The sequence below is a fragment of the Natronogracilivirga saccharolytica genome, assembly GCF_017921895.1.
Taxonomy (GTDB): Bacteria; Bacteroidota; Rhodothermia; order Balneolales; family Natronogracilivirgulaceae; genus Natronogracilivirga; species Natronogracilivirga saccharolytica.
Genome location: NZ_JAFIDN010000004.1, coordinates 115343 through 173013, shown reverse-complemented (window position 1 = coordinate 173013; position 57671 = coordinate 115343). Strand labels below are relative to the sequence as shown.

At 47.3% G+C, this 57671-nt stretch carries 49 protein-coding genes and 1 tRNA gene (2 of these 50 running past the window's edge); 22 read left to right on the top strand and 28 right to left on the bottom strand.

Translation table 11 applies throughout. From position 1 onward, the window contains the following. The 3 genes in view from NATSA_RS07110 to NATSA_RS07100 are tightly spaced (at most 15 nt apart) and all read right to left on the bottom strand, a layout consistent with a single transcriptional unit that may run on beyond the window. Positions 1–32 carry the start of an OmpP1/FadL family transporter gene (locus NATSA_RS07110; RefSeq protein WP_210511321.1) on the bottom strand. It extends 1102 nt beyond the left edge of the window, so only the first 32 of its 1134 coding nucleotides appear in the window; the start codon lies at positions 30–32; the stop codon falls past the left edge of the window. 15 nt (positions 33–47) lie between these two features. Then, positions 48–1619, bottom strand: coding sequence for a FlgD immunoglobulin-like domain containing protein (locus tag NATSA_RS07105; protein ID WP_210511320.1), 1572 nt, complete (start codon positions 1617–1619; stop codon positions 48–50). Beyond that, the gene (locus tag NATSA_RS07100) at positions 1616–2428 is read right to left on the bottom strand and encodes a hypothetical protein (protein ID WP_210511319.1); all 813 of its coding nucleotides are present in this window, start codon (positions 2426–2428) and stop codon (positions 1616–1618) included. The genes NATSA_RS07105 and NATSA_RS07100 overlap by 4 nt, the downstream gene beginning before the upstream one ends. Before the next feature lie 519 nt (positions 2429–2947). Here NATSA_RS07100 and trpE point away from each other — a divergent pair. From trpE to cydC, 13 genes are all read left to right on the top strand, one after another. Then, complete coding sequence (gene trpE, locus NATSA_RS07095; protein WP_210511318.1) at positions 2948–4477, top strand: anthranilate synthase component I; 1530 nt, start codon at positions 2948–2950, stop codon at positions 4475–4477. A 48-nt stretch (positions 4478–4525) separates the two neighbouring features. Beyond that, on the top strand, positions 4526–5542 hold the full coding sequence (gene trpS, locus NATSA_RS07090; protein WP_210511317.1) for a tryptophan--tRNA ligase: 1017 nt from the start codon (positions 4526–4528) through the stop codon (positions 5540–5542). A 17-nt stretch (positions 5543–5559) separates the two neighbouring features. After that, the gene (locus NATSA_RS07085; protein ID WP_210511316.1) at positions 5560–6135 is read left to right on the top strand and encodes an anthranilate synthase component II; all 576 of its coding nucleotides are present in this window, start codon (positions 5560–5562) and stop codon (positions 6133–6135) included. A 52-nt stretch (positions 6136–6187) separates the two neighbouring features. Further along, positions 6188–7222, top strand: coding sequence for an anthranilate phosphoribosyltransferase (gene trpD / locus NATSA_RS07080; protein WP_210511315.1), 1035 nt, complete (start codon positions 6188–6190; stop codon positions 7220–7222). Positions 7223–7314: 92 nt separating this feature from the next. Beyond that, positions 7315–8130 (top strand): indole-3-glycerol phosphate synthase TrpC, encoded by an 816-nt coding sequence (gene trpC, locus NATSA_RS07075; protein ID WP_210511314.1) that lies wholly within the window; start codon positions 7315–7317, stop codon positions 8128–8130. A 65-nt stretch (positions 8131–8195) separates the two neighbouring features. Further along, positions 8196–8843 carry a phosphoribosylanthranilate isomerase gene (locus NATSA_RS07070; RefSeq protein WP_210511313.1) on the top strand — a complete coding sequence of 216 codons (648 nt, stop codon included), beginning with the start codon at positions 8196–8198 and terminating at the stop codon, positions 8841–8843. A gap of 49 nt (positions 8844–8892) precedes the next feature. Next, positions 8893–10104, top strand: coding sequence for a tryptophan synthase subunit beta (gene trpB, locus NATSA_RS07065; RefSeq protein WP_210511312.1), 1212 nt, complete (start codon positions 8893–8895; stop codon positions 10102–10104). Between the two features lie 2 nt (positions 10105–10106). Next, complete coding sequence (gene trpA, locus NATSA_RS07060; protein ID WP_210511311.1) at positions 10107–10931, top strand: tryptophan synthase subunit alpha; 825 nt, start codon at positions 10107–10109, stop codon at positions 10929–10931. Between the two features lie 243 nt (positions 10932–11174). Further along, complete coding sequence (locus tag NATSA_RS07055; RefSeq protein WP_210511310.1) at positions 11175–12278, top strand: DUF4837 family protein; 1104 nt, start codon at positions 11175–11177, stop codon at positions 12276–12278. Between the two features lie 197 nt (positions 12279–12475). Next, complete coding sequence (locus NATSA_RS07050; protein ID WP_210511309.1) at positions 12476–13846, top strand: cytochrome ubiquinol oxidase subunit I; 1371 nt, start codon at positions 12476–12478, stop codon at positions 13844–13846. A 15-nt stretch (positions 13847–13861) separates the two neighbouring features. Then, positions 13862–14875 carry a cytochrome d ubiquinol oxidase subunit II gene (gene cydB, locus NATSA_RS07045; RefSeq protein WP_210511308.1) on the top strand — a complete coding sequence of 338 codons (1014 nt, stop codon included), beginning with the start codon at positions 13862–13864 and terminating at the stop codon, positions 14873–14875. Positions 14876–14890: 15 nt separating this feature from the next. Then, positions 14891–16648 carry a thiol reductant ABC exporter subunit CydD gene (gene cydD, locus NATSA_RS07040; protein WP_210511307.1) on the top strand — a complete coding sequence of 586 codons (1758 nt, stop codon included), beginning with the start codon at positions 14891–14893 and terminating at the stop codon, positions 16646–16648. A gap of 1 nt (position 16649) precedes the next feature. Continuing rightward, complete coding sequence (cydC, locus tag NATSA_RS07035) at positions 16650–18431, top strand: thiol reductant ABC exporter subunit CydC (RefSeq protein ID WP_210511306.1); 1782 nt, start codon at positions 16650–16652, stop codon at positions 18429–18431. A gap of 84 nt (positions 18432–18515) precedes the next feature. On the opposite strand, the gene NATSA_RS07030 is transcribed toward cydC, so the two are convergent. From NATSA_RS07030 to NATSA_RS07015, 4 genes are all read right to left on the bottom strand, one after another. Beyond that, positions 18516–19484, bottom strand: a complete 969-nt coding sequence (locus tag NATSA_RS07030; protein WP_246481730.1) for a M23 family metallopeptidase — start codon at positions 19482–19484, stop codon at positions 18516–18518. 160 nt (positions 19485–19644) lie between these two features. Continuing rightward, on the bottom strand, positions 19645–20673 hold the full coding sequence (gene hprK, locus NATSA_RS07025) for an HPr(Ser) kinase/phosphatase (protein ID WP_210511305.1): 1029 nt from the start codon (positions 20671–20673) through the stop codon (positions 19645–19647). A 72-nt stretch (positions 20674–20745) separates the two neighbouring features. Next, positions 20746–21048, bottom strand: a complete 303-nt coding sequence (gene hpf, locus NATSA_RS07020) for a ribosome hibernation-promoting factor, HPF/YfiA family (protein WP_210511304.1) — start codon at positions 21046–21048, stop codon at positions 20746–20748. Between the two features lie 129 nt (positions 21049–21177). After that, entirely contained in the window at positions 21178–22134 is a 957-nt protein-coding gene (locus NATSA_RS07015; protein ID WP_210511303.1) for a tyrosine recombinase XerC, read from the bottom strand. A 150-nt stretch (positions 22135–22284) separates the two neighbouring features. Here NATSA_RS07015 and NATSA_RS07010 point away from each other — a divergent pair, with 150 nt between their 5' ends. Then, positions 22285–22836 carry a helix-turn-helix domain-containing protein gene (locus tag NATSA_RS07010; RefSeq protein WP_210511302.1) on the top strand — a complete coding sequence of 184 codons (552 nt, stop codon included), beginning with the start codon at positions 22285–22287 and terminating at the stop codon, positions 22834–22836. Here the strand turns inward: NATSA_RS07010 and NATSA_RS07005 are convergent. The 5 genes from NATSA_RS07005 to NATSA_RS06985 form a co-directional block, all read right to left on the bottom strand. Beyond that, the gene (locus tag NATSA_RS07005; protein ID WP_210511301.1) at positions 22723–23937 is read right to left on the bottom strand and encodes a glycosyltransferase; all 1215 of its coding nucleotides are present in this window, start codon (positions 23935–23937) and stop codon (positions 22723–22725) included. The two genes, NATSA_RS07010 and NATSA_RS07005, sit on opposite strands and share 114 nt — an antisense overlap. A gap of 8 nt (positions 23938–23945) precedes the next feature. Next, positions 23946–24398, bottom strand: a complete 453-nt coding sequence (locus tag NATSA_RS07000; RefSeq protein WP_210511300.1) for a DUF494 family protein — start codon at positions 24396–24398, stop codon at positions 23946–23948. Continuing rightward, positions 24399–24794, bottom strand: coding sequence for an rRNA maturation RNase YbeY (gene ybeY, locus NATSA_RS06995; protein WP_210511299.1), 396 nt, complete (start codon positions 24792–24794; stop codon positions 24399–24401). A gap of 107 nt (positions 24795–24901) precedes the next feature. After that, positions 24902–25357 (bottom strand): hypothetical protein, encoded by a 456-nt coding sequence (locus NATSA_RS06990; RefSeq protein ID WP_210511298.1) that lies wholly within the window; start codon positions 25355–25357, stop codon positions 24902–24904. A gap of 87 nt (positions 25358–25444) precedes the next feature. Further along, on the bottom strand, positions 25445–28417 hold the full coding sequence (locus NATSA_RS06985) for a protein O-mannosyl-transferase family (RefSeq protein ID WP_210511297.1): 2973 nt from the start codon (positions 28415–28417) through the stop codon (positions 25445–25447). A 109-nt stretch (positions 28418–28526) separates the two neighbouring features. Here NATSA_RS06985 and NATSA_RS06980 point away from each other — a divergent pair, with 109 nt between their 5' ends. Further along, positions 28527–31136: a M1 family metallopeptidase gene (locus NATSA_RS06980; RefSeq protein ID WP_210511296.1), complete on the top strand. Its 2610-nt coding sequence runs from the start codon at positions 28527–28529 to the stop codon at positions 31134–31136. A gap of 230 nt (positions 31137–31366) precedes the next feature. Here NATSA_RS06980 and NATSA_RS06975 read toward each other — a convergent pair whose 3' ends face one another. The 4 genes from NATSA_RS06975 to der all read right to left on the bottom strand — a co-directional run bounded on the left by NATSA_RS06975 (position 31367) and on the right by der (position 34694). Next, positions 31367–31759, bottom strand: coding sequence for a hypothetical protein (locus NATSA_RS06975; RefSeq protein ID WP_210511295.1), 393 nt, complete (start codon positions 31757–31759; stop codon positions 31367–31369). Positions 31760–32048: 289 nt separating this feature from the next. After that, entirely contained in the window at positions 32049–32573 is a 525-nt protein-coding gene (locus NATSA_RS06970) for a hypothetical protein (protein ID WP_210511294.1), read from the bottom strand. Next, entirely contained in the window at positions 32566–33252 is a 687-nt protein-coding gene (locus NATSA_RS06965; protein WP_210511293.1) for a NuoI/complex I 23 kDa subunit family protein, read from the bottom strand. The genes NATSA_RS06970 and NATSA_RS06965 overlap by 8 nt, the downstream gene beginning before the upstream one ends. Positions 33253–33386: 134 nt before the next feature. Continuing rightward, positions 33387–34694, bottom strand: a complete 1308-nt coding sequence (gene der / locus NATSA_RS06960; RefSeq protein ID WP_210511292.1) for a ribosome biogenesis GTPase Der — start codon at positions 34692–34694, stop codon at positions 33387–33389. A gap of 183 nt (positions 34695–34877) precedes the next feature. On the opposite strand from der, the gene NATSA_RS06955 reads away from it, so the two are divergent. Next, on the top strand, positions 34878–35114 hold the full coding sequence (locus NATSA_RS06955; protein WP_210511291.1) for a hypothetical protein: 237 nt from the start codon (positions 34878–34880) through the stop codon (positions 35112–35114). A gap of 4 nt (positions 35115–35118) precedes the next feature. On the opposite strand, the gene NATSA_RS06950 is transcribed toward NATSA_RS06955, so the two are convergent. Continuing rightward, a complete protein-coding gene (locus NATSA_RS06950; protein WP_210511290.1) occupies positions 35119–37113 on the bottom strand; it encodes an ATP-dependent helicase in 1995 nt (664 codons plus the stop codon). Between the two features lie 296 nt (positions 37114–37409). On the opposite strand from NATSA_RS06950, the gene NATSA_RS06945 reads away from it, so the two are divergent. Beyond that, positions 37410–39275 (top strand): hypothetical protein, encoded by a 1866-nt coding sequence (locus NATSA_RS06945; protein ID WP_210511289.1) that lies wholly within the window; start codon positions 37410–37412, stop codon positions 39273–39275. A gap of 146 nt (positions 39276–39421) precedes the next feature. Beyond that, positions 39422–40345, top strand: coding sequence for a trypsin-like peptidase domain-containing protein (locus NATSA_RS06940; RefSeq protein WP_210511288.1), 924 nt, complete (start codon positions 39422–39424; stop codon positions 40343–40345). Here NATSA_RS06940 and NATSA_RS06935 read toward each other — a convergent pair whose 3' ends face one another. Together NATSA_RS06935 and mutL are read right to left on the bottom strand one after the other, a co-directional pair. Beyond that, the gene (locus NATSA_RS06935) at positions 40346–40720 is read right to left on the bottom strand and encodes a response regulator (RefSeq protein WP_210511287.1); all 375 of its coding nucleotides are present in this window, start codon (positions 40718–40720) and stop codon (positions 40346–40348) included. Positions 40721–41015: 295 nt separating this feature from the next. Beyond that, positions 41016–42893 carry a DNA mismatch repair endonuclease MutL gene (mutL, locus tag NATSA_RS06930; protein WP_210511286.1) on the bottom strand — a complete coding sequence of 626 codons (1878 nt, stop codon included), beginning with the start codon at positions 42891–42893 and terminating at the stop codon, positions 41016–41018. A gap of 516 nt (positions 42894–43409) precedes the next feature. Here mutL and icd point away from each other — a divergent pair. Further along, positions 43410–44660, top strand: a complete 1251-nt coding sequence (gene icd, locus NATSA_RS06925; protein WP_210511285.1) for an NADP-dependent isocitrate dehydrogenase — start codon at positions 43410–43412, stop codon at positions 44658–44660. 64 nt (positions 44661–44724) lie between these two features. Here the strand turns inward: icd and NATSA_RS06920 are convergent, their stop codons facing one another. The 4 genes from NATSA_RS06920 to NATSA_RS06905 are packed head-to-tail and all read right to left on the bottom strand — an operon-like array spanning position 44725 to position 50122. Then, the gene (locus tag NATSA_RS06920) at positions 44725–45276 is read right to left on the bottom strand and encodes a hypothetical protein (RefSeq protein WP_210511284.1); all 552 of its coding nucleotides are present in this window, start codon (positions 45274–45276) and stop codon (positions 44725–44727) included. 47 nt (positions 45277–45323) lie between these two features. Then, positions 45324–46850 carry a Do family serine endopeptidase gene (locus NATSA_RS06915; protein ID WP_210511283.1) on the bottom strand — a complete coding sequence of 509 codons (1527 nt, stop codon included), beginning with the start codon at positions 46848–46850 and terminating at the stop codon, positions 45324–45326. A 4-nt stretch (positions 46851–46854) separates the two neighbouring features. Further along, on the bottom strand, positions 46855–47604 hold the full coding sequence (gene recO, locus NATSA_RS06910) for a DNA repair protein RecO (RefSeq protein WP_210511282.1): 750 nt from the start codon (positions 47602–47604) through the stop codon (positions 46855–46857). A gap of 10 nt (positions 47605–47614) precedes the next feature. Next, positions 47615–50122, bottom strand: a complete 2508-nt coding sequence (locus NATSA_RS06905) for an efflux RND transporter permease subunit (RefSeq protein WP_210511281.1) — start codon at positions 50120–50122, stop codon at positions 47615–47617. A 319-nt stretch (positions 50123–50441) separates the two neighbouring features. On the opposite strand from NATSA_RS06905, the gene NATSA_RS06900 reads away from it, so the two are divergent. The 3 genes from NATSA_RS06900 (at position 50442) to NATSA_RS06890 (ending at position 53614) form a co-directional block, all read left to right on the top strand. Beyond that, positions 50442–51551, top strand: coding sequence for a hypothetical protein (locus NATSA_RS06900; RefSeq protein ID WP_210511280.1), 1110 nt, complete (start codon positions 50442–50444; stop codon positions 51549–51551). Positions 51552–51702: 151 nt separating this feature from the next. Further along, the gene (locus NATSA_RS06895) at positions 51703–52809 is read left to right on the top strand and encodes a glycosyltransferase (RefSeq protein WP_210511279.1); all 1107 of its coding nucleotides are present in this window, start codon (positions 51703–51705) and stop codon (positions 52807–52809) included. A gap of 13 nt (positions 52810–52822) precedes the next feature. Beyond that, positions 52823–53614, top strand: coding sequence for a glycosyltransferase (locus tag NATSA_RS06890; RefSeq protein ID WP_210511278.1), 792 nt, complete (start codon positions 52823–52825; stop codon positions 53612–53614). A 26-nt stretch (positions 53615–53640) separates the two neighbouring features. Here the strand turns inward: NATSA_RS06890 and NATSA_RS06885 are convergent, their stop codons facing one another. From NATSA_RS06885 to atpA, 5 genes are all read right to left on the bottom strand, one after another. Next, on the bottom strand, positions 53641–54189 hold the full coding sequence (locus NATSA_RS06885; RefSeq protein WP_210511277.1) for a Tgt2/MlaC family protein: 549 nt from the start codon (positions 54187–54189) through the stop codon (positions 53641–53643). 145 nt (positions 54190–54334) lie between these two features. Next, positions 54335–55741: a TolC family protein gene (locus NATSA_RS06880; protein ID WP_210511276.1), complete on the bottom strand. Its 1407-nt coding sequence runs from the start codon at positions 55739–55741 to the stop codon at positions 54335–54337. Positions 55742–55810: 69 nt separating this feature from the next. Further along, positions 55811–55895: transfer RNA gene (locus NATSA_RS06875), tRNA-Ser, on the bottom strand. A 25-nt stretch (positions 55896–55920) separates the two neighbouring features. After that, positions 55921–56886 (bottom strand): ATP synthase F1 subunit gamma, encoded by a 966-nt coding sequence (gene atpG / locus NATSA_RS06870; protein ID WP_210511275.1) that lies wholly within the window; start codon positions 56884–56886, stop codon positions 55921–55923. A gap of 1 nt (position 56887) precedes the next feature. After that, positions 56888–57671: the end of a F0F1 ATP synthase subunit alpha gene (gene atpA / locus NATSA_RS06865; protein WP_210511274.1), read on the bottom strand. Its footprint extends 842 nt past the window's final position; the window shows 784 of its 1626 coding nt (coding positions 843–1626); its start codon lies beyond the right edge, outside the window; its stop codon occupies positions 56888–56890.

Below are 57671 nucleotides of genomic sequence, written 5' to 3'. Positions count from 1 at the left end.
CTTTCAGGTGTTATGGATTCAAGAGAGTTCATTCAATCTAACAAGATTCATTCGAGTACCAGGATTTTTCCTGTTTTGCTGCCGTTTCCGGTTTCGATTTCATAAAATATCGTTCCGTTTGCAACTTTGCGGCCCTGCTCATCGGTGCCATCCCAAACCGCTTCATATGTTCCGGGGCCGAGTTGTTTGTTTTCGTCCAGAACCCGTATAAGGTTCATGGAAAAATCATACAGTCGTATGGTGACCGGTGCGTCGGAATCCGTTTCAAATTTGATGCGCACCAGATCATGATTCCGCGGTGAAAACGGGTTGGGATATGCATAGGTATCCACATCAGGTGCGTCATCCTGGTGCTGATTTTCGCCATCAAGCGGAAAATTCACCCTTGTAATTTCCCAGGTCTCTCCGTCATCGGTTGTCGATGCCAGTCCGTCGCTTGAGCCGATCCAGATGCGATCCGAAGCATTTGCCACGGCGTAGTACGTCGTTCCGGGTTTCATTGATGTGTTCGGACTGCGGATGCGGCTTGTCTGCTGCCAGTTGCGGCCGTTGTCTCTGCTGATAAACAGGCCGTTGGATCCTGCAGCAAAAATGGCTTCATCGCGAAATCCAATATCATATATCCGTTCACCGGCAAGATGCTGTTCAAACGTTTCACCGGCATCCCTTGTCGCTACGATTCCCTCGGTGTCCTCGCCGGTTATGGCTGACCAGTTGGTCATCCAGACAGCGTTGTCATAAGAGTTTTCCCGAATCGCCGTCACCCAGTTTCCGAGAAGGCCGTCAGGATCCCGGCTAGCCCGGATGTGCCTCCAGCGAATGCTGTCGGCCGGCGCGTCAAGGGCATTGTCGGAGATGTTGATACCTCCGGCGGTTCCGGCGTAAACATGTCCGTCCTCTGCTATGAGTACCGAAAATCCAAGAAAATTGAGATAATTATTTGACTGACCGTCACCTCTGGGATCGATGACAAAGTCATATGTTTCTTCCGGATCGAGACGGTCCAGCTCAAATGGCGGAAGCACGATGCGTTCCCAGGTCTGGCCAAAGTCGGTGCTTCTGCGGATTCCGGAGGCCCATCCGGCAAAAAAGGCAACATCGCCCCGGAAATCAACGACATAGGGAGGGGATTGCTGGGGTACAATGACAGGTACAATCTCAAGGTCCTGTCCGCCGTAGCGGATGGTGTTGTCATCCGGGTGGTCAAGCGTCCGGGATGTATCAACAAGCTCCCAGGACAAGCCGCCGTCACTGGTAATGTAGAAACCCATCTGTGCCTGAACGGATTCGCCACCCTGGGTATCCGTGTATCCGATTCCGGCAATAACACTGTCTTGTGCAAGTGCTATGGAAAAAAGGCGCCCGCGCCCGTCAGTCACCGAGTCTACGCCCTCAGGTTTCAGCCAGTCCATATCATTTGCCACATTGTAGTACATTCTTGGACCCGTCCAAACCGTATCACCATAGGCACCCATATTGGATATGGAGTTTTGTGAAATGGAGTTGTAAGGGGAGGAGATCTGTCCGGGTTCAATCTGAGCGAAAGAAGGCCGGGGCGCAGCAAACAGGCAGACCGCAAGGAAAAATATCAGAAATATGGATGCCGGTAGTAATCTCATCGGGCGATGGTAAGTGTTGAGCTGAGTGTGTCGCTGACAGTTCCCGCAATATCGATGGCGTGCACCTCGATGGTATACGTGTCGGGATTATTGCCGGAGTTTATACTGAAGTTCTGTACATATATGCTGTCACCGGGTTCATTCCCGAAATCAGGATTGCTGTCACTCATGGTGGATGCAAAAATCCGGTCGTCGCTCTGGTCATAGAGTTCGAGCTGGACCCGGTCGATGTTATCAGGTGAAATGGTATGCTCCACTTTTGCAGATATGAAAAAGCGGTTGTCTTCTTCGCCGGGCATTGGAATAATTACCGTTTCAGGGTGGTCGACTTCAAGCACTCTCGGCTCGCCTGTGTCCACCCCGCGGACAGAAATGGTAGTTTCGTTGCGGTCGTATGCTCTGTTGTCCGGCCCGAGTGGATAGACGTAGATCACGAGGTTCTCAAAGTTATTGGTGCTCATTTGCCTGGAAAGCGTGCCCTGAAACTGCTGGGGAGTATCGGGTGCTGTCAGGGTGTCCGAGTCCAGCTCGGAACGGTCATTTGCTGCGGCCAGCGATGCAACCAGCAGATAATCTTCCGGCAGGTCTGATGTGACGGATATGTGAAAGGTGACAAGTGTATCCGTGATTTCTGCGTCATCATCAAAGGTGACAGAGTCGGGGCTCACAGAAACCTCAGAAATTACGGGATGTTCGCTGAGAACATTTACAGGTCCGTCAGTTTCATCACAACCGGACAGAATCATAATAAATGCAACAAGGCACAGCAGATGTGCGGCAGGGAAGGGGAAACGGAACGGATGTCTCAAAACAGCTAAGTAAAGAGGTGAAGACAATAGTGAAATAAAAAGCAGGTGACAAGTAGTAACGTTATGCCATTCAGTCTGTTATGTTTTGATGCCAGCAGCTGCACTCAATGGTGCGCTGCATTTCCGTTTATTATTCAATATTACCCGTTGTTTCGACGAATGTCAATATTGTTTTGACTTGTTTTTTGTATCCGGGCGGTATTTTCCGCGGAGCCGGACAGGACAAATACTCCTGTAATGCAATGTTTAAAAATCAAGGTCTTGCTTCAGGTTTGATAGTTGTGTAAATTTACTTTCATGAAAAGTGTAACTGTACATGGAAATAACTGGTGGTGGTCAGTCTGCTGAGAGCGGATTGATACCGGTATGTGCAGTACACTTTAGAGTATTTAACCCGCTTTCAGTTCATCTGGGAGCGGGTTTTTTTGTTTATGGCCACTTTTGACAAGCTGATTGTCAGATAAGTGCGATTTATCAGGTAATCAGAGTGGCCAACATTTTGCATGATCTTGAAAGTTTATGAATCCGGAAGAATTTAAACAGCTGGCTCAAACATATACCGCAATACCCGTCTCCAGGGTACTGATGGCTGACACGGTCACGCCGGTATCCCTGTTTTTGAAAATTCGCAGTGATGCACGTTATCCCTTTCTTCTGGAATCCGTGGAAGGGGGAGAGCAGATGGCCAGATATTCATTCATTGGCAAAAACCCCTATCAGGCACTGAAATACAAAGACGGAAAAGTCAGCCTTGCCAGATACCGGAAAGCCTCAGATGCCCATGCATTTTTTGACGGGGGAGGTCAGAGCAGTGAACAGACCGATGGCGGATTTGAAGAAAAGACTCTTGATGAGGGTTATTTTCCGGTGCTCAGAAAATTGTGCACTGCGTATCTGGAACCGGAGCTGCCAGACTTGCCCCGGCTGACAGGCGGCGCTGTCGGCTTTTCAGCTTATGATACGGTTCGCCTGGTTGAAGACCTGCCCGATTCACCTGAAGATGACCTGGGACTTCCGGAAGCAATATGGGCTTTTTACGATGAAATATTCGCATTTGATCACGTGAAGCACAGAGTGCTGCTGATCAAGACCGTGTTTACCGGACCTGATGAGGATCACGATGCCCGGTATTCCAGTGCATTGAAATCCCTGGACATGATGGAAGACGTATTCAATCGTCACGTAACGGATTCAGACGGATACCGCAGGCCGCAGGATGATCTGGAAAGCAATATCAGCAGAGAACAATTTCGTGAACATGTCAAAAAAGCCAGGGAGCATATCCATGCCGGTGACATCTTTCAGGTCGTATTGTCACAACGATTCCGCAGCCGGTTTGAAGGTGACCGGTTCATGCTCTACCGGGCACTCAGAATGGTCAATCCGTCGCCGTATTTGTTTTACCTGGATTTTGATGACTTTGCGCTGATTGGATCTTCTCCTGAAGTCCTGGTTCAGGTCAGAAACAAGGATGTTCGATTGCTTCCCATAGCCGGAACGCGGCCCAGGGGAAAAGATCCGGAAGAAGACCGGGCATTTGAGGAAGATCTTAAAGCGGATCCCAAAGAACTCGCCGAGCACATCATGCTGGTCGATCTGGGACGGAATGATCTGTCACGGGTCTGTGATCCGGATACGGTAACCATGGTGCGTGATCGTGTAATCGAGCGGTACTCTCACGTCATGCACATCGTATCCGATGTTTGCGGCCGCCTCTCAGAGGGCAAAACAGCAGTTGATGCACTTGAAAACTGCTTTCCCGCAGGTACGGTTTCCGGTGCTCCGAAAGTCAGGGCGATGGAAATTATTGACGGGATGGAGCCCACAAAAAGGGGGCCGTATGCGGGGGCGGTCGGCTATTTTGATTTTTCAGGCAACATGGACACCTGTATCGCTATCCGGACCATGGTGGTCACTGACCGGGATATCTACATCCAGGCAGGGGCCGGCATTGTAGCCGACAGTGATCCCGACCGTGAGTATGATGAAACAGTCAACAAAGCCAGGGCGCTTGTTGAGGCTTTGAGTGTGGCTCTGAAACTCGAATAATATGTATTGAACTCAAAAGTAACGCATAAAAACTGCTACGCTATTAGAATGAAATCAACAAAGAAAACCATTTTATCAGGCATCCAGCCTTCAGGCAGGCTTCATCTTGGCAACTACTTCGGTGCCATCAGGCAGCATCTGGAGTTCCAGGAAAAGGGCGATGCTTTCTATTTCATAGCCAATTATCATTCACTTACATCGCTTCAGGATGGCAAAAAACTGCATGACTACACGCTGGATGTCGCCCTTGATTATCTGGCGCTGGGCATGGACCCGGAAAAATGTACTTTTTTTGCACAAAGTGATGTTCCTCAGGTTCTTGAGCTCTCATGGATTCTTGGAACCCTCACGCCCGTCAGCCTGATGGAGAAGGGTGTGTCGTACAAGGATAAAATTGCCCAGGGACTGCAACCCAACATCGGCCTGTTTACCTATCCGGTTCTCCAGGCTGCTGACATCCTGATTTACGGGTCCGATATTGTGCCTGTCGGTGCTGACCAGAAACAGAATATCGAAATTTCCCGTGACCTTGCCGCCAGGTTCAATCATGTGTACGGCGGAGAATATCTGCGGATTCCGGAACCCTACATAGTCGAATCGGTTGCAACCGTACCGGGTGTTGACGGACGCAAGATGAGCAAGTCCTATGACAATACCATCGAAATATTCGACAGCGGCAAGGCCCTGAAGAAAAAAGTCATGTCTGTGGTAACAGACTCCAAAGCACTCGAGGAACCAAAAGATCCCGACAGCTGCAATGTCTTCGCGTTGATTAAACTGTTTGCCGACGAGCAAAAAATCCGGGAAGTCCGTGAAAATTATCTTTCCGGCGGATACGGATACGGCCATGCCAAAAAGGAACTTCTTGCTCTTGTTTCCGATTATTTTAAGGAAGCCAGGGATGCGCGTCACGAGCTTGCCAAAGATCCAGATACTGTGCGTGACATGCTCCGGGAAGGAGGCAGAAAAGCCCGTGTACGTGCAGAATCGGTGATGGAGCCCGTGCGCGAAGTGGCCGGAATTGTCCGACACGTTTCAACAAGTACAACTCATAATCTGGTATGACCTGAGGAACCGATCCAATGAGGACCTTGATTATTGACAATTACGATTCGTTCACGTATAACCTGGTGCATCTTGTTGCCAGGCATACTGATGATTACAGTGTAGTCCGGAATGACAAAATTTCGGCCGATGAAATCAGGCGTCTAAAGCCCGAACGCATCATGATCTCACCCGGTCCCGGAAGGCCTGAAAATGCAGGAATAACCGAAACGGTGATAGAAGAGTTCGGCAGGGATATTCCTGTTCTGGGGGTATGTCTCGGGCATCAGGCTATCGGACATGTGCATGGCGCACGTGTGATATCGGCTCCATCACTGATGCACGGCAAAACGTCGCAGATAACGCATGATGATTCTTTCTTGTATAACAATGTACCACAGAAATTTACGGCTACAAGGTATCATTCCCTGGTGCTGGACGAAACAACTATAGGTGATGATTTTTTAATCACCGCGCGTTCTGAAGATGATATAGTTATGGGAATCCGTCATAAGGAGTGGCCGCTTGAAGGGATTCAGTTTCACCCGGAGAGCATCCTGACAGTTGAAGGACCGAAACTGATTGAAAACTGGATGCGCAGGACATCCGAATAAATCTTCTGTTTGAATCACAACCAACAAAACCAGTATCACAACCAACAACTCCATGCAAAATTTTACTGATATTCTGCTGCAGATTTCCGAAGGTGCTGATCTTTCATCCGAACAGGCCGGTTTTGCATTGCGTGAAATCATAAATGGAAATGTGAATGAGGCAAGGATGGCTGCATTCCTGTTTGGTATGCGATGCAAGGGTGAAACGGTTGAGGAGCTTGCAGCAATGGTCGATGTAATGAGGGATGCATGCGTGCATGTGGATGTACCGGTAACCAATGCGGTAGACCTGTGCGGAACGGGCGGCGATAACTCCGGAACCTTCAATATTTCTACAGCGTCAATGTTCGTCACAGCAGGAGCCGAAGTTCCGGTCTTAAAGCATGGAAATTCCGGGGTATCCAGCCGAAGCGGCAGTTTTGATGTTCTGCAAAAGCTTGGAATCACTCCGGATCTTGACAAGGAAAAAGTGGAAACCGGTTTCCGGCAAAGCGGGATGGCGTTCATGTTTGCACCGCTTTTTCATCCCGCGATGGGTGCAATCATGAAAACACGAAAGGATCTTGCCATGAGAACATTCTTTAACATCATGGGTCCGATGCTGAATCCCGCCGGTGTAAAAAGGCAGATTGTTGGTGCATACAGCCGCCAGACAGCTGAAAAAATCGCCCGTATTCTTGAAAATCTCGGTTCCGATTTTGCGTATACCTTTCATGCCAGTGACGGGCTGGATGAGTGCTCAACCACGACATCGACAGAAATTTATCAGCTGAAAAACGGACACATCGGCCAAAATACCCTGGATCCCGGGATATTCGGAATGGCAACTGCAACGCCTGAAGAACTGAAAGGCGGTGATCCTGATCATAACGCGCGTATTATTGAAGCGGTACTTGACGGTACTGGTACCGAAGCCCAAAGCGATATTGTATTGCTGAACGCAACATTCGCAATACATGCTTCCGGATTGTATGACGATATCCAGGAGGCATTCTATGCCGCCCAGGAAAGTCTGGAGTCGGGAGCCGCCCAAAATGCGCTGAAGCGGTTTGCGGAGTGCACTTCAGATCTTAAAGCGTCCGCATGAGCTGATATGCTATGCGATTGCCCTGAAACAGACCTTACAAAGCAGAGCATCAGAACACGTTTAACATCAATATAATGACCGGGTGAAAACCCTTGAACAGCATCCTCAAAAATATCACAGACCGAACACGCGCCGATGTGGCTTCCAGGAAAAAAGGTGTGTCTTCAAAGGATTTTAACTCCTTTGAAGAGTATCATCGCAAAAGGAGAGACTTTGCCGGAAACCTGCGCAAGAGTTCCGGAGTTACGGTGATTGCCGAAATCAAGAAAGCATCTCCGTCACAGGGGGTAATAAGACAAAATTTTCATCCCGCCCTTATTGCACAATCGTATGAAGCAAACGGAGCGTCCGGTGTTTCCGTGCTGACTGACGAGCCTTTTTTTCATGGAGGACTGGCATATCTTCAGGAAGTTTCCGCGGTCACACGGCTGCCTGTTCTGCGAAAAGATTTCATCATTGATGAATATCAGATCGCGGAGGCACGAGCCTGGGGCGCAGACGCCGTTCTGCTTATTGCAAAAATATTGTCAGACAGGCAGATGTATGATCTTCTGGATGCAGCAAATGAAACGGGACTTCAAGCACTTGTAGAATGCTACGATACGAACGACTGGAATCGTATGGATTTCAGCCGCATTGAAGTCGTCGGTGTGAATAACCGGAACCTGGACACATTCGAGGTTGATCTGCACCGCGGGACTGATTTGCTCAAGCAAGCACCGGATAATGTTCTGAAAGTCTCGGAAAGCGGTATCGGCCGGCCGGAGGATCTGCTCACACTGGCCGGACAGGGTATTGATTCCGCTCTCATAGGAGAGCATTTTATGCGTGCTGATGACCCGGGTGAAGAACTGGGCAGGTTCACCGCTGTATTTTCCGGAAAAGGTGATTCTGACCCGGACTTATAACCGGGATTGGTTGTATCACGGCAGTGTGCCGGAATACTCTTAATTTATAAACAGTTAATGAAATCATGTTTGAAGACCAGCAACAACCCAAGTTGAAAATTTGCGGCATAACATCACTGGAAGACGCCCGGTTCGCAGCCGGAGCTCTGGTAGATTATCTTGGATTTATTTTTTATCCGGGAAGTGCCCGATATATCTCACCCCGAAATGCGTCTGAAATCATCAGCTGGATAGAAGGGCCGAAGTGTGTCGGAGTGTTTGTTAATCAGCCGGCTGACGAAATCAACAAAGTGATCAAGAAAACCAATATTGATCTGGTGCAGCTGCATGGGGACGAGTCACCCGGGTTTGCCCGGTCCCTGGACCGTCCGGTGATAAAGGCATTCCGGGTCAAGGGACCGGAGCAGGCTGGCGAGCTGTCAGAAAGTATCAGTGAATGGGAGGATGTTGCAGAATATTTTCTGTTTGATGCGCATCATGATCAGCTTTACGGGGGAACGGGTTCGGCATGGGACTGGTCTATAGTAAATAAACTGGGCCACAGCACACCTTTTTTTCTGGCCGGCGGGATTAACGACGAAAATCTGAAAGAGGCGGTTTCGCAGGTCAGCCCCTTTGGCATCGACCTGTCCAGCAGCCTCGAAGAGTCTCCCGGAGTCAAGGATTTTGATAAAATTCAATCCTTTGTAGATGTCTGGAATGATCTGCAGTGACTCCATCCTTAATGCAGCATCAGAAAAATTTAAAAAGTCCAACTTACTCATGACTGTAACAAAAAAAGTGATAAACTACCCTGACGAACGGGGTTTTTACGGCAATTACGGCGGACGGTTCGTTCCCGAGATTTTGATTCCCGCACTGGATGAACTGAATCAGGCTTTTCAGGAAGCAATCAATGATGCATACTTTGTTCAGGAATTCAATTCATTGCTCAAAGAATATGTGGGCCGTGTTACACCACTTACGTATGCCGGAAGACTGACCAGCCATTTCGGTAAGGGGAGGATCTATCTGAAGCGTGAAGATTTGTGCCATACCGGTGCACATAAAATCAACAATGCCATTGGTCAGGTAATGCTTGCCCGGCGGATGGGCAAAAAAAGGATCATTGCTGAAACGGGTGCTGGTCAGCACGGCGTGGCAACCGCAACCGTATGTGCCTATTTCGGTATGGACTGCATAATCTATATGGGAGCGGAAGATATCATCCGACAAAAGCTCAATGTTGACCGGATTAAACTGCTGGGCGCCGAAGTCAGGCCGGTGGAGTCCGGCGCCAAAACGCTGAGCAACGCGATAAACGAGGCGATCAGGGATTGGGTAAGCAATGTCGGAGACACTTTTTACATCATAGGATCTGCAGTAGGACCGCATCCTTATCCGCAAATGGTTCGCGAGTTTCAGTCAGTTATAGGAAAGGAGACCATGGCTCAGTGCATGGAATTGGAGGGACGGCATCCCGACCATATTGTTGCATGCATAGGAGGCGGATCAAATGCCATCGGTATTTTTCATCCCTTTGTTTCTCAAAGCGACGTTGAACTGCATGGAGTTGAGGCCGAGGGCGAAGGCGTTGTCACCGGCCGTCATGCCGCAACAATCGGAAATGGTGTGCCGGGTATACTGCACGGTTCAATGAGTTATCTGCTGCAGACAGAAGCCGGACAGATTGCGGAGGCACACTCGCTCTCAGCCGGACTGGATTATCCGGGTGTCGGGCCTGAACATTCATATCTGAGTGACTCGGGAAGAGTTCGCTACCGGTCCGTCACGGATGAACAGGCCATGGAAGGGGTGCGCCTGCTGTCATCAAAAGAGGGCATCATTCCGGCATTGGAGACGGCCCACGCAATAGGCTACCTGGATGTTCTGATGCCGGAAACAGATGAATCACAAATTGTTGTCATAAATTGTTCCGGAAGAGGGGACAAAGACATGGAAACCATATCGAATTACATTTCCAAACAGGCATGAAGATGAGCAAAAAAAACCGAATTGAAACGATATTTCACAATCGCCGCCCGGATCAGAAAATTATGAGTCTGTTTGTGACAGCCGGATACCCGGAAGTTGAAAAAACACCAGAACTCGTAGTTGAACTGACCAAATCAGGGGCCGATATCATTGAGCTTGGGATGCCCTTCAGTGATCCGCTGGCAGACGGACCCACAATCCAGTTTGCCAACAAGACCGCAATTGATCAGGGGGTCAATATTGAAAGCATTTTTGAAATGGTGCGCAGGATCCGCGAGAAGTCGGAGGTGCCCGTTGTATTGATGGGATACATAAATCCCGTCCTGAAATTCGGGTTGAATTCATTCTTTTCCAGAGCTGCCGAGTGCGGTGTAGACGGTGTGATTATTCCGGATGCCCCGCCCGGAGAACTCCCGGAGCTTGACGAACTGGCCGCAGGAAACGGGATAGCAACGATTTATCTGGTCGCACCGAATACACCGGATGAACGGATGAAAGAGATTGACAAGAGAAGCTCCGGATTTGTTTATTGCGTATCAGTAGCCGGGGTTACCGGTGCCAGAAAAGGTGCCGAAGTCAGCCGTTCCGTGACATCATTTATACAGCGGGTCACATCAAATGTCACAAAAAATCCCGTACTCATCGGTTTTGGTATCAGTTCACATGAAGATGCCGTACAGATATCGAAAGAGGTGGACGGGTTTATCGTGGGCAGTGCTCTGATCGACAAAATCAGGGAAGAATATCCCGCAAGTGACTGGATACAAAAAACCGCAGATTTCGTGAAAGTGTTAAAAATCGGAGAACATCAAAAGCAGGTGATGTGATTTTCCCTGAAATGCGGTTTGGAAAAGGAACAGTCCGAATTATCTGTTATTTTGCTACATCAGCTATCGGTAAACAGACATATCACAAACAGCAAATTCCTGCGTTATTAAAAAGAAAAACCAACGGTATATCTGATATGCTGTTACAGTGCACATGAATGTCGCCAAAGCACCTGAAACACGCATCACAGTACCACAGGCAAAACAGATAATTATTCTCAAAACACCATGTTCGAATACAGTATGAAATTTTACAGAAACCTATTTATAATTGTCACCGGCCTGGCCGGGCTGTTTGTCTGGACTGGATGTGAAGGCGATTTCAGAAGGTCTGCCCAGGGAAGCCTGTCACAGGTCCTGGTGGTCATGGATTCAACACAATGGGATAGTCCGACAGCAGACGCCATTCGTGAAACCTTCGGCAAGGAAATAATGACGCTTCCGCGTCCGGAAGAAAAATATGATCTGCGCTTCATGGATTTGCGAACAAACCGTGACCTGGAGTATGCGAAAAATCACAAAAATACCATTTTCGCGGCACCAATTGACGAAGAAAGCAATGTTGGTGCTTTCATCAGAGCGGTAATGAGTGAGGATATCAAGCAGCGGATTGCTGAAGGCAGAAATTTTGCGTTCCCGCTGGAAGATCGCTGGTACAAAAACCAGTGGACACTCTTTCTGTCGGCTGCAGATCATGAGACACTGTCTCAAAAAATCCGGGATTCCGAACGATCCCTGGTGGGACATCTTGATGAAGTTGAGCGTGAACGATGGAAAAGTGAAGTGTTCCGGAGAGGAGAGCAAAAGCATTTGTCAGACTCTCTGATGCAGAACCACGGTTTCAGCATCCGGGTCCAGCATGATTACCGCATCGGTGTGGATACAACGGATTTTGTATCAATGCGCAGATATCTTCATGACAACGACAGGTGGATCTGGTTCAATTACAAGGAGGATGTAGACAGCTTTGACTGGGTTGATTCGGAATGGATCAACAACAGAAGAGACAGTCTGAACCGAAAATATATCCGCGGTTCCAGAGAAGAGTCGTATGTAACCACAGAATATCGGAGCCCGCGCCGGGTTGAAACAACCGAAACAACAGTAAACGGACGTCCGGCCCTGGAAACAAGAGGCACCTGGACGATGACCAACGACCTTATGGGAGGTCCCTTTCTCCATTATACCATTTACGATGAACAGCAGCAGCGTATTTATATGATGGAGTTCGCCCAGTTCGCACCACGGTACTCAAAACGGCGATTCATGAATCAATTCGAGGCCATGGCGCATACGTTTGAAACGGATACTACACTGGTGCCTGAACCGATTGCTTTTATTGATTAAGCTACTGGCCATTCATCATGGGGGCCGGACCGTTGACAGACCCGGCTGACAGATATATATATAAGCCGTGTATTTACATTATTGATAAAATCAATAGCATAGGCGCCTCTTAATTCATTTCTTCACATATTCTTCAAATTTGTCCTGTTATTTAGTATTTATAATCCGGTCATAAACAAGTATTTCAAAAAACGCCTATGGAAGCACTGGAACTGGCTCGCTGGCAGTTTGGCATTACAACAGTTTACCATTTTATATTCGTACCGCTCACTCTTGGATTATCTGTTCTTGTCGCCATCCTGCAATCTTTTTACTATCGCACTGGTGATATTCACTACAAACGGCTGACAAAATATTTCGGCAAGCTGTTTGTAATCATTTTTACTCTCGGAATAGTTACCGGGATCGTCCAGGAGTTTCAGTTCGGGATGAACTGGTCGGAATATTCCCGTTTCGTAGGTGATATATTTGGTATTCCTCTGGCCATTGAGGCGCTGACGGCATTTTTCATCGAATCCACATTTCTTGGATTGTGGATTTTCGGATGGACCCGCCTGCCAAAAGCGGTTCACCTTGCCTGTATCTGGCTTGTGGCCATAGCTTCCAATCTCTCTGCTGTATGGATTCTGATGGCCAACTCCTGGATGCAGGTACCCGTTGGCTATGAACTGGTGGAAGGACGCGCCGAACTTGCAGACTTCATTGCCATTCTCTTGAATGAGCGGTTGCTTGTGCAGATGCCGCACACCATACTTGGCGGATTCATAACCGGCGGGATGTTTGTGCTTGGTCTCAGTGCATGGATGATCCTCAGGAAGAAACAGCCGGAAATTTTTCTCAAATCTGCAAAAATCGCACTGGTTTTCACTGCTGTAGCCAGCTTGTTAACCGCTACAACCGGACACGACCAGGCACAGGACACGGTTCAGTCCCAGCCTATGAAAATGGCTGCAATGGAAGGGCTTTGGGAAACAGAAGAACCGGCAAGTTTTTCCCTGTTTGCCATCATAGACCAGGAAGAGCGTACCAGCCAGCGAGAGCTAAGGGTGCCATATCTTCTTTCTGTACTGTCGCATAACAATCTTACAAGTGAGGTTCAGGGGCTCAATGACCTTCAGGCTGAAATGGAAGAAAAACACGGTCCCGGAGACTATATGCCTCCTGTTGCAATCATTTACTGGAGCTTTCGTGTCATGGTAGGTCTCGGTATGGTGTTCATCATCGTTGCCTTCTGGGGCCTCTGGTTATGGTGGAGAGGCAAACTTCAGGAACATTATTTCTTCCTGAAGACGAGCATTGTGATGATTTTCCTGACATTCCTTGCCAATACAGCAGGGTGGATTGTTGCAGAAATGGGACGGCAACCATGGGTTGTATATGAACTCCTTCTGACAGCTGACGGGGTTTCCCCATCCGTATTCGAAAGTTCTATCTGGCTAACCATGATCGGGTTCACACTTGTATATGGCATTCTGGCCGTCGCGGCATTTTATCTGGTCTGGTATTTCGGCAGACAGGGCGCCCCGGAAGAGGAGGAGGGCGTCGAAACGAATCTTCACACCTACTAAAGGATACAGCTGATTATGGATCTGCAAACGTTCTGGTTTATACTTATAGCCGTACTTTTTATCGGTTATTTCTTTCTCGAGGGATTTGATTTTGGTGTGGGAATTCTCATGCCGTTTGTGAGCAGGGATGAGGTTGACCGGCGTATCTGCCTGAATACCATCGGCCCGTTCTGGGATGCCAATGAGGTATGGCTTATTACAGCAGGAGGGGCCATGTTTGCCGCATTCCCCCATTGGTACGCAACCCTGTTCAGCGGTTTCTATCTGCCACTTTTTTTGATACTCATTGCGCTGATTGTCCGCGCCGTGGGCTTTGAATTCCGAAGCAAGCTGAAGGAGAAATGGTGGCGCAAAACAGCCGACCATTTTGTGTTCTGGGGCAGTGCCGTTCCTGCTTTCCTGTGGGGCGTTGCCCTGACCAACATTGTGATCGGTCTTCCCATCGGGTCAGACATGAATTTTACCGGGACACTTCCCGCACTGCTGAATCCTTACGCACTTCTTGGCGGCCTGGCCTCGCTTCTCATGTTTACACTGCACGGGTCGATATTCCTGAGCCTCCGGACCACCGATGAACTCAAGGAGCGGGTTGAAAAAGTGTCCAGGCTGATGTGGCTGCCGGCCGGCCTCATCCTGCTTGCTTTCGCAGTTCTGGGATACCGCCATACGGTTCTTTTTGAAGAAATTGGTCTGGTTCCCGGCACATTGCCAATGATTGCCATTGTTTCGTTTGTTGCGGTGATCGTATTCATGCAGATTAATCGCTACGGCTGGGCTTTTGTTGCTACCGGAAGTACTATCATATTCGGTACGGTTGTGGTGTTTCAGGGAATGTTTCCCATCGTCATGCCGTCAAGTCTTTCCGAAGAGTATCACCTTACTGTCTACAATGCTTCATCCAGTGATCTGACCCTGACCATTATGTCGGTTCTGGCAATTATATTTGTACCCATCATACTTGCATATCAGGGATGGAGCTACTGGGTATTCCGCCAGCGCGTCACCAGAGATGCCATTCCCAGAAGCTGACATTCACAGGTTTCAATGTCCGACTACACCGCGAATCACAAACGGCTTTTCCGGCTTGGCCTGAATTATCGGGGATGGTGGTTCGCACTTGGCTGCATCAGTCTGCTGTCCGCTTTGGCCATCATCGTCCTGATGTACAGCATCAGCATTCTGGTGGATCAGGTATTCATGCAGGACGAGCCGATAACTTTCTACGATACCGCTGTGATCGTGCTGGCAGGAGCCATCTTTTTTCGCGGAAGTCTTTTCTGGATATCGGAAATTACAGTTCAGCATATTGCTTCTGAAATAAAACAGGATTTGAGGATGCGGTTGCTGCGGCATATGCAGAAGCTGGGTCCTTCATGGGCGGAAAAGCAAAGCAGTGGCGAACTGGCTGTTGCAGCCGTTGAAGGGGTGGAAAAGCTGGATATCTACTATTCCCGGTTCATGCCTGCGGCGATTCATATGGCGATTGTACCCGTAGTACTGGCCCTGTTTGTATTCGGAATTGACTGGATCAGCGGATTGATTCTCATCGTTACGGGTCCGCTGATTCCGGTATTCATGTCACTGATCGGCATGAAAGCCCAGTCACAAACACGGAAACAATGGAAAACGCTGCAAGTGCTGAGCTCCGGATTTCTCGATGCCGTGCAGGGAATGAGAACATTGAAACTGTTCAACAGAACGGCGAAAAAACAGGGCGAAATTGAACGGATCAGTGATTTGTTCCGTAAAAACACGATCGGAATACTGAAAACAGCCTTTCTTTCGGGTTTTGTACTGGAGTTGTTTGCCTCAATTGCAACGGCACTGGTAGCTGTTGAAATCGGAGTGCGGTTAATTGAGGGACATATTGGTTTTCAGCTCGGCCTTTTTGTGCTGCTTCTGGCTCCGGAATATTATCTGCCGTTCCGGCTTTTCGGAGCACAGCATCATGCCGGAATGGAAGGAACAGAAGCCGCAGGAAGGATATTCAGTATCATGGACACTCCGGTCCGTAGTAACATAAGTGCGGCTGACCAGCACAAACAAAAGGTTGCAATTCCATCAGGGCCCTTCCATATTCGTTTCGAGCGGGTGACATTCAGTTATTCATCCGAAAGTGATCCTGTCATAAAGGATGCTGCATTTGAACTGGAGCCGGGCAAGACCACCGTGCTTGCTGGACGCAGCGGCACGGGCAAAACCACACTTACCAGACTGATTACGCAGGAGTATGTTCCGGACAAAGGATCTGTTATGGTTAACGGTATTCCCTGTGACCTGTTCGATGAAAAACAATGGCTTGGGCAAATATCCATAGTCAACCAGAATCCATGGCTGTTTGATGACACCGTGCTGGCCAACATTGCCATAGCAAAACCCGGAGCACCTTTTGAAGAGATTGTTGAAGCTTCAGGGAAAGCCGCTGCACATGAATTCATATCAAAACTTCCGGATGGCTATCAGACACGAGCGGGTGAGCAAGCCGTCAGATTCAGCGGCGGTGAACGGCAGCGCATCGCACTGGCAAGAGCATTCCTCAGAAACTCACCTGTAGTTATTCTGGATGAACCTTCTTCGGCGCTTGACCCGCACAGCGAATTAAAAATCCGAAAATCCGTAAAACGGCTTGAAAAAGACAGAACGGTTCTGATCATTGCACACCGCCTGTCTACAGTCAGGAATGCCGATAACATTCTTTTGCTTGAGGACGGACGCATTTCAGGGTCCGGCAGTCATGAGCAGCTTTTGAATACAAGTCACACCTACAGGGAAATGGTCACGGCATACACAAAGAAGAGCTGATATGTACAGATCATTTATTCATCTGAGCCAATTTCTCAGGCCCTATTCCTGGCGGATCACGGCAGCGGTACTTCTTGGCATCGGAACGATGCTTGCCGGAGTCGGACTGCTCGCCAGCTCGGGTTATCTTATATCCGCAGCAGCACTTCAGCCACCCATTCTGGATTTACTGGTAGTCATTGTTGCAGTTCGTTTTTTCGGGATTTCAAGGGCAGTTCTGCGATACGGCGAGCGGCTTTTGTCCCATGATATCACATTCCGGCTGCTTATGATTATCCGCAGTTCTTTTTTCCGGATGATAAGTTTGCTGCCTGCTTCCGGGTTACATGCCTATCAGTCCGGTTCGCTGCTGTCATCGATCACTTCGGATGTGGATGAGCTGCAAAATTTTTATATCAGAGTATTTACTCCGGTAATTGTTGCATGTTTCGTTTCCATGATTGCCTGGTACTTTCTGTATCAGTTCAGCCCGCCGGCATCATGGTTCACCCTGTTTTTTCTCGTTATCAATGGCGCCGCTGTTCCGCTGGTTATCCGTTACCTGGCCAGAGGATATGGCAGAAAGCAGACAGAATTGCGAAGCCGCATGCATCAGCTCATGGTTGAGCATGCCCAGGGACTGAATGAAATAAGGCTTTATGGTATAAAGGATGAATTTGACCGGCGGCTTTCTGTGCTGACATCGCAGCTTGCCGGACTGGAAAAGCGGCAGGCAAGAATTACAGGGCTGCAGGACAGCTTGTATAACTGGAATATGTTTCTAGCTGCCGGACTGGCACTCTTGTTCACGACCCCACTTGTGCTGGAAGGAACACTTTCAGGTGTTATGCTGGCCCTTGTTATTCTTGCAGTGATGGCATCCTTCGAAGCCACACAAAATCTTGGCACGGCCTTTCAGTATCATGAATCAACAGAAAAAGCAGCTGAAAATCTGAAATCATTAACCAGGAGCGCTGGCGGTACTGAGTCAGGTTCTGTTGCAGGAAAGAATGATCACATTGGACAGTATGGAGCTATACCGGCAGTCCCGGCCGGGCAAAAGTCCGGGCCTGTGATATTTGATGCTGTCCGGTTTGGTTATGGAAGTGCGGTTGTTCTTGACGGGGTTGGCTTCCGGATTGAGCAGGGAGGGAAAGCAGCTGTTGTCGGCCCTACGGGCAGTGGTAAAAGTACACTAATCAACTTGCTGACAAAGTTTTATGAGCCGGACTGCGGCCATATCAGTATTGGCGGAATCAAACTGTCATCTGTTTCTCCGGATATTGTCCGGCAGATGTTGTCCGTCGTGGACCAGCATACCTATATCTTCAACGATTCCCTGCGGAACAATCTTAATCTTGCCGGCAGTGATTATTCGGATCAGGAAATCAGGCAGGTTCTGAGCGAAGCGCAGCTCGACCAGTGGTACAGCCAGCTTCCCGAAGGTCTTGATACGATAATAGGCGAGCACGGCAAGAGTGTCAGCGGTGGTGAACGCCAGAGAATTGCCATAGCACGAGCTTTGCTTAAAAAAGCCCCGGTCTGGATCCTGGATGAACCAACGGCAAACCTGGACACCATTACGGAAAAGAAGATTGTGCAGACTATCCGGAGAGTAGCCGAAAAGAAAATGGTGTTATGGGTTACACACCGCCTGGAACAGATGGATTATTTTGACCGCATTCTTGTAATGGAGGAGGGCAGGATCACTCAAAGAGGAAACCACCAGCAATTGAAAAACAGGGATGGCTGGTATCGCTCCATGCTACACATTGAGTCTGACAGGCTGGTTACGGATGCATGAAGGACCGGACCTTATCAGTTTATTCAGTTCTTGCTAATCAGTAACAAACAACTGAAGTTGTTGCCTCTGTCTATAGTTACTGCTTCAGTCCATCGACATGGGGTTCGAATCAGCTATCCTCCGGTACTCTATATATTCATCTGGAGTCAGATCAGCAAACATATAGTCCATCGGATCAACAGAACGGCCGTTTCTGTGGACTTCATAATGCAAATGCGGTCCGCTTGTAACTCCGGAGTTACCGCTTTTAGCTATAATATCACCCCGTTGCACTTTATCACCCGGAGAGAGGTCATTCTTTACTTCGGAAAGGTGGGCATAACGCGTTTCATAGCCGTGTCCATGGTCAATGGTAAGCAAGAGTCCGTAAGTACCGTGACGGCGGGCTGATTTAACGACCCCGTCACCGGTGGCAAAAACGGGGGTTCCGATTCTGGCCCTGAAATCAACACCGTGATGCATTCTGCGGTAACCGAGAACGGGATGTTCACGCATGCCGTAACCGCTCAAAATAATTCCGGATACCGGGCGAATAGCCGGAATATTACTCATCAGCTCTTTGTTTTCGTTGTAATGAGCTTTGATTTCCTTAAAGCTGACCTGCTGGATATTGATCCGGCGCTCCATACTTTCCAGGCTGGATGCGGTCCATCGAAGCAGTTCGGATGAAGACTCTGAATATGCATCGAAATCTGAGTAAAGATCGGCGCCACCAATGCCTGCCTGCCTTTCCTCTTCATCGAGGGGGTCGATGCCAAGCATGGTTCTGTAAAGTTCTTCATCTGTATCGGCCAGTGTGGCAATCTGTTCATCCAGATAGCTGATTGTGGATCTGGTATCTTCAAGCTGATTGTAAAGTGCCTCGTTTTCGGCCTTGAGCGCAATTTCTGCAGGAGTACCCACTGCAAATGAAAGTAATGAGACGGCTATTCCAGACAGCACAGTTCCAATGAGTATCCATTGGCTGAGCATCAAAACAATACGCTGGGCCAGTGGAAACCTGACCGGGATAAATTGACACTCTTTTTCGTCGTAGTAATAATAATTTTTCAAAACGAAATATGTTTTGAGATACTTTCAGCTTTGTTGTGCAAAGGGAAAATGAAGTTATCAGAAATATATTAGAAAAATTTAATAAAGCAAATCATTGCAAAACATTCTTTTTTATCTGATAAAACCCCGACAAGATACAAATTGCATTTGCAAAAGTCTATCACTCCAAATCTCCTTCAAAATAATCAACAGCACGCTGTACTGCCGGGCTGCTTTTCTTTTTATCGGCAATTCTTTTTTGAATTTTACTTTGAAATGCCTTTGCAGCATCATATCCGTAATGCGACAGGAGGTGGTTCATAGCAATTACTTCGGCAATTACGGTTATGTTTTTTCCCGGAGTGATAGGCAGATTGATTTTCGGGATTTTGATACCCAGTACCGATTCCATGTTTCGGTTGAGGCCGGTCCGGTCGACATGATCGGATTCATCCCAGAGACTGAGGTGGAGGATGACTTCGAGCCGTTTTTGATATCGAATGGCTCTGATGCCGAACATCGACATCACATCGACAATCCCCAGCCCGCGGATCTCCATGAAGTGTTTGTTGATTTCGGTGGGTGAAGCAATCAGAACGTTATTTTTTTTGGTAAGAATAATAACGTCATCAGATACAACACGATGGCCGCGTTCGACCAGATCAAGGGCAACTTCGCTCTTTCCGATACCGGATTTACCGGATATCATGATGCCTACGCCGTATACGTCAACCATGGAACCGTGAACCATGGCCTGCGTGGCAAACTGATCTTCAAGAAAGTCCCTGACCAGGAACATGAACTTCGTAGTCTCCATCGGAGTTTGAAACACGGGAATTCCGGCATCCCTTGCCATCTCAAGAAATGATTCGGGAAGTTTATTGTTGTCTGTTAAAAAAATGGCAGGAATGGGGAACCTGACGATTGCCCGGAATGAAGGTTTGCAGTTTTCTTCACCAATGTGTGTTATGTACTGGCTTTCACTGTTTCCCATAACCTGGATCCGGTGATGCGAAAACAGGTCAACATAACCGGCCAGTGCCAGACCGGGACGATGCAAATCGGTATCGGTCACCAGTCTGTCCGCAGATGCATCTTCATCAGTAACTGCTGTGATTTCAAGGTTCAGGGAAGACCTTAAATGCCGGATGAGGAAAGAAACAGTGATATGCTCTTTTCTGGGAACAGCTTGAATTTCTTTAAATGGCATAAGTTTTACAGATGAGGCAGGGCCCGGCACCACGGATTTGTGTGGTACCGGGATGATTGCCGGGACATCAGATCAGTTTTTGGAAAATTTTTTGTCTTTGTATTTGAGCAGCTGCCGGCGCATATTGTCAGCTGCTGAGCGGATGGCCTGTTCATAGGCCGGCCCTGATTCCGTAGCTTTGAGCAGATCCTGTTTCACTTTCACCGTCAGTTCGGCGCGGGATGGCTCATCGTTATCGGGGGTGGGTTCCAGAACGATATCACAGGACAGGATCCCGTCGTAATAACGCGTGAGTTTATTGATTTCGCCGGAGGCAAAATCCTGAAGATCCTGACTTGCGTCAAACTTGCGTGCGGTGAAATTGATATTCATCATGACTGTCCTATTTGGGTGTTTATTGATGATATGTCCGTCACGATTATCTGTCATAGTAAATGTAACCGTTATGGACACTGTATGTTATTAAATTTTTGGCAAAATCTGCAGCGGTTTACACGTTCAGTTTTATTTGTCTGCTTCAGGGGAATGCGGTTTTGCGATAGTTTCTGATCTAGGGTGGGCTGTTTTGTAAATGTTTCGGAGGTGCTCAATGCTGGCTCCTGTATATATCTGGGTAGCCGAGAGGTCGGCATGACCCAGAAGTTCTTTTATCACCCTGATGCCGGCACCTCGGTGCAGCATGTGGGTTGCAAAACTGTGGCGCAGAACGTGCGGACTTTTCTTACCGGTTTCACTGACACGTGAGAGATACTCTGCCACTTTTCGCTGTACAAGCCGGGGATAAATACGCCTGCCAGTGTCTGTCAAAAACAGTGCGGAAATGTCATTGGTTCCTGTTTTGGGATTGATAAGCTCAGAGCGGGCAGTGAGATAGTTATGCATTGCATCGGCTGCATGAGATCCGAAAGGTACGATACGTTCCTTTGAGCCCTTGCCTGTAACTTTAATTCGCTTCTGCTCAGGAGATGTATCAGAAACGTTTAAGCCAACAAGTTCAGAAAGCCGGATACCTGTTGCGTAAAGCAACTCCATCATTGCACGGTCCCGCTTGCCTGATGCATTTTCCGTATCAATGCATTCCATCATAAGGTTTATCTCATCCGGACGAACCGTGACGGGAAGGCGTTGATCTTTTTTGGGTGTCATCAAAAGCTGGGCAGGGTTGTGGGACAGCTCACCGCGTCTGAACCCAAACTTCAGAAATGAACGAATGGCAGCAGTTTTTCTGGACAGTGTCGCTTTTTTCAAACCTGCCTGCATTCCGGAACCCAGCCAGAGTCTTATCATCAACCGGTCAATCCGGTTCAGGTCAATATTTTCAGGTGTAGTACTCCACTCTTCACAGCAAAATGCAAGAAACTGAGTGATGTCGCGGCGATATGCGTCCACAGTTCTGGGGGATGCGTTACGTTCAATCTCGAGATATTTTAAGAATCGATCCAGAAGCGGAACTGTGCTCATATCATGCGGAGTGTTGGTGGTTCTCTCAGAAATATAATCAATAGCAGGAAATATGAAAGCAGTAAAAAAAAGTTTGTAAGGACTTGTGCCGAACCTGCTCTTAGAACGTACATGTGGCTTACAACTTTAATAATAACAGGACTAAAGCCTATGAAGACCGGAACATCAGTCAAAATGGACATTGCATATCACCAAATGGATATAGCAGTCGAGATCATGATAAGAAACATCACAGAAATTCATAACGTCACCGACTGGTCACAGATGATGGGATATTCAAGGGCTCATTTCTGCAGAAGGTTTACAGAAATGTTTGGTGAAAACCCCAAAATGGTGCTTCGAAGGGCGCGTTTTCGTCAGATATGCAGAGTGATTCAATCAGATTGGTCCGCTACTGCCTATAAGGTGGCACGGGAATCAGGCATCCAGAATGAAAAAGCGCTGCACAAGTTTTTGAACCGTAATTTCGGAATCGGGTTTCTGGAACTCAAAGACAGCCTGAAGCGGGATGCATTTCGTTCGCGAAAACTGATGTCTAAAGTTGCCGAAATGGATTACCTCTATATCGTAACAGGCAAACCGGGCAAATCAGACAGACCGGCCTTTCCAGAAGTTTTGCTTTCCCGTGAAGTAGTCAAAAACAACGGTCAAAGCCAGCACCTGGAACCAAAAGATTCCGGCCAGATACAACCACCCCGCTGATTGCGGCCATTTTAAAAACCCGGTTATCCAAAGACGCTGCAGAGCCGGGACGGCTGTCAGGAAAGCGGCGGGTCCGGCAAATGTGGTCACGTGAAGGTCTGAATGCAAACCTGCAACACCTGCAAGAAGTATTGCAGGAGGCAGGATATAAACAATGATGTGCATAATCCACGCCAGTACGAAGGCGGGAATATTGTAGTTGAATCCTGCCAGAAAGTTCTTGCGGAACCCTTCAAAGACCTCGTTGTTGCTCTGATACATCCGGCACCAGATTTTTTCGGTTCCATGGAACATTCTCATGGTTTTTCCGGAGGATACAACTTTTTTGGCGAGCTTTACGTCTTCGACGACCTCCTGTTTGACAGAGGCGTGACCACCTACGGCATCATAACAGCTTTTGCTAAAAACCATACATTGCCCGCATGCACTGGCAAACATTGGTTTGACTTTCGATTTCAGATACTGCGTTGGGATCCACCGGGGTGCCTGAAAACAGTACAGCGTCGGCAGGTACATAACGATGGTGGCATAAACTGTAGAAATTACAGACTTTTCGGTTGCCGAATTCATGATTTGATGAGGCCATACGGTCAGAAAATCGAGCCTGAAACGTCTCATCCGGATAACGATCTCATTAATAAAGCCGGTGTCTGTCCAGGTATCGGCATCAAGGAAAACAAGTATGTCACCATTTGCACTGCCGGCAAGCTGATGACACGCCCAATTTTTTCCAAGCCAATCCCCCGGTTTTTCTTTGCCTTTGAGTAGCCGGACACTGAAACCGGAGGTTCTTGAAAAATCATGAACTAATTCGGAAGTATTGTCGGAAGAGTGATCATCCAGAACCAGAATTTCCATACTGCCGGGATAATTCTGGCCGTCAATACTATTCAGAAGCTTGAGTATGTTTCTTTCTTCGTTGCGGGCAGGAATGAGTATGGATATGTCCGGATTATTTTGTTCATTCTCAGAATCCTGAGGAAAGTTATCTTTATCCGGATTAAGGCCAAGAAAATAATAGCTGTTATGGCAGATGATCAGTGTGGTGGCGATAAAAAAAGCAAAAACAAAGGTACAGGCAGCAATAATGAATGTACCCATCGCATAAATCAGTTAATGGTTTCATTGCCTTTCAGAAAAAGCGACTGATCCCTGCCGGATAATTCGTTTTCAAAAATGATATTGGCGATCCATTCTTTGACGTCCTGTACATCAACCTTATCACCATCCGTACTCATAATGGCATATTCAATTACATTTTCAAACCGGCTTGCATTGAGTATACCCAGATAATACAGTTCCAGCATGTAGCCGTAAGCTTCGGGGGAAATGACACTGCGTTCACTGGGAAACAGGGTACGGGGGGAGGGGATGTAAGACAATCCGGACTCAGGGGAGTTAAGTTCACCCGACTCCTGCTTGTGCACCAGCCAGGAGTAGGCAGCACTGATTTCCGACTTGTTGTATCCGCGGATGGACTCGAGCTTCAGATCTTTAAGTCTTGCTCCGATATGCATCCGCTTAACCATGTAAATAATCAGGTCGACGATGTTCTTCTGCATTCAAGCGTCCATGTAGAGATTGATATATTTGTCTTCACGTTTTCTCATTTCATCTTTCTCCTGCTGCGTCCGGTCACCATAGCCAAGCAGATGCAGCAGGCCGTGTATTACAACCCGGATAAGTTCGGTTTCATAAGTGCTTCCATACTCTGATGCCTGGGATTTAATCCTCGGAAGACAACAAAACAATGTGCCTTCCGGTTCCTCATCGTTCTCATTATAAGGAAATGTAATTATATCGGTCACGTAATCATGATTCAGATAGTCCCTGTTAAGTTGCTGAATATGTTCTTCATCTACAAAAACGGTTTCCAAATCCCGAAAAGTCTGTCCTTCGTAACTCTGGAGCAGGGAAATGATTTTGTTCAGCTGATCTTCACTTAAGGGAAGATCCATTTCAGATTCATGAAAAATTCGACAATGCACGGAATTCATGGTTGAAAATTATCAGAAAATGGATGATCTGACTTTGTCCATGCATTATGATTCATTGCAACTCTGATTCATTCATCATCAAAATTGAAACCCTTGCTGTCTATGGACTCGGTCAGCGACAGTGCAACGCTGCACATCATAACTTCATGCGGTAATTCAGTAAAATCTCCCTGAATCAATGACTCTTTGACATTGGCATATAAGCTGCATCCGGCTTCTTTCTCCACGATGAGTCCGGAAATGATATCACCATTCTTGCCGAAAAAGGTAACTTGCTGCAACATGTCGCTGGCGACAAACGCCGTGCAGTTATGCAGCTGCAGGAACGTATCCTGAGTGTATACCGAAATCAGATTCATGGGGCTGTTTCCCGCATTCAACCCCATGTGTATCTCGAGGGCGATTTTTCTGCCGGATTCGATGTGTTTTATTTCATACCGGTACACATTGCCGCTTTTTTTGGGCTTTGAATCCAGCACCCTGGAAATGGCACTGATGTTTTCTTCTGAGAAGTTATGGATCATGTAAGCAGTCGGGCCATTATTGTGAAGTGGCGATAAATAACATATGTATTGCAATATAAAACAAGTGGCTCAATATTGGAATAACGATTAATCGCCGAATATTCTGCGGACACGCTGCCGGTTTTCATCCCGGGACCTTGGGAAGGGCAGCCTGTCCTGTGATAATTCGGCGATGTGATCGGCCACTGCGACAGCCTCCTGTTCCATATCATTCATAAAGTAGAGCCGCTGAATGATCATATAACGGCTTGACTCGTAAGACAACTCCCGGACCAGCTGTTCCCGCTCCCTGTTAAGTGTACTTATCCTGTTCTGAAGCTCCTGTCTTCTGCTGCTGCTCATACTGCCACCACGCCGGTCCATCCTGTCTTCAAGACGATCCACATCTGATTCGATCCTGTCAAGTTTCCTCAGGTTTCTGCTGAAGGTACGGTCCAGATCGGGTTTTGCCATTTCAGCCAGTTCAAGCGCACGTTCATTATTGTCCAGCTGAGCATATCTGTAAGCGTAATTCAGTATGGAAGTGGGATCTCCTTCTATGGTATGGAAGGGGATATGCTCTTCGCCCCACTGAAGCCAGTACTCTGCACTTTCATTATCACCCATATCCATATAAGTACGGGCCTGCCGGTTGATGATGGTCCGGTAATTGTCCATCATCCTGCGGATATTCTGGTCGAAATAGGCTCTTTCATTATTGATTTCCCTGAGACGGAAGGAGTGAAGACGCTCGGCATGGATTTCGGGATCCAGTGTATTGCCGGTTTTGTATGGCATGACGCGAAACGCCTTGCCTTCCAGACGGAAGTAGTCCTGCAGGTTCATCTGGGCTTCACGGGCGACAGTAGTAGAGAAGTAAACGGGACGAACCCAGCGGTTGTTCTTCAGTATCTCAAGAACCATATCATCCTGGATCCTGGTATAATGCAGTTCATTGCCTTCCCGGTCCCGTCCCAGAAATGTGCCTTCAAAATGCCAGGTCACTTCGTCATCAAGGTCATCAATAGGTACACCGAATCCCATTTCTTCTTCATCCGGAATTTCTTCAGGCGCCCATGCAAAGTCATCAATTTCGCCGGCATAAAAACGCCTTAGGAAATCCTTGTCCACAGGGATGGTTATATCTCCGGGCTCGTGGAAGTCATCCGGTCTGCGGAACTCAAACTTGTCATTCAGGCGATCCACTTCGGAGTCGGTCAGGTCAATGGGAATCGGGGGTGAATCGTGATTCCACAAGTTTTTCATCTGTTTGATATACCATTCGGTATTCAGCAGACTGAGGTTTACCACCCGGACATCGGTCCGTATTCCTTCAACTTCCTGGAGATACCAGAGAGGGAAGGTGTCGTTGTCTCCGTTTGTAAACAAAATGGAATACGGAGCCGTGCTGTTAAGGAGATTGTAGGCATAGTCGGGTGCTACATAACGAAGGCTGCGGTCGTTATTGCTGTAAGTCTGACTGCCGACAAGTACCGGTACGGCAAGGAACGTGACTGCCAGCGATCCGTATGCAAGTGCTTTATTACCTTTGGCAAAATGTTTCACAAGTTCAATCAGACCGGTTGCACCCAGCCCTATCCAGATTGAAAAGGCAAAAAACGATCCGGTGTAGGAATAATCCCGTTCTCTGGGCTGAAAAGGGGTTTGGTTCAGATAGGCCACAATAGCCAGCCCTGTGGCAAGAAAAAGGACAAGCACCCCCGTGGCTCTTTTCCAGTCTTTTCGGAAATGATACAACATTCCCAGCAGCCCAAGCAGGAAAGGAAGATAGAAAAAGGTATTATTTGCAGGGTTGTCTGAATAATCACTGCTTGAAAAACCTGATATCCAGGCCGCATCCTGAATGTCGCTGTCCCTGCCGATGAAATTCCAAGCAAAATAGCGCAGGTACATATGGTTGACCTGATAGCTCAGGAAAAAGTCGAGGTCACTGCTGTACTGGCTGTATTTTTCCTGATGGCGTTGATCAGGAGAGTGCCTTCTGGGGAATACTTTCGGGTTTTCACGATCAATTGAGCCAATTTCGTTGCTGTAAGAAGCTCCGCGGAACAGAGGCTGCTGCCCGTACTGCTCACGCTTGAGATAGCTGATAAAGGCATCTACATTATCCGGAGAGTTCTGATCAATTCCGGGATTGACCTGGGAACGAATGTAAATCATTGAATAGCTTGAGTATCCGATCAGAATAAGCAGGTATCCGAGAAGGATGATATTTGCCGTGCGATGATTTTTTTTATGGGTATAATAGATGCCGTAGCTGATCAGACCCACAAAGAATATCAGGAACGCAAGCGGACCGAGCATTCCACCGGTAATGTTTGAAAATGTTCCCGCCAGTGCAGGCAGCTGAATGATGGTGAGCGGGTAGATCAGGAAGAATATGGCTATAGTGATGCCTGAAGCAATAACAAATGACCTGGGCTCAAATTCGTATTTCCGGAAGTAGATAATCAGTCCGACAAAGAATATGGCCAGGAGACTGAGCAGGTGAACCCCGAAGGCAAGACCGAACAGGAATGTAATAAGCAGCAGCCATCGTTCATTTCTGATGTTGTCATGATTTTCGGACCATTTCAGCACAAGCCAGACGACAAGTGCGGTAAAAGTGAGTGACAGAGCATAGGTTTCGGCCTCAATGGAAGTAAACCAGTGGCTGTCTGTGACAGCAAAGGTGAGGGCTCCGATAAGTCCGCCGCCGTAGAGGCCAATCCGGTCGATAGATTCGTATTTATCAACATCATAACCCTTAAACTCTCTGACAAAGCGCACAATTATGAGATACAGCAGCATGATCGTGGTGGCCGAGGCAAGTGCGCTCATCAGATTGATCATGTAAGCTGCAGAACCGGCACCGGCAAACATGGAAAAAATACGCCCCAGAAGCAGATAGAATGGCGTTCCGGGAGGATGAGGTATCTGGAGTCCGAATGAACATGCAATACGTTCACTGCAATCCCAGAAACTCGCGGTGGGGGGCAGGGTCAGCAGGTAGAGAACAAGCGCTGTTAAAAAAGCCAGTGCAGCAAATATTTTGTTAATCGATTTGTGATCCGTTGGCATCTTTTGTTTAATTTGAAAAGATTGGGGAAATTCCCATGTAAGCAAGTAAATTTACAGCCTTCAATAATAGGAAGAGCTGATTCATTAGTCAAAGAAGAATCATCGATATATGAAACCTGTGGCCCGGAACCTGATCGGCGAAATTAATAAACCTATCTTCATAGCGTTCAACAATATAAAAGGTAAAAACGCATTGTTGCCGCTACTTATTTTGGTTTTTCTGTCTGTTTCATCATGCGGACCTTTTGTAACACCGGCGGCTGATCCGGATGCCCCGGAAGAACCTGACTGGATTATTCCCGAAGGCCCGGTGCAGGAGCTCAGAGAGCTGACCTGGGATCTTCATCATCAAAAATTATGGGTCCGTTTCAACTTTGAGCGCGAGCAGGTCATTGGTCAGACTGAAATGCTGTTCACGAGTGACATGAAACAGGATGAATTGATTTTTGATGCTAAAACAATGGAGTTCGACTCTGTATATGATGTCAGAAGCAATCAGAAATTTGAATACAGGCAGGATTCCGCCATCGTAACGGTCGACCTGGGAAGTGAATTCGAGGAAGGGGACACATTGGTTCTCGGTATTGACTTTGTCTCGTCTCCGCCGGAGAGAGGGTTGTATTTTGTCAATCCCAGAGGTGAAGATCCCGTAAAACCAACGCAGGTCTGGACTCTCGGACAGCCGGAAGACAACAGTTTCTGGTTTCCGACCATTGATCACCCTGCAGAAAGGGCTACGCAGGAAACATGGATAACAGTTCCGCCGCATTTCAAGACATTGTCCAACGGCCTTATGAAAGAGAGCCGAATGGAGCCCGGCGATTCGCTGCGCACGGATTACTGGCGTCTGAATCAGCCCCATACACCATATTTGTTTGTTCTGGCAGTGGGAGAGTACGATATCGTGGAGGAACTGGAAGGGGATATACTCTACCGATATTATGTGGAGCCGGAGTTTGCCGCTACTGTAGACCGTATTTATGAAAACACGGCAGATATGATTCTTTACTCGGAGAAAAAGACGGGAATTGCCTATCCGTGGGACCCGGTGTATTCCCAGGCTCCGGTTCATGATTTTATTGCAAGGGGTATGGAAAACACGACAGCTACGCTTCTTTATGATGCTGTCCAGTTTGATGAGCGTGCTGCCCGGGACCTGTCAAATCAGGACCTCATCATGCACGAGATTATTCATCAGTGGCTCGGCAATTTGGTAACGGCAAAAAACTGGGCCAACCTGCCACTCAATGAAGGTTTTGCCAACTATTTCGAATCGTCATACCGGCTGCATAACAACGGAAGGGATTCCTACTTGTGGAAAAATCAAAATGACAGGATCACTTATTTCAACGAAGCGGAAGACTATCGTCGGCCGGTGATTTTTAATCAATACCAGGTTCCGGAGGATATGTACGACAGGCATACCTATCAGAAATCCGGCCAGATACTCCGAATGCTCCATGATTATCTTGGTGATGAAACCTGGTGGGAAGCGGTCCGAACATATGTTGAAAAATTCTCTTTTGATGCTGTTGATGTGTATGATTTGCAACAAGTTTATGAGGATGTAAGCGAAACTGACCTGGATTGGTTTTTTAAACAGTGGTTCCATGAGCCCGGCCATCCGTCGCTTGAGAAAGAAGTTTCCATAAGGGGAAACAGTGCTGAAATGACTGTCTATCAGGTTCAGGATACAGCACGACAGCCGGTTTACCGGTTGCATCCGGAAGTGTTGATCAAAGCTGAAGACGGCAGTTTTGTTGAAAAAGTAAAAATTGAAGAGATGGTCGAGACATTTTCATTTGAGGCAGATAGTGAAATAACGGATGTGATCATTGATCCGGACAGAGTGCAGCTTGCGGAGTACTATATTGATCCGGAGCTGGATCAGTTAAAACATCGCCTGGATGATGACCGGCTTCTGGTTCGATCGGAGGCTCTGGCTTTGCTGCCTGAATATCTGGAGAATGCCGATGTCAGAGAAATAATCGCCAGAATGGCCAGAGAAGATGAGTTTTGGGGTATTCGAATGACGGCATTCGAAACTGTCTCAGAAACGGCTGGCTATTTTACTGAAAGACAAGCACTTGATCTGGCATTACATGCAATATTTGACAATGAAAAGCGATATGAGGTCAGAAGTCAGGCGCTGGAAATACTGCCGGGACTTGCTCTCGATGACGAAGAAATGCGCCTTTCAGTGCAGAAGCATCTGATATCCATGATGGAAGACACCAGTTATTTTGTGTCAGCTGATGCTATTGCTTTGACCGGGGAGTTATTTCCGGAAGAAGCTGCTGAGCTGGTATCAGCATACAAGGGACAGTCATCGTATCAGAATGTTATAAAAAATGCTGTAGTTGATGCTTTGATTATGTCTGATACCGATGAGTCGCGTGAGATGCTGATGATGCTGGCCGATGAGCCGGGCGATTTTCGTTATAGTTATGATGCACTTAGTCATCTGTCTGCTTTGATCCCTGAAATGGACGAAACCATGAGGCAGGAGATCCAACCATTATTCATGGAACGTATCGGAGATCCGTACGCAAATTACCGAATGCTTGCTTATCAGGCAGTTGTAGAATTGGGAGTGATTGAGGCTTTAGATGATCTTGAGCAAGCGGCCGATCGCTACGGCATATCTGAAGAAGAAAAATCTGAAATCAGAAGAGCGATCAGGGTACTCGAATTTGAGCGTAACGAGCTGGATGGATGACCGGTAGCTCACCGGTGAATGAGACAAGGATTTTATGGTACTGATTGGGAACGTGCAGGATTGTCGCATAATTAATATTATGTAAAGTCGTGATATAACAAAAACTATTCTTCATGACTCTTTATAAATTGATCGCTTACTCTGCATGGTCAATCAAGACTGCTGTTTTTCAGTTTTCCTCTCTCCCATCTGATTTTGCAATCCGGAAAAACAAATGTAATGTCCGGTTATCAAACAAACCAGTTCTCTTTTTTTTCGTAAATATCGGTAATACTTTTTTCAAGCTGATGTACCTGGTTGTACCCGACGGTAACAATCAGGACCCCTGATGACACGAAAAGTATCCAGGCATACCTTGGCAAGGTGAAAACAGACTCGGGCAGCCAATAGAGAATAAATGTTATGAAAAAAATAAAGATTCCAACCAGCAGATAACCATAATCACTGTTTTCATATGTTTTGTAGCTGAACACGAGTAAGCAGATTATTATGGCACCAAACTGATATAGAGCAACAAGCCAGTCCTTGAACATGCCGGTATCAATGATAAACGGATAAACAGCTATAAGCAAAAGCGGCAGAAATGTAAAAAGCCGCGGAAACCGGGAGAAAACCGGTTTCAAATCCCTGATTAAAGCCGCACATGCTGATAATAAAAAGGAAACACTGAAAATGGTTGACCAATCCGTGATAAAACTGGCACTCAGGACGGAAAAAAAGCCTTCCAATGGCCACGAAATACCGATAAGAGACAGAAATACAGCAGATATTCCCAGGCAGAAATGAAAAATCCGTTTCGTTAATGAATAAAGGCGAATAAAGTTGATCGTAGCATAAAAAGCTACAATGAACAAAATGATTTCTGAAAAACCTGTCATATCGAAAAAAAATTATAATTAACCGATGCGTTGATTAATTACGATCGGTTTCTATGGATAATACCCTCTCAGCTGCTTCTTTGAGCTGTTTACGTTCAAAAGATACTAAATCATACATTAGCTTGTGCAGATAGTCCCGACCGATGGCATCTGATTTTTCACGCCGGGTTTCTTCCCCTTTGTTCAAATACCTATCAAAAAACAAAAGAAGCTCCTTTCTTTCACGAATAATATCATCAATTATTTCTGTCGCATTGCTTTGTTGCAGTGATTCAATATCCTTTTCAGAAATAACCAAGGCCGGATTCCCGGGTAGTTCCGGCAGGCTTTCAAATTTGGCTGAACTGTTAAGCTGGTCTGCGGCTCTTTTGAGGAATTTCCGCTGAATCAGACCGATCCTACAGATCATATCAAGTATGGAATCCTGCTGAACAGGACGTTCATTATAGGGAATGGAGCCGATAACCGACTTCAAGGCCTCAAGTTCTTCTGCCAGGTAACGAGCATCATCAATAAGATTCTCAACGCTGGTTCTTTGATATGCTTGTGTCCTATTCACGGTCAAGCTCCGGCTGCTTTCCCTCCTTTCGCTGTTCTTCAATCATTTCCACCAGTGAAAGACTGGTTTCCCAGCGCTTGTCCCGATTGCGGACCGAATGAATATTGTTTTCTTCGTCGAAGTTCCAGAACTGACCAAACTGCTGGTTTTTGTATTCTCTGAGATAATCCAGGCGTTGCTTCAGCTCCTCTTTGGGTTTTAAAAGCCTGGATTTGTCATATACAGCTTCCTCTCTGGTGGCAAACACAAGGTCATAATCTTTGCTCATGACAATGGCCTCTTCGGGGCAAACCTCTTCACAGTACCCGCAATAAATGCATCTGAGCATATTAATCTCAAAAAACGTCGGATAGCGTTCTTTTGGATCGTCACTGTTCTCCGATGCCTGCATGCTGATGGCAAGCGGCGGGCAGGCCCGTGCGCAAAGCCCGCATGCAACACAGCGCTCCTGGCCGTTATCTTCTACCAAAACGGGTCTTCCGCGAAAAATATCAGGCGGATCAAACCGCTCTTCCGGGTATTGCATGGTGACTTTTTTCTGAAACATCTGCTTGAACGTGTACCCGAGCCCTTTCAGAATTTCGGGAATATACAGTTTTTCAAGAAATCCGAGTTTTCGTTCGTTGGCAGAATTGCTGAGGACAGCGTTTTTTCTTGGTTGTTCCAGATTTTCGGGCATAGCCATTACTGATATTTATTGTGCAGAGAATAAGTATCATTCCGGTTTAAAACCGGCATGATTGAAAAAAAGATCATTTAAATAAAAATAACGCATGTGGCCTTTCATTCAAAAAAAACATGAAAAAAGCCATGCTATTTCTCCTTGAAAACCATAGTCACGGGAACACCTTTGAAGCCAAACTGTTCCCGCAGCTTGTTCTCTATATATCGTCTGTAATTGGCAGGAAGTTCCCGCGGCATGTTCATGAAAAAAGAAAAAACGGGAGGTTTATGCTTGACCTGGGTTATGTACTTGATACTCAGCTGGCGCCCTCTTTTAAAAGGCAGTGGTCTCTCGGCGGTAATTTCCTTCAAAAACTGATTAAGTCTGGATGTCGGAATTTTCTTTTCCCTTTCATCCAGAACGATCCTGCATTCATCTATGATGCGGTGGATTCGCAGTTTATTTGTTGCTGAGATGGTTATAACCGGGACATATTTAAGGTTGGGAACTTTTTGATAGATGGCATCGATAAATTCTTTTGCGGTATTGGTTTCTTTTTTTACCAGATCCCACTTGTTGAGGGCTATAATCATGCCTTTGTTAAACTGTTCGGCGATTCTCAGAAGACGGACATCCTGGACTTCAAATCCCCGGGAAGCATCAACCAGAATTACGGCAACATCACATTCCCGGATACTTTTTTCGGTCCTGATCATACTGTAGAATTCAATATTGTCGTGTACCCGTGACCGCTTTCTGAGGCCTGCTGTGTCGATTAATGTATAGGTTTTCCCCTCATATTCGAGCCTGCTGTTGATGGAGTCCCTGGTGGTTCCGGCGATATCTGTTACAATGCAGCGTTCATCTTTCAGAAGTGCATTGATCAGACTGCTTTTTCCGACATTGGGTCTGCCGATAATGGAAATTTTCGGCCACTTCTCTTCACTTTCCACCGATTCTTTATCAGGAAATAATTCAACCAGCCTGTCCAGCAGCTCCCCCGTTCCGGATCCTGACAGTGCCGAGACAGGAAACAGATCATTAAACCCAAGTTTGTAAAACTCGGGAGCATCAAGCGCTTTTTCGGAATTATCAGATTTATTGGCTGCCAGAATAACAGGCTTATCCTGACGGCGCAGCAAGTCGGCAACCGTATCGTCCTCCCTGCTTATACCCTTCTGCACATCAGTTACAAAAACAATGACATCCGCCTCTCTTATGGCAATTTCTGCCTGAGCCCGTATGCCGCTTACGATGGCGTCCGACTGACCGGGCAAATATCCTCCCGTGTCAATTACGGTAAAGTCACGGTCATTCCAGAAGCTTTCACCATAGTGTCTGTCCCGGGTTACCCCGGAAATGTCATGAACGATGGCCTGTCTTTCACCGAGAAGCCGGTTAAAAAGTGTGGATTTGCCGACGTTCGGGCGACCTACAATAGCAACAACTGGCAGCATGGCTATGAAACTCCTGTGTGAAAGAAATAATTTTTGAGCATTTTTTTATATCTTTCCAAAATACGCATCGTTTTATCTGTTTAAAAATTTTGTATAAGACATTCATATATAATGACCATGCCGGTTAAATGGTTTTTGTATAGCAGTCAACGTCACAAGCCCATTTCATAAGCAAAAACCACTATGCTTCAACTTGTTCACGACCAGTTTGGTACAGTAGGCACCATTCTGGTAGCCCTGTTTTTCTTTACCTTGCTCATTCTGTGGGTGGCGGCAATATCGGGCATTCATGAATATCCGTACTCCGAAAAGCGCAAACTGCTTATCACTGTGTTGTTTATCATCTTCCCTCCCTACGCATTTTTCTGGCTGGCCAAGGATATGTACCGCCAGTATCGTATTTTGAAAATGGAAAAATAGCCGGTCATTCACCAAGACGCTTTTGATCAGGCTCTTCGACCAGCTTCCAGGTTTCGAGTATATATTCCGGGATATCCTCGAGGAAACGTGACGGATTGGAAAAAAACTCTCCGTAACTGCTTTCTCTGGTGACCGGGTAGGAAATAAACAGGCGCTCCCTGGCGCGTGTGCATGCTACGTAAAGAAGGCGCAATTCTTCATCCAGTGCGGAAGCATTCTCAACGGCATAACCGGATGGCAGAACCCCGTCAAGGCATTGTATGATGAATACAGTGTCCCACTCCAGGCCTTTGGCCGAGTGAATGGTAGTGAGCGTCAATGGCGGCTCGTCCTTGGCCGATGCTTCTGTCTCCATTGCGGAAGCATCAAGAGGCTCTAAAGTAAGATCCTGCAGTAACTGATCCAGACCGGTGTAATTCCTGCTTAGTCCGGCAAAAGCTTCAAGATCCTTAATGCGCTTAGGATGGTCGTCGTACCGGTTTTCGCAAACAGGTGTATAATAGGCTATGATTCGTTCAAGGGCTTCTGACGGCTTGTTTTTTTTGGTACTTATATCTGAAAGTGCTTCCGAGAGCTGATCAATCTGTTTTTTGTAGCTCTTGCTTGCCACGTCAGCCTCTCTCAGACCACGGTTTTTATTCAACCGAAGCCAATTGACGAGCTCGGATGCTGTTTTCGGACCGATGCCATCAACGAGCATGAGTATTCTGTTCCATGCAATCTGATCTTCGGGGTTAACTACAACCCGAAGATGAGCAAGCACATCACGGATATGAGCCGCTTCGGCAAACTTTTGTCCTCCGAATTTTCTGAAAGGGATGTTCAATTTGTTCAACTCCCATTCCAGATCGTAGGAATCTCTTCCGTTCCGAAATAGCACAGCCATGTCATTCAGGGGTATTTCCTGTTCTCTGAGCTGCAGCAGCATTTGGGCAACGAAACGGGATTGCTCATTCTCGTTTGATGCCTTGACGATTCCCGGCAGATCACCGCTGGACCTGCGGGTATAAAGATTCTTGTCAAACTTGTCATTCGCTTTGTCCATCAATGAGTTGGCAAGCTTAAGTATAGGCTCTGCCGAGCGGTAGTTTTCTTCCAGCTTCAGAATTTTGCAGTTGTCATACAAATCTGGAAATGCCAGAATATTCTTAAAGTTGGCACCGCGGAAGGCATAAATACTTTGAGCATCATCTCCCACAACCATCAGATTTTCATGTACCGAGCTGAAAAGCGCCACAAGATCTGCCTGAAGGTTGTTTGTGTCCTGATATTCATCCACCATGACATAACGGTTTTGTGAGGCTACCTTGCGGCGTATGTCATCATTTCCGCTGAGGAGCACTCTGGTCTGTGTCAGCAGATCGTCAAAGTCCATGACTCCGTTGTCGCGTTTGTACCGGTTGTACCGGTCAAAAAGTTCAGCAACAGCATCATGATGCTCCAGAAACCGTGGATAACCATCAGCCAGAACTTCATACAATGATCGCCGGGTATTAATCATTGACGAAAAGATGGCCGAGAGCGTCTGTTTTTGAGGAAACCGCTTGAGTCGCAGGTGATGATAATATGTGGACCGGATATGGTGGATGGTGTCCATGGCATCGGATTGGTCCAGAAGAGTGAAATTGCGGGGATAGCCCAGTTCTTCAGCATATCGGTGGAGCAGCAGGTTGCAGTAATGGTGAAATGTCCCCCCTCTTACTTTTTTGCAGCGATTGTCCAGAACATCGGTAGCGCGGTTCAGCATTTCTCTTGCAGCCCGCCTGGTAAAAGTCAAAAGCAGAATGGACTCCGGTGGTGTTCCGTCTTCAACCAGGCGGGCAACCCGATAGACCAGAGTTCTTGTTTTTCCGGTACCGGCCCCGGCTATGACCAGAGCGGGCCCGTCATCATGCATGACCGCACCAAGCTGCTGCGTGTTAAGCTGCTCACGGTATGGAATCTGGTAGTTGCTGCTTCTTTGTGAGCGGTTGTCTGTTTGCAAAATAAACTTCTTCATGCCGCAATATATGTAAAATATATGTTATCAGGCAATACAGGCAGCAAAACCACGAGTATTTGTCTGCCAATCATGGTTTCCCGGCTTTTTACGGGACCGGAATCAGAATTATTTTCAAACATAATCGCAGTAAAGGTGTTATTTTCATAAGAATGCAATGCATTGGCGGCCGATACCTGTCTGCCTCCTTGTGCACAAACGTATCAATCCGAAGTCCCCATTCCATGATGTATTTTTCGCCGGAATCCCCAAAAGCGTTCACAAACACCCGGGTAACTGGTCTTTTAGTTACCGCCGTGATTACAATAGTAATATTAACCCAGTGCGGCGATGCGGATCCGGACCGGGAGGCCAACCGTTTGTTTGTTGAAGCATACCGGTTGTCTGAAGAGGCCTCAAAGTTGGAAGAAAATGACCCTGTGGCTGCGTTTGAAAAATATAACCGTGCCCTGCAAAATATTGACAAAATAATTGAAGATTTCCCGGATACCCCTGTCGCTGTTGACGCAACCCAGCAGCGAACACTTATCGGCGATATGAGTATAGGCAAACTGAGGTTAACCGTACCACGCATGAAGGCGAGGGCCTCTTCTCTTGATGATTTTCATTCACTTGCAAAATATTTGTCGGGGCGTCACAAAGAAGTCCAAAAAGCGGAGCATTTAATTGAATATGCCGGGTTTCTGCATCGTTTTGACCGGCGCGACCTGTTCGATGAGATTGTATCAGAAGTAACGGACCTGGCTGACAATCATTGGAATACAGAAATCAGTGATCCGGTTTACAATCAGCTTTCCGGACTGTATGCCGGAACCGGAGACTGGAACAATGCCATACAGATGGCCGATCAGATTCAGAATCTGCGTTTAATCCGGGATGCTGTTGAGCACATGATTGCAAAGGGTTTTGTTGCAGAACGGAAGGAAGATGCCCCGGGGCAACTGTCAGATTTAATCTCTTATCTTGAGCCTAACGATCAGTTGCACGTAAGGACAAAACTGGCCGTTGACCTGCTGGAGTCCGGAAATCATGATCATGCCGTAAATCTTATAAGTACCGGTGTGCCGGGAGTCGATGAGGAAGGAGCACTGGAGCGGCTTGAAACATTGAATGAGCTGGTGACCATTCTTTCAAGGCACGGAAAATTTGAGATTGTTGCTGAAATCATTACAGCTATTGATGAGATAGATGAGGATTATACCGGCTTTGCACTGAGAGAGAAGGCTGTACAACTTTACAGACAGGGGAAGCAAGAAGAAGCAATGGAGATTGCCACATCTTTCGGACGGGATTATTTCCGCCATACCAGCCTTTCGAAAATTGCAGTTCAGCGTGCAGAAACCGGCAGGGTATCTGATGCTTTGACATTGCTTGATGACATACCCGGGCAATTGGCGGAAAAGACAGAGTCTCGGCTTCAAATTGCTTACATATTGTCGGATTTTGGTGATTATGAAAGAAGCGATTCACTTATCGAAATTTCAGTACCGGAGATAGATGCACTGGAATCATCTATTGACCGTGCCCGTGGTCATCTCACACTCGCCGATATTTATACCATGAGAAACGAGCGTTCCAGGGCGGCCGGCGCGCTTGAGAATGCGGAGAGACATGCCAGGGACATTTCCGGCTCGGAGAGCATGAACGCTGTCACAGACGAAATTTTCCGGCTATGGGCGGATATCGGCAGGCCTGACCGTGCACTGGATGCCGCGACCTGGTTTCGCATGGATCACGAATCATTTGAAGACCGTGTTGACGAACTGTTCCGGCATGCTGTTGAAAGAGACTTTCACGATCTCGCAAAATCACTTGCCGGTATTACTGACAGGCGCGCCTATTTTGAATATAAACTGTGCTTAGTTTACCTGGATTCCGGCCGCACTGTCCGGGCAAGACAGCTTGCTTATGAAATTCGCAATTTTGAGTGGCGCACCAGGGCGGTTGCAGACTTGTCCGTTGAACTGAAACGAAATGATGAAGTTGCCGCATCAGAGAAAGCTGCAACAGATGCCCTGCAAATGCTGAACAGGATCAGAGATGCTGAACGTAAAGAGGGAACTTTGCTGCATGTGGCAAAAAGACTGTCAGCATCCGGACTTGCAATGAATGAAGAAAGAAAAACGTTACTAAAAGGACTGGTCGGTCAATTGGACCATTAATATCATTATAAAAGCTGTCTTTGTCGATGCTATTCAATCGATTATTGCCGGGGTTATTATTTCTGCTCATTTTGGTAACAGCCATCACGTGCACGCGTACGATCCAATATGTGGGCCAGGAACCAGGAGCCGGGGAATATCTGACTATGCCCCCGCCCGGAAATGTATCAGCATACCTTGAAAAGATGCATGATTCGGTGAAGCGGATTACAAGCACAAGCTATTATAAAACCTATGTTTTTGATCAGGACGATATGATAACGCATGATATCCTTGACCGAGCAGAATCCATTGATGAATATGCCGTTAAAGTCGTGGAATCTCATTCATCATCATCAGGTTCTGCGGTTGTAATTCACAACAGAAATAACAAAATCGGATTGATTACTGCTTATCATACGGTCAGTTCCCCCGACCAGATGTTCGAGTACTATGATGAAGCTTCATTGTTTCTTGAAAGTGTAACAATCAAGCAGCGTCAGGTGAACTGGATGTTTGACTCTCCTTTCATGGGGACCTTCGATGTGCTTGCAAGTGATGAGGTGGCGGATCTGGCGGTCATTGGAACGGAAGTTGATGAAGATGATCTGGATGTTCCGGCGTCCGAATTTTTCCCGGTATTTCCGTACAAGCTGGGAGATCCGGATAAGCTTACATTGGGCACGTTTGTTTATACACTTGGTTATCCCAGAGGATACGAAGTTGTCACTCCGGGCATAGTGAGCAATTCCGGCCGGGATCGTGGTCATTCATTCATTACCGATGCCTTGTTTAACCGGGGGTTTAGCGGAGGGGCTGTAGTGGCTATAAATGGCGGATTGCCTGCATTTGAATGGGTTGGTCTTGCACGTTCCGCCTCAGCTACTCGGGAATGGCATGTTGTTCCTGATGAAGACAAGGTTGAGGAGCATAGCCTTCATTTGCCATATACCGATGATTTGTTTCTTGAGCGCAGGTCAAATATTGATTACGGGATCACCCATTCCATATCGGCAACACGTATTCGTGATATGCTCAAGGAACACGAGAGAGCACTTTCTGAGAAAGGTTACCGGATTGATATCGAGTGATCAGGAGAATATTTCCTTTTCGTAAATGGTGTTAATTATACTGCTAAGGTCTTTTGCCCCCACCGGTTTACCCAGCAAAGCCAGTGGTTTCAGTTTTCTGATCTGTTCTCTGTTCTTGCCATTCGGTGAACCGGTGATAAAGATTAGTCCCGGTTTGCAGTTCGAAGGCAAATTGCGAACGGCTTCAATACCGTTCAGCTTGCCGTTGAGTTCTACATCCACCAGAAGCAAATCCGGTTTGTGTTCCAAAGCGCTTCGGGTCAAGTCTTCTCCTGAGTCCAGTATGTCGACGACTTCAATATCAAGCCTTTTCAGCTGATTACGCAGAAATAAACTGATAATGAAATCGTCTTCGATGATGATAGCTCGTTTCATGTGTTTATAATTTTGGATTTATATCGTCACATGTATTGGCGAGTACAGCAGTTACAATGGCATGATGCTACTGTTCGTTTGCCAAACTGTATCAGCCCGGTAGTAATTTTGATTTAAATAGCACTAATTCGTTCGATCCTGCCGAACCCTCTTGTCATAAGACAAGAAAAAACAGAGACTCGGAGCATCATTTTTGTGACGTTGATTGCCAGTTATCTCACGTCACTTTCAATGTAATTGATTTTTCCAAATATAGAAACATGATGAAAAAAATTTAATCCGGTTTCAGATGAAATTACCGGAACATGGCATTAAGTTCATCCAAAGACATGGACCGGATGGTGGGCTTGCCCAGCGGATCTTTGAAAGGCTCATCACAGGCAAAAAGCTGGTCAACCAGAGCCTCCATCTCTTCTGCGGAAAGTTTTTTTCCTCTCGGAATGGCAGCCTTGTTCGCCAGGGCCAGTGCAACGCGCTCTTTTTCATCCAGTTTCAGCGAAGCGGTCATACTCTTGTACTGTTCCATTATGGACTCAAGGACATGCTGCTCGTTGTCCAGGCGGATATCAGAAGGAACCCCGAGTATCATGGCCGAATTGCCGCTTAAAAGCTGAATATTAAAACCCATGCGTGTTATTACGGGCTGCAGTTCTTTCAGCAGGCTGAAATCAGTGGCAGAAAAGTTGATATTCTTTGGAAAAAGCAGTTGCTGGGTACTGGGTAGTCCGCTGTCCGCCTCACTGAGTACCTTTTCATAGATAATTCGCTTGTGGGCAGCATGCTGATCCATGAAAAACAATCCGTTTCTCGTCTGTGAAAGGATATACTGATGATGAATCTGCGTGAAGCCACTGTCGCCCACCTTTTTTGATGCATGCCCCTTATTTTCGTGAGTATCCGAACCGGAATACCCCTGTCCGGGGAATGGAGGCGTTATTTCTTCACTGGAATCAGCCGCAGGACCGGATCCGGGGCCGTAAAGCCTTGCCCCGATATTATGACCAGGAAATACTTTGCTAAAGCCATGGTATTCCTTCCGGAATGATTCGGAAGGACGGGTTGTGCCTGATCCCCCCTCCTCAGATGGTTTCTGCCCGAATCCATACCGGAATGCATCTGCAAACCGTTCTGATTCATCAGTTTCGGGATTCCAGGCCGGCACTTGCATATGGGCATGCAGCGATTTTTTTACCACGGACCTGGTAAACGTCGAAATGGTTCTCTCATCTTCGAATTTGATTTCCTGTTTGGTCGGATGAACATTGACATCCACCATTTCCGGATCGACTTCAAGGAAGAGTGCATAAAAAGGATACTGTCCGGGCTGTATCCAGTCTCTGTAGATTTCCTGTATGATGTAGTTCAGGTGCCGGTGATAAAACGGGCGTCTGTTGATAAAAAGAAACTGCTCACCTCTCGTCTTTTTCGCGAGTTTGGGGTCAGACAACAGGCCGGAGATGCGCACAAGACTGGTTGATTCCTGTACCGGTATCAGGCTCGCCTTGTATGATGCTCCGAAAAGTTCTGAAATACGTGTCTCCAGATCCTTGGGGTGCAGTCTGTAAATAATTTCTCCACCGGCATCCAGATCAAATCGGATTTCCGGATGAGCTATGGCTGCCTGGTGAAAAGCAAGCAATATGTGGCGGAACTCAGTGGCATCTGTTTTGAGGAAAGCCCTGCGGGCAGGCACATTGTAAAAAAGGTTTCTTACCGTAACGGTGGTACCGTTGTCGGCCGCTGCAGGTTCCAGCCTGATTTCCTCGCCGCCCCTGATTTCATATTCTGTACCGGTCTCATCTTCTACCCTTTTGGATGTAACGGTGACCTGGGCAACAGATGCTATCGAGGCCATGGCCTCACCTCTGAACCCAAGAGTCCGAATTCCCTGGAGCTCCTCAACGCTGGTAATTTTTGATGTGGCATGCCGCAGAAAACAAAGCTTGATATCCTCAACAGACATGCCGCATCCATTATCACAAACCTGGATCATTGTCCGGCCCGAATTTTGCAAAACCACGGCAATATGGTCACTTCCGGAATCTATGGCATTATCAAGCAGCTCTTTTACTACAGAAGCCGGCCGCTGCACCACTTCTCCGGCAGCAATTTTATTGGAGACTTCTGGTGGCAGAATGTGAATGAGTGTTTCGGAAGAGCCGGATGTTGCCAAAATTGATACAGCTAAATTGAATCAGAATATTTGGTGGTAGTGATGAAAAAGTCTTTTGCGGAGCGGAATTACGTTTTTCAGGTGATTATCCAAAGGATGAAAAACAGCAGCAGTGCATAAAGGAGTATGGAGCCGCTGCTGCCCCTGCGTGTCAAACGACGGAACTTAATACGCTCCGGCCGCATCGGATCCGGTTTATAATACCGGTAATTGTAATTAAATCGCTTGTGCCGGGGCCGTCTGCCCATCAACGGAGATAACATATCCTTGCATTTGTTTGTGATATAACCAACTACGAATTAAACGGGTTCGTAGTGTGTCACATAGAAGGTAATATACTAAATCCGGACTCTAAGAGGAACACCTTGCCATTTCCATTTTTTTTCGAACGGGCAATCAAAATCTCTGTGAGTCGGCAACAGAAGCTTAAAATCAGTGGTTAGCTCTTAATTCATAGTTTTTTATATTTCACCATCATTTAAACAGCCAACAAAAATCTTACAGATTACTACCGCTATGAAATTTGAAAAAATTACTGTGCCTGAAACCGGCAATGCTATTGGTGTTAAAGCTGATGGTACACTGGACGTCCCCGATCATCCCGTTATCCCCTTCATTGAAGGTGACGGAATCGGCACGGATATCTCACCGGTAATGAAAAAGGTTGTAGATGCCGCCGTCGAGAAAGCTTATGGCGGTAAAAAGAAAATTTCCTGGATGGAGATCTACGCAGGTGAAAAATCGGTTGCGCATTACGGTGATAACACCTGGCTGCCGGATGATACACTGGAAGCCATCAAAGCGTACCGGGTTGCGATCAAAGGACCGTTGACCACTCCTGTCGGCGGCGGTATCCGGAGTCTTAATGTGGCTCTCCGCCAGCTTCTGGATTTGTATGCATGTGTCCGGCCCGTAAGGTACTATAAAGGCACTCCGAGTCCGGTGCGGCAGCCTGAGCTGACCGACATGGTCATATTCAGGGAGAATACCGAGGATATTTATGCGGGCATAGAGTATCAGAACGGAACGCCGGAAGTGGAAAAGGTTAAAAAGTTTCTGATTGAAGAGATGAAAGCGACCAATATCCGTTTTCCGGATACGGCTTCCATAGGTATCAAGCCGGTTTCTGAAGAAGGTACCAAACGACTGGTGAGATCGGCAATCGAGTATGCCCTTGAGCACGGCCGCAAAAGTGTTACGCTTGTGCACAAAGGCAATATTATGAAATATACCGAAGGCAGCTTCAAAAACTGGGGTTACGAACTTGCGAAGGAGGAGTATGGTGCCAAAGAGATAGATGGCGGACCGTGGTGTGAACTGCCCAGCGGAGTTGTCATCAAGGATGTGATTGCCGACGCTTTTCTCCAGCAGATCCTGACGCGTCCGGCCGAGTATGATGTCATTGCCACGCTCAATCTGAACGGCGATTACATTTCGGATGCACTTGCAGCCTGTGTTGGCGGAATCGGTATTGCACCGGGCGCCAATATCAATTACCAAAGCGGATTCGCACTTTTCGAGGCGACACACGGAACGGCTCCCAAATATGCAGGACAGGACAAGGTCAATCCCGGTTCGCTGATATTATCGGCCGTTATGATGCTTGATCATCTGGGCTGGCCGGAAGCGGCAAGATTGATAGAGAACGGCATGGAAACGGCCATCAGCAACAAGGAAGTGACTTATGACTTCGAACGGCAGATGGATGGTGCCAAATTGCTGAAGTGCTCGGAGTTTGGAAGCAAGATCATTGAATATATGAAATGAGCATGACCTGGTACCTCCGGGTTACAGGTTCATGATTCAACACGGTCATTGAATTCCGGATGACTCATTCCGGGATGTCTTCAAGCACCCCGGACATGTCATCTTTCATGTATTTATGCCGTATATAGCACCGGACTGTCTCCCCTTCAGCATAATACCAAATGGTTTCAGAGGGAGAAAGATCCCCGATTTCCGAATCATGGTCAAACAGCAAAGCTGATATGTACCGGTCTCCGCCCTGGTCAGATGCAGAAGCTGTTTCACCATGGTCATCGCGGGAGAACCGTTCATCCAGCAACAGAGACCATGCGGCTTTGGTTTGTTCCTCCATGGACCGCATTGCTGCTGATCTGGCACCGGAAGAGTCAGCTGCCACGGCTGATGTCATCACATATACCGTATCTCCATCAACATAAACCGGGTTTACGGGATCGTACCATTCAGGCAAGTCGGGATCCGGTTCCTCTGCCACTTCTTCTTCCGGTTCCTCCGGCTCCTCAGCCGGCTCTTCAACCTCATCATCAGAAGTCAGTGCCTCTATTTGTTCACAGGAATTCAGCAGTACCAGGGACGGGGTCAGGACAAGCAATAAAAAGATACTAAGACGGGAGTTCATAAACAGTATGAGTTCAGTAAGTTAGTTAATATGCAACAATTCGCTTTCTAGAGTTCAATTTCAATAGTTTCCCCGTCACGGTACAATTCAAGTGAAATGGTTTTTTCCGCACTTCGGAGATCATTCATTACCTCAGACAATTCATCGAGACCGGCCGGTTTTTTATTGTTGATTTTTTGGATGACATCCTCCTGCTGAATACCGGACTCATATGCGCTGCTACCGGGCTCTACACGAATTACAACCAGTCCGTATTCAGACAGATTTTCTGAAACCGGCAGCTCAGCTACCGTGAAACCGGATTCAAAAGTGGACTGCCGCACCCCGGACTCTTCATCCGGATCAAACCGGAATTGCTCATCACGTCTGGGTTCGGGATCGGCACTGGCCCATTTTCTGACAGCTTCATCCTCTTTTCCAAGCAGAGGAAAAGCAATCTCTTTTTCAGATCCGTCGCGCCAGACTTTCAGGCTGACTTCATCTCCCGGCCGGAGCATGGCGATTCGTTCCTGCAGCCGGTTTGCTTCACCGACAGTGTGGCCGTTCACGGCAAGCACTACATCCCCCCTTTTCAACCCGCCACGGTCGGCGCTTCCCTCCGGTGCCAGGTTGCGGATCTCAACACCTTCGACCTTGTCAAGTCCGGCTCTTTTGGCGCGGTCATGATCCAGCGAAACGATTTCCACCCCCAGATATGCCCTTTGAACCTCGCCGTGTTCAATGATATCCTGTCCGATTTTCATCGCGAGATTTACCGGGACAGCAAAACCGTATCCCTGATACGATCCGCTTTCCGAGGCAATTGCCGTATTGATTCCAACCAGTTCGCCCCTGGTGTTGACCAGCGCGCCGCCGCTGTTGCCGCGGTTAATTGCTGCATCGGTCTGGATAAAGCTCTCGATACGCATACGATCACTGATGATATCGACATCTCTTCCCGTCGCACTGACGATGCCGGCGGTGACGGTCGACCTGAGTCTGAACGGATTTCCTATGGCCATAACCCAGTCCCCGATGCGGACATGATCCGAGTTGCCGATGACAATGGCGCTGGTCTGGTCCGAATTGATTTTTATTACCGCGAGATCTGTCGATGGGTCACTGCCGATGATCTTCGCATCATGCTCTTTTTTATCGTGGGTCATCACCCTGACGCGCCCCTCGGCACCCTGAATAACGTGATGATTGGTGAGTATGTACCCGTCACCGGATATCAGAACACCGGAACCGATGCTTTGTGCTCTTTGACGGGGAAGAAACCGTTCCCAGAACCGGTCTTCGAACTCATGGAATTCATCATCGGGCATATCACGATCCACGGAAATCTCACTTTCTATGTAGACGACGGCCGGGATGATCTCTTCGGCTACGTCATTGAATAAAAACGATGGGGAGTAGCGTTCTTCGCCCTTAGCCGGATCAATGGGTTCGGTACTTCTCTTTACATCGGTATACCGGACTTCCACGCGTTCAGGCGGCATCCATGAGCCCCGGTAAATCATAAACAATATGCCGAGCATCATGCCGGTCAGCAGCAGCAGTATAACCGTCAGCAGTTTTTGGTGCAGGGGCATGGGTTCAGAGAATTTGTTCGAAAATGGTATCCGAGCGACGTGGTCTGACGCCTTCCAGATGATACTGAAAATAGACGTCAAAGTGGTGTATCAGATTTTTGATATCAGTGGCCGGATAGGGTTCAGTTAGCAAAAGGTTTTTCCTGTTATTTCTGATACAACGCAGATAGTGTACCTGGGATTTTGTTAAAAGAAAATGCATTTGGCCTGCCGGAGTGCAGGATACGGACCCGTTTTCTACATTCAGGTAACATTTTTCAGGTACAGGTGGTTCATCGCTGCCGGGAAAATCTTCATCCCATCCCATGCCGATTCCTACAAGCTGAGCGAGACGGAACTGAATGTAGGGAAACAGGTTTTTCGGATTTTCATTCGTCCCGTGCAACCAGGCCAGAAACTGACACAGAAACGTAAATACCTCCGGCATGGGTTCATGGGCATGGCAAAGCTGTTCACACAATTCAATTGTGCCGAGACCGACGGCCATCTTCCCGATGTCTTTATGGATATTCCATGTAGGTGTACCTATGGAAACGTCACTGAGATTCTGAACTTCTCTGGTGGGCTTGTAATAATACGATGCCTCAAGGATACTTCCGGGCTCCAGCAAGCCCCCGAATTTGTTTTTGTTTCTCCGCGCCCCCCTTGCCATAACAGCAATCTTGCCATGCTTCTGACTCAGCAGCGTCACAATAAGACTGCTCTCGCTGTAACTTACCGATTTGAGTATAATGACGGGTGTGTCGACGACCATGGCTGAATAATCAGAAGCGGATCCAGTTCCTGTCTTCCAGAACCTGCACCAGCGACGGGAGATAGGTTAGCGCAGAGAACAGCGTCAGTCCTATTCCGGTTACGGCAAGTACACCGATAGAGTTGAGGCCGGGATGCTGTGTGAGCAGCAGGCCGGCAAAACCCAGCATAGTCGTGAAGGATCCTATGGTAATGTGCTGACCGGTACTTTTCAAAACGGGAAACATCTTTTTCTTCCCCTCCTCACGGTATCTGTTGGCCAGGTGCACACCATTGTCGTTTCCAATTCCCAGAATAGCAGGAAGAACAACAAGGTTGTACATATTGAAGGTGAGTCCGAATATCATCATGGCGGCAAATGTCCAGCTCAATCCTATCAGCAGCGGCAGCATCGCAATAATTGACCATCGCAATGAGCGGAAACCGATGTTTACCAGTATAAATATCATAACAAATGTTGCCACAACCATATAAGGGCTCTCATCTCTCATGAGTTCCAGCATCTCTGCTGCCACAATGGAGGTACTGGCGGCGTGATAAACGTTGCCTTCAGGGGTTTCTATACGCCCAATCTCATTTTTGAATGCGATGGATTTTCTTCCGTCCGAAAGTCCGACTGCCGGATAAATCATTACAAATCTGCCGATTTCACCATCTCTTGTGAGGAATCTGTTCTTGAGAAAATCCGGAACATCTTCGATATCCAGAGGTTCGGTAACTTTGGAAGCTCTCCTGAGGATATCTATATATTCGCCTTCCTGATCTTCGAGAAACGGGTCTTCGAGCAGCTCCCGGATTTCGGCAATCTTGCCAAGTTTATGCTGTTCCTCCTCCGGACTGACCGGGAAGCGCTCCTGAAGTGCTTCAACATCCAGAATAGTGGTTTCCGGATTGTCTTCTTTTTTCTGCCGGATGGTTTGAAGGATATTTCTCACTTCTTCGTCAGTATCTGCAAGAATGTAAGCAGGGTTCCTTCGTCCCGTCTGATTGATGTCACCGCGAATATCGCGGAACTCTTCGTACCGGGGAAACTCAGGTTCAAGAACACTGAAGTTGTATTCAAACGAGAGTTTGTCCGTATTGAAAAGAACTGCGGCAACCACAAGAGTTCCGGCAACAAATATTGTCCTGGCGAAAGGAAACTTGGTTCGCTGCTTCTTTGTACCGGTCGTTTCGGTCACATTTGAATTAATAAGAATGAGCTTATAGCGCTCAAATAGTGTGATAATTGCAGGCATGATAAAGAGCATGGCGAGATAAGCCAGGACAATACCGAGTCCGGAAATGAAACCGAACTCGGAAAATCCTCTGAAATCGGCAAAAATGAGCACAAACAAGGCCACAGCTGTCGTTGTGGCACTGGTCATTATTGCAGCGCCTGTACTATCGTATGTGTTAAGCAGAGCGCTTCTGACGGGTTCGCCGGCGGACCGCTTTTCGAGGTAGCGGGCATAGAAGTGTATTCCGTAATCGATACCAAGACCGAAAAGAATGACAAACAGTACTGAGGTCATGGTATTGAGTGTGCCCAGGGCAAAGTAGGTTATTCCGAAGGTCAGACACAAACTTATCAGAAGCGGGATGCCAATGACCATTATGGGAACGGGGAACCGCACAAGATGGGACCAGAGTGAGTGGCGCCTGTGACGCTGATGTCCTCTCCGGTAGTTGATGATCAGTTTAATCATGAAATAGAAACTGACCAGCAGAATGACAGCAGTAATTCCGGATCCGAAACTGGTGATGACATCACTGATGATGGAATCGAGTTCCATCAGATGCCGTTCCAGCCTGCCGCCTGACCGCACGATCATTTCCGGGTGGTATGCCGCAGGGTTCATTTCAGCGATCAGCTCCTCGAACGCATCGAACATATCATCAAGATATCTCAGGTCATTTTGTGATCCGGTCGGGAAGAAGCTGAGAACCAGACTGGTGCTGTCCTGGTTTACCGGGTATTCCGAAGGAACAAGCTCGTTGTAGAGCTCATCAAATCGTCTGAGCCGGTCTTCATCTTCCTTGTCATCATCGAAGTCATCTTCAAAATCGACAAAGAACGGATTCGCCTCGAGCCGCGCCCGCTCCAGTTCGTCTTCGAGATACTCAATAATTTCATCTATTTCATTATCCGTGGCGAGGTAGACGGCATAATCCTTTAAAACTTCAACATCTCTGCGGTATTCGTAACGGTTGACGTAGTTGTCGTTGAACCGGTCGTAGTGCAGCTCCATCGCACGGGGAATAAAATCCTCCGCAAAAGCCTTGTTGGCTTCAAAATCCGGTGAATTGACAACCACCTCAAGCGGAGTTTCCCCTCCCACTGATTCACGGAGTTCATCCAGTGCCTGCACACTTTCATAGTGATCGGGCAGCAGGCTTGCAAGGTCGGTGTCGATAGCGAGACGTGTAGCATAAAAACCGGAAATGACAGCAAGAAGGATAAAGAATATCAGTACCGGTGCCGGATAGCGATAGTTCAGTTTTATAAGGGGCTTTAGCAGGGCGAGTAACTTTCTCATGAATTTAATTTATTCCTGTCTACATCAAAATGGGAAGTAAAATACAAAAAATGATTCCTAACCGGATGCGGCTTTTTTGCATCCCGGATAATAGCTCACAGCAAGCCGGTGCAACGGTAACTGAAAACTTTGCTACACTATCCTGACGGCAAGCTGCGTTTCAAAGTGAGAAATCAAAAATCAAAAACGGTTCTGCAGCCATTCCAAAACACGTTCTCAATTACAAACAGCGCTAACATCCTTTCATGTATAATCGTTTTTTATTGCAATGCGTCAAAAAACGGTATGAAGCAGGATGGCCCGATATATCTGTTCCATCATGTCAATCAAACGTTTAATTTTTCCATCTGTTGTATATATCCTGCTGATGCTGGTGATCAGCTTCATATCTGACACAGCTATCGGGCAGGCCCGTCCGGAGACGCCTGCTGAAGCTGATTTCAGTACGGATAATCCGGAGGGAGAGTTGCGGAAAACAGACTGGTCGGATATGCTTCCCCATACCAAGTCGGGAAGTTATTACAATGAATTCTGGACATATCATGTCTTTCTGGAGGATGACCTTCACCTTCACATCACATTTTCCCTGGCCAATTTCGGATCAATGAAAAGTGCCGTAAGCGGCGGCCGGCTTTTTGTTTCGAACTTCGACGGCGAGAACTACAATGTAGCCAGGGAATTCGATCTTGACTATTTTTTTATTGATGACGAACAACACAAAATCCGCCTTCATACGGGCCGCGACATCTATTTTGAGGGAAAACTTCCTGAACGCCACCGTGTTTATTTCAAGACAGAAAAGGACGGTGTATCCTATCTGATAGATCTGGATTTTGACGACATTCACCCGGGATACACCTGGGGTGACGGCATCTTCAGAATCGGTGATGATGACATGGGAATGTTCATTCATATCCCCCGGGCCTCTGTCAGTGGTACGGTAACTATAAACGATAAAAGCAAGACGGTTCAGGGCACGGCTTATATGGACCACACTTATCAGACAGATTTGTCTTCCAAAATGGTAGACAAAGGTTTCCGTCATATCAGCCATGTTGGAAACGGCTTTGATGTCGGTTATTACATGATTCCGAAAAAGCGTTCACAAGCAGGTGTGGTTGGTTTGGCTTTGCGAAACAGTGCATCTTCGGTACACCTGGAGAAACCAAAAAGTCTGAAGATCGAATCAACTTCCAGACTGGGAGGAAATTCTGTGCCGAAGTCATTCAAAATTGAATATGAATCCGGAAATACCCACATCTTTGAGCGAACGGAGCATTTTCAGCATGTTTCCTTTCTGGAGGAACTCAGTGGTATACGCAAAAGACTGGTGCGAAGGTTTCTTGGAGGCGAAATTATTGAATATGTCGGTAAAGGCAGGATTGACGGAGAAATGCCTGTGAATTATAATATCCAGATGGTGCACTGAGGGGTTGCCCGGGTAAAAGCCGGTCTATGTAAGCGGCAAATATGATTCAGTTGCCTGAAAAGTACAAAGGTGTGTTTGTCATGTAGTTCAGTTTTGTATATTAGATTTATTATGCATTTAAACTGACGGGAGATCCGGAAAAGCAAGACTCATGAATATTATCTACGTACAATCACAGCCTCTTTACAGATATTTTGCCGACAACGGGGAGTTTCTGGAATTTGCAGAGCGAGACAAATGGATGCCGGCATTGACAGTTCAGCGGGGATATCCCAGTGAGCTGTGGGTTGTTGGGAAAGTTCGTGAAGAGAGTCAATGGCAGTATGATGATCTTCCTCCTCTTCCTGTAAAAGTTTTCGAAGCTGACCAGAGAAACGGTGCCCCTGATACGCATACATCAGCTTATATGAATAAATCGGCAGCAGAATCCGGTGCTGACCTGTTTGTCATAAACGGTCTGGAGGGCGGTGCAGGAATTGACCTTGCAAAAAAAGTTCTCATTCCCCGGAAAATTCCGTTTGCCGTAATACTTGAAAACGAATGCTACCATTCGATTGTCAAACACACCTGCGCAGTGCTCTATCAGGCAGAATGGCAGCGTCGGCAGCTGACACGGCGCTCATTGCGTTTCTGGCGGAAAGTTGTGGATCCGGATCAGCTGATCCATCTTCCAAAGTCGGTAGATACCCGGCATTTTACACATGATGCTGATGCAGAGAAAGAGTTTGCCGTTATTGCCTCCGGACGGCTGGATACGGACACGGAAGGCGACTATGATGCTCTGTTTGAATTATCCAAACGCCTGCAGGTTGCCTTTATCGGAGGAGGGCCTCTGTTTGAACGTTACCGCAGGAAGTTTCCGGAAATTACATGGTATGGGAAAACAGCGTATGAAGATTTGCCCGGAATATTGAATAAAGGCGAGCTTTTCTTCCACTCTTGCTACCGGAATTCTCATCCCCAGAGCATAGCAGAGGCAGCCGCATGCGGTGTCCCTCCTGTAGCCTTTGCTGATGTTGTAGATGAGGATATTTTGCCGGACCATATTGGCTTGAGAGTCAGCAATGATAATTTCCTGACGGAAATTGACGATCTGCTTGACAATCCGGAGCGGATGCAAAAGCTATCTCAAGCAGCACGCAGACATGCCACGCAACGGTGGCATCACGAATCCAGTGTTTCTGCGATACGTGAGATGATCAAAATTGTCCGGTCTTCGGTACCTGAGCACATGTCACATAAAAGCCATTTACGGTAAAAAAATTATTGCTATGGAAACAGCAAATCCTGTGATAAGTTGTCTGATGCTGGCAGGGACCGATCCTCAAAAAGCGGCACGTGCTATTCTGTGCTATCAGCAACAAACCTGGGAGCAGAAAGAGCTGATTGTGATAGATAACGGTGAAGCGGATCTGGGACCATTACTGGAAGATATCGCACCGGACGAATTACGCTACATAAAAAAGAATGATGGCAGGTCACGTGCTTATCTGAAAAATATGGGACTTGATCATGCCGATGGTGATTATGTAATTCACTGGGAAGAGCAGGACTGGCACCATCCGGACCGTATCCTGGAGCAATGGCGTGCTATTTCCGCCGGTGGAAATGAATACTCTTTGCTTGGCAGTACGCTGCTGCATCTTGACCTCCCTGAATTTGTGCATCACCCGATAGCAGATTCGCCATCATATGGTTATCCCGGAAGCATCATGCACCGCAACCGAACCGGATCTCGCTACCCGGCTGTTAAAAAGAATCCGGATCTCGCTTTTCTGAAACGATGGAGTGATTCAGCCGGAAAAAAGCTTGGCGAAGATCATGCGCATCTGCTGATCAGAAATCTTGATGCCGGCAGTCCTGCGTCAAAAAAACAGTTTCTATCACGGTTCAGTGGTGGTACGGGTGATGTTTTGCAGTCAGTATGGATTACGTTAAGAGGCAAAAACATGTTGTCGCACCGCCGGTTCCGTTTAAGTGAAAAGCAGCGTGAGAGCTTCAAAATGTATTTAAGAGAATCTCAGAAACTGGGAGTTATTGCTTCCATCAGTAACCAACCGTGATTCTGAACGCAATGATAACGCAATGATCATGTTGCCTGCTCGGCACGCCTGCGCAGGTTTTCAATCAGCGCGTCATAGCCCCTTCTTCTCAAAATATTCTGAAATGACCGTCTGTAAGACTCTGCTGTCCAGGCATTATCAACGGACATATCAGTAATAACCCACTCCCCCTCTTTCATCTTCATACGATAAAGTACCGGGATCCGGCTATCGTCAAGAATAGCCGTAGTTGTAACCTTGGCTGAACTGTTGTCAACTTCTATGTCGTCGTATACCACCTCGGCACGATAGATATCCAGCTGACGCAGCGACTGATCGCGGATTATCTTTGAAAACAGCTCCGTGAATTCTTCCTGCTCTTCGCTTTCAAGCTCGTCGAACTTGTCTGCCAGTGCGAAACGGGCCATTTCACGGTAATCCATCATGTCATTGACGATGCTGCGCAGTTTTTCTCTTTGTTCATCGGTATAATCCGTTCCTTCCGGGCCGAGAAGGTCCTTTATCTGATCATCACGCTCTTCGAGAATATTTCTGATCTCCATTTTCCGGTCATCAGAGGACAAGGTATTTGCCAAAGCCGGTGCTGTTGTCAATATGATAGCAAGGAAAAAAGTTTTAATGAGCGTCAATCGTTGCATGTCAGTACGGGTTGATTCATTGATGTTGGTATGTCTTCGCGACTCGGAAAAACAACGAGCAGCTGATTAAGCTAACGCTCAGTTACCTGCCGGAAGTATCCGGCATCAAATCATCAAGCGACAAACCTGCCGAGCGGTGGAGGCGGGCAATTTTTATATTCAGGTCGAAGGTAAGTTCAGCCACTTCCAGCTCCAGCTCCATTTGTTTCTTGACAGCATCTACAAGATTCTGAATATCACCGAAACCGATATCAAAGTCGATTTGTTCGGTTCTGAGCCATTCGTTGCTGATACGAAGCGCGTTGCTTTTGCTTTCCTTCTGAGATTCCTTGATTTTTGCTTCCCTGTAGCGGTCGCTTATTTCAAGAAGGATGCCGTCCCTTGCAGCATCATGGAAATCGTCCGCCTGGCGTTTACGAATTTCGGATCGTTCAACGTTTGTGCTGACTTGCCGGAAATTGAGGTTTTGCTGAAAGCCGAAACCAACCCTGGCAGAAAGGAAGTTCGTGGTGTTTCTGATGAAGGGATTTGTCTGACGCGGCCGGTTCGGGGTGTAACCGAATCCAGCGCTCAGACCCAGTACTAGACTTGGATAATATTCCGCCCGTGCGGCATCAACACCGTATTGAGCCGCCTGACGTGCTGCGTCTATGCCTTTCAGTTCCGCCCGGTTTTGAAGAGCGCTGTTCTTGTAGAAATCATACTCCTGGATCTGGACAGGCACCGGATCAAAAAAGCGTTCTGCCGGTAAAAAAACAGTATTTGGTCCGGCTGCGAGAACCAGGTCCCAGGAACGCTGTACGAAGTCTCTGGTTTGCGTAAATTCGCTGATAAGAGCCTGAAATTCTGCCTGGAAAATGCGAAACTCGAAGATGTCTTTTTCTTCAATGGATTCATCACCCTCTTCCTGAAGCCGCTCCAGTTCGCGTTCAGCCTCGCGGAGCTGCGATTTTGCATCATCCACCAGCCTGCCGAGTTCTCTGACAAGCAGTGCTGACTGATAGAGCTCAAACAGTTGTATTTCAAAAGATTCCTTTTCCGCTTCATATTCAAACTGAGCGGCGTCAGCTCCTTTTTGAGCAGCATTAATGGCATTTCCGATCGCTCCCCAGGTATATATTGGCTGAATTCCACTGATTTCAGCCTGAGTAAATATCCCCCAGTCTTCCCAGTCATTTTCAAGATCGGGATCCAGATAATACTGTCCTGATGACAGATCAGGGTCCTGCGATTTCACGCCCGGAACAAGTCCATGAGCAGTTGTGAGGTTCAAGTTGGGCAGGAAGCGTGTGTTTTGCGCCTGTTTTATTCTGTTTTGAGCCAGTGAAACATTGCGTTGCTGGGCTTCAAGATTGGAGGAATAGTTTTTCGCTATTTCTGAAAATTCTCCGAAGGTGACGCGCACGGTATCACGGGCTGAAAGTTGAGAGGGCGCCAGACAGAAAAGGAAAAATGAAGAGAGCGATATCAGAATGAGGATAGTACGCATGGTGCGGTAGATAAGCTTGAATGCCTGATTACAGCTAAAAAAAAAGCTCCCGGAAAGGAGCTTTCTGAGCGGAGAGAGAGGGATTCGAACCCCCGGAGCCTTTCGGCTCAACGGTTTTCAAGACCGCCGCATTCGACCACTCTGCCATCTCTCCGTATTCAATAAATATACAAAAAAAATCACTCCGATAACGCTTCCGCCCCCGAAACTATTTCAGAAATTTCTGTGGTAATGGCTGCCTGACGTGCCTGGTTGTATTTGAGCTGCAGATCACTGATGATATCACCTGCATTTTCAGTTGCACTGTCCATGGCTGTCATCCGGGCACCTTGTTCAGCTGCATAAGACTCCAGTGACGCCTGCCAGAGCTGGACGTTGACGTACAACGGAAGAATGTAGTCCAGAATCGTATCGGGATCCGGTTCATAAAGATAATCTACATCCGGCTTCAGACCAGTTTTCTTTGACTCACTTTCCGGTTTGTCAGTGACTTCCTTGTTTTTGACCTTTTTCTCGAAAATCGAGGGAAACTCCGGAACGGTTACCTTGTCGGTTTCATAAGTGATCGGCAGAATAAATTCAAAACGCCGATTCTGGGCAATCACCGATTTGAATTCATTGTAGGCCAGATAAACTTCATCATAGGTTCCTTCTTTGAACTCCGCGATGATACCATTCATCACATCTGTGACATTCTCGTACTTCAGTTGATCAAAAAAACCGATTTTGTGATCGATAACGGGATACTTGCGGGTGCGAAAATAATCATAAGCCTTTTTCCCGAAGCAAATCATTGAAAGATTACCGTTTTTCATGTGCCCGGAAAAATGATCATGAATTTTGTTCTCAACAATCCGGAATAAATTGGTGTTGAATCCCCCGCAGAGTCCCCTGTCGGAACCGAGTACGATAATCAGAACATTCTCGGGATTTTCGGAAGTCCGGAACAGCGGATTGTCAGAGTTGCTGCGCTCTGTGAGATTTTTGACAACTTCCCTGATCTTGTAGGTGTATGGGCGGGCATCAGTCATACGGTCCTGGGCCTTTCTCAGCCGTGCAGCGGCAACCATTTTCATTGCTCTGGTGATCTGCTGAGTGCTTTTTACCGATGATATGCGGTCCCGTATGTCGCGTAAATTTGCCATATCAGAATTCGATGTTCTCGCGTTCGCTCAACACTTTTTTCTGGACTGAAAAGGCCTCTTTTTCCAGTTTTTCCGCGAAGTCATCCTGCAATACACCCGACGAGCCGAGCTCTTTCATCTCTTCGGCAAACTTAAGTTCAATGGCTTCAAAGAATTGCTCTTCAAATTCGCTGATGGCTTCAAGCGGAAGTTTGTCCAGAACACCTTTATTATTCGCCAAAAGCAGTGCAATCTGATTTTGTACTGAAAGAGGCTTATACTGATCCTGCTTGAGCACTTCTACGGTACGGGCTCCGCGATTAAGCTGTCTTTGCGTGGAAGCATCGAGTTCAGATCCGAACTTGGCAAATGCTTCAAGTTCGCGATACTGTGCCAGGTCCAGCTTCATTGTCCCGGCAAGTTTTTTCATGGACTTGACCTGAGCTGCCCCACCGACACGTGATACGGATATACCGACATCAATGGCCGGCCGCACACCGGAATTAAACAGATTGGTCTGAAGGAAAATTTGTCCGTCAGTAATGGAGATGACGTTTGTCGGGATATATGCGGATACGTCTCCTGCCTGTGTTTCGATAATGGGCAGAGCTGTAAGTGAGCCTCCGCCTTTTAGTTTGTCGCGAAGCGGCTCGGGAACGTCATTCATTTTTTTTGCCACTTCATCGTTGGCGTTGATTTTCGCAGCACGCTCAAGAAGACGACTGTGAAGATAAAATACATCGCCCGGATACGCCTCACGGCCCGGCGGACGCCGCAGCAGAAGCGAGAGTTCGCGATAAGCAACT

Bases quoted from the DNA above. Each gene is read 5' to 3' on its own strand.
- NATSA_RS07105 (WP_210511320.1), bottom strand. From the start codon at position 1,619: ATGAGATTACTACCGGCATCCATATTTCTGATATTTTTCCTTGCGGTC.
- trpE (WP_210511318.1), top strand. From the start codon at position 2,948: ATGAATCCGGAAGAATTTAAACAGCTGGCTCAAACATATACCGCAATA.
- trpS (WP_210511317.1), top strand. From the start codon at position 4,526: ATGAAATCAACAAAGAAAACCATTTTATCAGGCATCCAGCCTTCAGGC.
- NATSA_RS07085 (WP_210511316.1), top strand. From the start codon at position 5,560: ATGAGGACCTTGATTATTGACAATTACGATTCGTTCACGTATAACCTG.
- trpD (WP_210511315.1), top strand. From the start codon at position 6,188: ATGCAAAATTTTACTGATATTCTGCTGCAGATTTCCGAAGGTGCTGAT.
- NATSA_RS07070 (WP_210511313.1), top strand. From the start codon at position 8,196: ATGTTTGAAGACCAGCAACAACCCAAGTTGAAAATTTGCGGCATAACA.
- trpB (WP_210511312.1), top strand. From the start codon at position 8,893: ATGACTGTAACAAAAAAAGTGATAAACTACCCTGACGAACGGGGTTTT.
- trpA (WP_210511311.1), top strand. From the start codon at position 10,107: ATGAGCAAAAAAAACCGAATTGAAACGATATTTCACAATCGCCGCCCG.
- NATSA_RS07055 (WP_210511310.1), top strand. From the start codon at position 11,175: ATGAAATTTTACAGAAACCTATTTATAATTGTCACCGGCCTGGCCGGG.
- NATSA_RS07050 (WP_210511309.1), top strand. From the start codon at position 12,476: ATGGAAGCACTGGAACTGGCTCGCTGGCAGTTTGGCATTACAACAGTT.
- cydB (WP_210511308.1), top strand. From the start codon at position 13,862: ATGGATCTGCAAACGTTCTGGTTTATACTTATAGCCGTACTTTTTATC.
- cydD (WP_210511307.1), top strand. From the start codon at position 14,891: ATGTCCGACTACACCGCGAATCACAAACGGCTTTTCCGGCTTGGCCTG.
- cydC (WP_210511306.1), top strand. From the start codon at position 16,650: ATGTACAGATCATTTATTCATCTGAGCCAATTTCTCAGGCCCTATTCC.
- hprK (WP_210511305.1), bottom strand. From the start codon at position 20,673: ATGCCATTTAAAGAAATTCAAGCTGTTCCCAGAAAAGAGCATATCACT.
- hpf (WP_210511304.1), bottom strand. From the start codon at position 21,048: ATGATGAATATCAATTTCACCGCACGCAAGTTTGACGCAAGTCAGGAT.
- NATSA_RS07015 (WP_210511303.1), bottom strand. From the start codon at position 22,134: ATGAGCACAGTTCCGCTTCTGGATCGATTCTTAAAATATCTCGAGATT.
- NATSA_RS07010 (WP_210511302.1), top strand. From the start codon at position 22,285: ATGAAGACCGGAACATCAGTCAAAATGGACATTGCATATCACCAAATG.
- NATSA_RS07005 (WP_210511301.1), bottom strand. From the start codon at position 23,937: ATGGGTACATTCATTATTGCTGCCTGTACCTTTGTTTTTGCTTTTTTT.
- NATSA_RS07000 (WP_210511300.1), bottom strand. From the start codon at position 24,398: ATGCAGAAGAACATCGTCGACCTGATTATTTACATGGTTAAGCGGATG.
- ybeY (WP_210511299.1), bottom strand. From the start codon at position 24,794: ATGGATCTTCCCTTAAGTGAAGATCAGCTGAACAAAATCATTTCCCTG.
- NATSA_RS06990 (WP_210511298.1), bottom strand. From the start codon at position 25,357: ATGATCCATAACTTCTCAGAAGAAAACATCAGTGCCATTTCCAGGGTG.
- NATSA_RS06985 (WP_210511297.1), bottom strand. From the start codon at position 28,417: ATGCCAACGGATCACAAATCGATTAACAAAATATTTGCTGCACTGGCT.
- NATSA_RS06980 (WP_210511296.1), top strand. From the start codon at position 28,527: ATGAAACCTGTGGCCCGGAACCTGATCGGCGAAATTAATAAACCTATC.
- NATSA_RS06965 (WP_210511293.1), bottom strand. From the start codon at position 33,252: ATGCCCGAAAATCTGGAACAACCAAGAAAAAACGCTGTCCTCAGCAAT.
- der (WP_210511292.1), bottom strand. From the start codon at position 34,694: ATGCTGCCAGTTGTTGCTATTGTAGGTCGCCCGAACGTCGGCAAATCC.
- NATSA_RS06955 (WP_210511291.1), top strand. From the start codon at position 34,878: ATGCTTCAACTTGTTCACGACCAGTTTGGTACAGTAGGCACCATTCTG.
- NATSA_RS06950 (WP_210511290.1), bottom strand. From the start codon at position 37,113: ATGAAGAAGTTTATTTTGCAAACAGACAACCGCTCACAAAGAAGCAGC.
- NATSA_RS06940 (WP_210511288.1), top strand. From the start codon at position 39,422: ATGCCCCCGCCCGGAAATGTATCAGCATACCTTGAAAAGATGCATGAT.
- NATSA_RS06935 (WP_210511287.1), bottom strand. From the start codon at position 40,720: ATGAAACGAGCTATCATCATCGAAGACGATTTCATTATCAGTTTATTT.
- icd (WP_210511285.1), top strand. From the start codon at position 43,410: ATGAAATTTGAAAAAATTACTGTGCCTGAAACCGGCAATGCTATTGGT.
- NATSA_RS06920 (WP_210511284.1), bottom strand. From the start codon at position 45,276: ATGAACTCCCGTCTTAGTATCTTTTTATTGCTTGTCCTGACCCCGTCC.
- NATSA_RS06915 (WP_210511283.1), bottom strand. From the start codon at position 46,850: ATGCCCCTGCACCAAAAACTGCTGACGGTTATACTGCTGCTGCTGACC.
- recO (WP_210511282.1), bottom strand. From the start codon at position 47,604: ATGGTCGTCGACACACCCGTCATTATACTCAAATCGGTAAGTTACAGC.
- NATSA_RS06905 (WP_210511281.1), bottom strand. From the start codon at position 50,122: ATGAGAAAGTTACTCGCCCTGCTAAAGCCCCTTATAAAACTGAACTAT.
- NATSA_RS06900 (WP_210511280.1), top strand. From the start codon at position 50,442: ATGTCAATCAAACGTTTAATTTTTCCATCTGTTGTATATATCCTGCTG.
- NATSA_RS06895 (WP_210511279.1), top strand. From the start codon at position 51,703: ATGAATATTATCTACGTACAATCACAGCCTCTTTACAGATATTTTGCC.
- NATSA_RS06890 (WP_210511278.1), top strand. From the start codon at position 52,823: ATGGAAACAGCAAATCCTGTGATAAGTTGTCTGATGCTGGCAGGGACC.
- NATSA_RS06880 (WP_210511276.1), bottom strand. From the start codon at position 55,741: ATGCGTACTATCCTCATTCTGATATCGCTCTCTTCATTTTTCCTTTTC.
- atpG (WP_210511275.1), bottom strand. From the start codon at position 56,886: ATGGCAAATTTACGCGACATACGGGACCGCATATCATCGGTAAAAAGC.